Genomic DNA, 56,560 nt, shown 5'->3' with positions numbered 1-56,560 from the left:
TGCCGCCCCCGCCGCCGCCTGGAGACGCCACCCCTGTGGGGCCCTGAGAGCGAGAGACTAGGGCGATCAAGCCCCTTTCGCGGCTGCGTTTTGTTTGCACGCGCGGCTTGATAGACTAGACCCTTATGTTGCTCATCAGCCCCGGAAAATGCGAAGAGGGGTGAGCATCCTTCATCTTGATGGCCATGTCGGCCTGATGGCAATTTGGGCCGAATGGCCTACTGGGCGGCTTGGAGCCTGCAGACATGTCCACCGTGACCCTTCCAGATCCCGACCGTGCCGTCATGGCGCGCCGGAACGAAGTGGTGAAGCAGATCAAGAAGCTGGCGCCCCAAGCGGTGGTCATTGCCGATCTCGAGGGCCGCCGGACGTTCGAATCCGATGCGCTCGCTGCCTACCGGCGCTTGCCGCTGGCGGTGGTGCTTCCGGCGAACACGGACGAAGTCTCGGCGATCCTGCGCTTCTGCTACGAGAACCACGTCAAGGTCGTGCCGCGCGGCGCAGGCACCTCGCTCTGCGGGGGCGCGACGCCGCTCGAGGATTCCATCGTCCTATGCCTGTCGCGGATGAATCAGGTTCTGGAGATCGATGCCGCCAACCGCGTCGCGCGGGTCGAGGCCGGCATCACCAATATCGCGATTACCCAGGCCGCTGCGGCCAAAGGCTTCTTCTATGCCCCCGACCCGTCGAGCCAGGTGGCCTGCACCGTCGGCGGCAACATCGCCACCAACTCGGGTGGCGCCCATTGCCTGAAATACGGCGTGACCGTCAACAACCTCCTGGGCGTGCGCATGGTCATGGTCGATGGCGAGATCGTCGATTTCGGCGGCACCTATCTCGATGCGCCCAATTACGATTTCCTGCCGCTGATAACCGGGTCCGAAGGCCAGCTCGGCGTCGTGACGGAAGCGACTGTCCGGCTGATTGCCGCCCCCGAGGGCGCGCGGCCCGTCCTGATCGGCTTCGATTCCGCGAATGCGGCGGCGTCCTGCGTGGCCGCGATCATCGCGTCCGGCATCGTCCCGGTCGCGATCGAGTTTATGGACCGCCCGGCGATCCACGTGTGCGAGCACTTCGTGCCCGCCGGTTATCCGCTCGATGCCGAAGCGGCGCTGATCGTCGAGGTTGAAGGCTCGGAGGACGAGATCGAATATCTCCTCGAGAAGATCGAGGACATCGCGCAGGACTACAATCCGATCAGTATGCGGCGAAGCCAGAGCGATGAAGAAAGCGCGCTGATCTGGAAGGGCCGCAAGGCGGCGTTCGGCGCGATCGGTCAGATCTCAGATTATATGTGCATGGACGGCGTCATTCCGTTGTCGGCCTTACCCGAGGCGTTGACCGGCGTGAGCCTTATTTGCCGCAAATACCGTTTCGACGTGGCCAACATCTTCCACGCCGGCGACGGTAATCTGCATCCCTTGATTCTCTACGATGCAAACGATCCAGGGCAGTTGGAGCGCGTGGAGCTTTGCGGCGCCGAGATCCTGAAGCTATGCGTCGAACTCGGTGGATGCCTTACCGGCGAGCACGGTGTGGGCATTGAGAAGCGCGAGTTGATGTACGAGCAGTTCACGGACGAGGACATCGATCAGCAGGTCCGGATCAAGGAAGAGTTGGACCCCGCGTGGCTTCTGAACCCAGGCAAAGTGTTTCCGATTCTCGGCCGCGGTGCTCTGAAGCAGAGCATGGACCTAACCCGTCTCGATGCCGCTCCGGATGGTCTGCCGCCTGAGGACACCCTCGTGGACGAGGTCGAGTTCGACGTCGAATACATTGAAGGCGAGGAACGGCTGTGACGGCTCACATGCGCCTTGGCTTCCACGCGCCGCAGACGGAAGAGGAACTGTCGCAGATCGTCCTCGAGGCTGCCGAGTCCCGCACGCCCCTGGAGATCATGGGCAAGGGCACCAAGCGCGAGTTGGGCCATGCGGTCCGCGCGGGCGCGGTCGTCAGCACCGAGAACATGAAGGGCATCACCCTTTATGAGCCCACCGAACTCGTGATGGTGGCCAAGTGCGGGACGCCATTGACGGAGATCGAGGCGGCTCTTGCCGAAAACGATCAGGAACTCGCCTGCGAGCCCGTCGACATCGCGCCGGTTCTCGGTTACGGCCCGGGCGAGGGCACCGTCGGCGGTCTCGTCGCGACGAACATTTCCGGCAGCCGCCGCATTCTCAAAGGGGCGGTGCGCGATCACGTGCTCGGCGTCACGGCTGTGAACGGGCGCGGCGAGATCATCAAGTCGGGCGGCCGCGTGATGAAGAACGTGACCGGCTACGATATTGCCCGGACGCTGGTTGGCTCATGGGGCACGCTTGCCGTGATGTGCGAGGTTGCCCTCAAAGTTCTCCCCGTACAGCGCGAAACCCGGACGCTGGTGTTTTTCGGGCTCACGGACTTCGCCGCCGTCGAAGCCCTGTGTCTCGCCATGGGTACGCCCTATGAGGTGTCCGGCACGGTTCATCTTCACGGACCCATCGCGGCCCGGCTGTCGGACGCCGATCTCGCCGGAACCGGCAAGGCCGTGACGGCGATCCGTGTGGAGAGCTTCCCCGCCTCGGCCCGGTATCGCACCAGCCGTCTGCGCGAGGCACTGCTCGCCTACGGGCCCGAACTCGAACTCGACACCGATCGCAGTCAGACTTTCTGGAAGGATGTGCGCGCGCTGAAGATGTTCCAGGGCACGAAACATCCGCTCTGGCGCGTCTCCACGGTTCCGAGCAAGGCGGCGACACTCGTCGGCAATCTCGCGCGCAAGGTCGACGTGAACGTGGCTTACGACTGGTCCGGCGGTCTTCTTTGGATCGAGACGCCGTCCTTGACCGACGCGGCTGCGGTCGATATTCGCCGTCAGCTTGCGGAGTTCGGCGGCCATGCAACTCTCATTCGCGCGGATGTGGCCATCCGCAACGAGACGGATGTGTTTCAGCCTCTGGAGTCGCCGCACGACGTCCTGGCGGCGAAGCTGAAGCATGCGTTCGATCCGCTCGGGCTGTTCAATCCAGGCCGGCTGTACAGGGGCCAGTAGCGCGCGATGGAAACCAATTTCAACTCCATGCAGCTTGGAGACCCGTCGATCGCGCGGGCGGACGAGATCCTGCGCCGCTGCGTCCATTGCGGTCTGTGCACGGCGACGTGTCCGACCTATGTGCTGACGGGGGACGAACGGGACAGTCCGCGCGGTCGCATCTATCTGATGAAGCAGATGTTCGAAACGCGCGACGTGCCGGCGTCGACGGTTCACCACATCGACCGCTGTCTTTCGTGCCTCGGCTGCATGACCGCGTGCCCCAGCGGCGTCGACTACATGCATTTGGTGGATCTCGCGCGTACGCGTATCGAGCAGCGCGGTCACCGCAGCCCGAACAAGAACACCATGCGCATGTTCCTGAGCCGGGTGCTGCCCTATCCGAGCCGCTTCAAGGCCATGCTGATCCTCGGCTGGTTCGCCCGGCCCTTCCGCGACGTGATCGGCAAGCTCGGGATGAAGCGCATCGCGGCGGCGCTGGATCTCGTGCCGAAGGACGCGCTGAAGCTCAAGATCCTGCGTCCGCGCTCCGCCTACAATCCGAAGAGGCCGCAGCCGAAGCGCGTGGCCATCATGCTGGGCTGCGTTCAGGAAGTGCTGGCGCCGCAGATCAACAGGGCGGCCATCCGCCTCCTGCGCCGCCACGGCGTGGACGTGATGGTCGTGAAGGATGAAGGCTGCTGCGGCGCGCTCTCCCATCATCTGGGGCGCGACGAGGAAGCACGCGCCCATGCGCGCCGGAACATCGATGCGCTGACGGCCGTCATGCGCGAGCGTCTGCTGGACGCCATCATCCCGACCGCCAGCGGCTGCGGCACCATGCTCAAGGACTACGGCAGCCTCCTGGAGCGCGACCATGGCTACGCCGAGCGGGCGGAATATGTGGGCGGCCTGGCGCGTGATGCGACCGAGTTCCTCAACGAGATTTCGCTCAACCCGCCGGTGATGTGGACGGGGCTCAAGGTCGCCTATCACTCGGCCTGCTCCTTAGGGCATGGGCAGAAGCTCGAGGAATTGCCCCGGCAGTTGCTGGAACAGGCGGGCTACACCCTGACCGAGATCCCGGAGGGGCATCTGTGCTGCGGGTCCGCCGGCACCTACAACATCGTCGAGCCGGAACTGTCCGCCGAACTCCGGGACCGCAAGGTCAAGAACATCGAATCGATAGCGCCTGACGTGATTGTCACGGGCAATATCGGCTGTATGACCCAGATAAAGGCCGGAACGGACATCCCGATCGTCCACACGGTGGAGCTGCTCGACTGGGCCACCGGCGGCCCGTGCCCGCCGGCCCTGTCCAAGATGCGCAACCGCGCCCATCCCATCGAGGCGCTGGTCGAGATGGCCAAGGCCTCGGCCAAGGAAAAGGCCCTCGCCGACTAGTCTCCGGCCAATTTGTCCCGGGGCGATCAAGGCCGGTTGCTTGCTGGCAGGGGAGCGATGGGCTAGAACGCGGCGGCAAAAGACAATTGAAATCTGCCGCATCCCACATGAGCAAGAACAACGATAAGCCCGGGCAGGGTTCAGAGAACACTCGCCCCGACGCGCGCCTACCCAAGGGCCTGCAAGACGCTTCGGCGCAGGAGATTCGCGCGACCGAGGCGATGCTGGCCACGATCAAGCAGGTGTTCGAGCTCTACGGGTTCGAGCCGCTGGCGACGCCCGCCATCGAGTACACCGACGCGCTCGGCAAGTTCCTGCCCGACGAGGACCGGCCCAACGCGGGCGTGTTCTCCTTCCAGGACGACGACGAGCAATGGCTCTCGCTGCGCTACGACCTGACGGCGCCGCTCGCCCGCTACGTGGCCGAGAACTATCAGACCCTGCCCAAGCCCTTCCGCCGCTATCAGACGGGCCCCGTCTGGCGCAACGAGAAGCCGGGCCCCGGCCGTTTCCGTCAGTTCATGCAGTTCGACGCGGACACGGTGGGTGCGCCGTCCGTCGCGGCCGACGCGGAACTCTGCATGCTCGCCGCCGACACCATGGAGGCGCTCGGCATCCCGCGCGGCGACTATGTGGTGAAGGTCAACAGCCGCAAGATTCTCGATGGCGTTCTCGATTCTATTGGCGTCGAGGAGACCCGGCGGCTGACAGTCTTGAGAGCAATCGACAAATTCGACCGGCTCGGTGAGGAGGGTGTGCGCCTGCTTCTCGGCGAGGGCCGGAAAGACGAGAGCGGTGACTTCACGAAGGGTGCGGGCCTGGACGCCGGTGACATCGACAAGGTGATCGCGTCGACGTCTCCGTTGTCTGGCGGCAACGAGGCCGTTTTGAAACAGCTTGCGCAGCTCTCGAATACGGAGGCTGGCGCCGAGGGCGTGGAAGAACTCAAGACAATCGCATCGCTCATCGCGGCAGGCGGCTATGCGGATCGCGTCATCATCGACCCCTCCATCGTCCGTGGCCTTGAGTATTACACCGGCCCTGTCTTTGAGACGGAGCTGACGTCCACGATCACGGACAGCCGTGGTCAGACCATCCGGCTCGGCTCTGTGATGAGCGGCGGTCGCTATGACGGGCTGGTCGCACGCTTCACCGGCGAACGCGTACCAGCGACGGGCATCTCCGTCGGTGTGTCGCGGCTCCTGTTCGGGCTGCAGCTCCTGGGCAAGTACAAGGGCGACGACGTGCAAGGCCCGGTCGTCGTGCTCGTGTTCGACAAGGACCGCCTCGGCGACTACCAGAAAATGGTCAAGACCTTGCGCGACGCAGGGCTTCGCGCAGAGCTCTATCTCGGCTCGTCCGGCATGAAGGCGCAGATGAAATACGCGGACAAGCGCGGCAGCCCTTGCGTCATCATCCAAGGCGGCGACGAGAAAGAGCGCGGTGAAGTTCAGATCAAGGATCTCGTGCTCGGCGCAGGCCTCACCAAGATCGAGGACCGCGAAGAGTATTTGAAGAAACAGGCCGAGGCGCAATTCGCCGTGCCGGAGGCCGAACTCGTCGCCGGCGTGCGCAAGGTCCTCGACCGGTACAAGGCGTAACCCCATGACCGCCGAATCCGCCAAAGCGTTCGAAGCCCTCGAAGGCCAGGCCCGCGATCTGGTCGCGTTGTTCGGAGAAGCGGGCTACGAATTCGTCGCGCCTGCGATCATCCAGCCCGCGGGCGTCTTTCTCGATCAAATCGGCGAACAGGTCCGCGCGCGCTCCTATGTCTTCACCGATCTCGCGGGCGAGGAGCTGTGTCTGCGCCCCGATCTCACCGTGCCCGTTTCCAGGCTCTATCTGGAGCGTCATCCGAAAGCCGAGACGGAAGCCCGCTATTGCTACAACGGCCCCGCCTTCCGGTTTCAGCCGCTGGGCCCGAGCGTCATGCACCCGCGTGAATTCCGCCAAGCGGGCGTGGAATGTTTCGGCGCGCCCGACAAAGCCGCCGCCGACGTGGAGGTGCTGCTGCTCGCCGTGCAGGCGGTGCGAAGCGCCGGGCTATCGGACTTTCGCATCAGCTTCGGGGATATCGCGCTGTTCTACGCGCTGATCGATGCCCTTGATCTGCCGGAGCGTTGGCGGCTCAAGCTGCGCCACTATTTCTGGCGCCCGCCGAGCTTCCACGCGCTTGTGGATCAACTCGCAAAAGGCACGCGCATCGAGCCCGACCGTATTTTGATGGCGCTTGGCGAGAAAATCGCAGGTAAGAGCCAGGAAGAGGCGGAGGACATCGTGTCCGGCTACCTCGAGGCAGAGGGTATTCCGCTCGCGGGCAATCGCACCTTGCGGGAGATCGCCACGCGCCTGCTCGATCAGGCGGCGGATCTTTACGCGGACACGCTGCCCAGAGAGGTGGCCACGGTCATCGAGTATTATCTTGGGGTCTCCGCACCGCCGCGCGAGGCTGTCGACAAGGTCGCCATGATCGCGCACGGCGCGGGGCTCGATATCGACGCCGCGCTCACCAGGGTCGCGGCCCGCTTCGATCTGCTGGAGCAGCAAGGCGTCGATCTGACGGGCGCCACCTTCGCGACGGAGTTCGGCCGCAAGCTGGAATATTATTCGGGCCTCGTGTTCCAGATCGGCGCGCCGGGCATGGACGAGACCGAGCCCGTTGCCGGCGGGGCCGCTACGACAATCTGCTGACCGCACTCGGCGCGCCGAGCCCCGTGCCGGCCGTGGGCACCGCCATCCACACCGAGCGCCTGCTCGCCGCCGTGTGGAGGACATCGTCATGACCGCGCCCTCTCTCGTCATCGCCGTCCCATCCAAAGGCCGCCTGAAGGAGCAGGCCGCGAGCCTGTTCGAAGCCGCTGGCTACACGCTGCGGGTCAAAGGCCATGAGCGCGGCTATCGCGGTCAGCTCGACGGCCTGCCCGACGTCGCCGTGGAGTACACCTCCGCGGCCGAGATCGTGCACCAGCTGCGCAGCGGTCGCGTGCACCTCGGCATTACCGGCGAAGATCTCGTGCGCGAAACCGTGCATGACGTCGACAGCCGTATCGAGTTCCTGGCGCCGCTGGGCTTCGGCCACGCGGATGTGGTCGTGGCCGTGCCCGAGTGCTGGCTCGACGTGTCGCGTATGGCGGACCTGGAAGACGTGGCCGAGCAATTCGCCCGCAGCCATGGCCGGGGCCTGCGTGTCGCCACCAAATACATGAACCTGACGCGGCGCTTCTTCTCGCAGAAGGGCGTCACCGGGTACCGTATTGTCGAAAGCGTGGGCGCCACGGAGGCGACGCCGGCCACGGGCACGTCCGAGCTCATTGTGGACATCACGAGTACCGGCACGACGCTGCAGGCGAACCACCTGAAGGTGCTCGAAGACGGTCTCATTCTGAAGTCGCAGGCCCACCTCCTCGCGGCGAAGCGCGCCAGCTGGGGCGAGCGGGCCAACGAGCTCAAGGCGGTCGTCTTGGGCGCACTCTCCGGCTGAGCGAGTTCTCCGGCTGACCGCTCACGGACGATCACGTTTTCGTTGAGGTCCCTGGCGATGACCGGCCCCCGTGGCTAGGCTCGGCCCCGTTTTGGAAATGCAATCCGAAGGGGCCGCCCATGCGCCGCTCTACACTCGCGCTCGTCCTATCGCTCGCCGTGCCGGCCGCCGTCTTGTCGGTCGCCGCCTTCCCGAGCGTTACCTTGGCCGCGCCGGCCCGCATCGTGATCCTGACCAGCGCCGAAGCGGCGGATGCCTGGCAACTCTGCGAGATCGGGAGCCAGCGTGCGCAAGGCCTGCACTACAACTATCTCGGCGACAAGGCCGCAAAATCCCTCTTTAGCGAGGGTACGGCGCCCGCGTTCTTCTTCGCCATCACGCCCCATACGGTCGCGACCGTGACGCCCGCCTCGTCGAGCTGGCGCAAGCCCGTGATCCACTATTCGGTGCTACCGCAGGACGACCCGAAGAAGCTGGAGCAGGCATTGCACGCTCGCACGCGCGAGGCCGCTGGCAACGTGCTCAACAATCCGGCGCTCAAGGGCAAGACGATCGTCATGGTCTGGGACCGACGGCACATCGCCGACCCCGAATACGACAAGAAATACGAGCGTGAGGCCGCCGTCACGCTGCGGCAGCTCTTCCACCTCGACATTCTGCCGGGCGTGCCGCGCGAATGGCCGGCCCAGAACCACGACTATTTCTGGGTCGTGGATTTTCCGGATAGCTCGAACGTGCCGCTCAAGTTCGAGATGGTGAAGCAGGAGTTCGGCAAGTCTTTCCCCAACGTGCCCGCCAACGATTGGGGCGAGCCGGCCGGGCTCGACGCGGCGAGCGGCTGCCTCGTGGACTAGATCGCTCGGAGCCGAATTGCTCTAGCCGGCGTTCTGACGTTCGCTCGCGCTCTTCTCGCCGTAATAGAAGCCCGTCACGGCCCCGACGAGGCCGACAAGCGGTGCCAGCAAGACTTCGCCGATCGAACGGATCCCGGTGAGCCGCAGCGCGTCGGTCGTGCATTCCGAATTGCTGCTCAGACAGCCGATGGTGGAATAGCTTGCGATCCCGATCATCGTGCTGATCACGACGACCAGAGTCAGGAGCAGCAGCATGGCGATCCAACCGCGCATCGTCTCGCGCTTCCGCTCACGATCATAGGGCGTCTCAGTGAAGCCGCCATTGCCGTCGACACCCGGCGCGGCCGCGCCGATCGGGCGGATTGTCGTGAGGTCCACCGTCAGCTTTCCTGAATCTGGAGCTTGGTTCATGACACGTACCCTCCATGCCTACTCGGCCACTCTTTTTCGAGTCACCTGGGCCAGTGTGTTGTTCGGCTTCTCGATAAGGAGCTTGGAACCAGCGGCTTCGTTCTGAGCGATGAAGCTCTCCGTATTGATGGCTTGAGAAAGGACCGTGTTGGCCGATACGCCGCGCTGCTCCGCCAGGTTTTTCAAAGTTTGCAGGAGCGTTTCGGGTATCTCGGCGGTGATCTTCACCTTCGGCGTTTCCGATGACATGGTGCCTCCAGTCTCTTGCGGCGGGCGCGTGGTCGGGTAACACGTATAGGTAGAATATATGGCCTATCCACAATATTGGCTAGCAAAGAAAAAGGGCCGCCCCGAAGGACGGCCCTTGTCGTTTCTAGCCTTGGAGGCGTGGACTACATCATGCCCATGCCGTCCATGCCGCCCGGAGGCATCGGCATGGGATCGTCCTTCTTCGGCAGCTCGGCGACACCGGCTTCGGTGGTGACCAGAAGGCCGGCCACGGAGGCGGCATCCTGCAGCGCCGTGCGGACTACCTTGGCGGGGTCGATGATGCCCTTGTCGATCAGATCGACATAGGTGTCGTTCTGGGCATCGTAACCGAAAGTCGGCGACTTCTGATCCATGACCTTGCCGACCACGATGGAGCCTTCAACGCCGGCATTCTCGGCGATCTGGCGGATCGGAGCCTGGAGCGCGCGGCGTACGATGTTGATGCCGGCCTCCTGATCGTCGTTGTCGCCCTTGGCCTTCAGACCCTTCGAGGCATGAAGCAGCGCAACGCCGCCGCCCGGCACGATGCCTTCCTCGACGGCCGCACGGGTCGCGTTCAGCGCATCGTCGACGCGGTCCTTCTTCTCCTTCACTTCGATCTCGGTGGCGCCGCCGACCTTGATCACCGCAACGCCGCCGGCGAGCTTCGCCAGACGCTCCTGCAGCTTCTCACGGTCGTAGTCGGAGCTCGTGTCCTCGATCTGCTGACGGATCTGAGACACGCGCGCCTCGATCTCGTCCTTCTTACCGCCGCCGCGAACGATCGTGGTGTCGTCCTTGGTGATGCTGACGCGCTTGGCCTTGCCCAGCATCTGCACCGTGACGTTCTCGAGCTTGATTCCGAGATCCTCGGAGACCATCTCGCCGCCCGTTAGGATCGCGATGTCCTGCAGCATGGCCTTGCGGCGATCGCCGAAGCCCGGCGCCTTGACGGCCGCGACCTTCAGGCCGCCGCGCAGCTTGTTGACCACGAGCGTGGCAAGTGCCTCGCCCTCGACGTCCTCGGCGATGATGAGCAGCGGACGGCCCGACTGCACGACCGACTCGAGCAGCGGCAGCATGGCCTGCAGGCCCGACAGCTTCTTTTCGTAGATCAGGATGTAGGGGTTCTCGAGTTCCGTCGTCATCTTGTCGGCATTGGTGACGAAGTACGGTGAGATATAGCCGCGGTCGAACTGCATGCCCTCGACGACTTCGAGCTCGGAATCGAGGCTCTTGGCTTCCTCGACGGTGATCACGCCCTCATTGCCGACCTTCTTCATGGCCTGAGCGATCATGTCGCCGATGGACTTCTCGCCATTGGCCGAGATGGTGCCGACCTGAGCGATTTCGGCGGAGCCCGAAACTTCCTTCGACTGCTTCTGGATGGTGCCGATGACTTCGGCGACGGCCTTGTCGATACCGCGCTTCAGGTCCATCGGGTTCATGCCGGCGGCCACGGCCTTCAGGCCTTCGCGCACGATCGCCTGTGCCAGGACGGTCGCCGTCGTGGTGCCGTCGCCCGCGGTCTCGTTGGTCTTGGACGCGACCTCTTTGAGCATCTGCGCGCCCATGTTCTCGAACTTGTCCTCAAGCTCGATCTCCTTGGCCACGGTGACGCCGTCCTTCGTGGTGCGCGGGGCACCGAACGACTTGTCGATGATGACGTTGCGGCCCTTCGGACCGAGCGTCACCTTCACGGCGTTGGCAAGCACGTCGACGCCCTTGAGCATGCGCTCACGGGCTTCGGCGGCAAATACAACGTCTTTTGCTGCCATTGAACTAATCTCCGTTGTGGATCGACGCTCCACGGCGCCCGCTGTTCACGCGCGGCGCAGGGCGGAATCGGTTTCGATAAGTGTGGGGCGTGCCTAGCCGAGGACGCCCATGATGTCGGACTCCTTCATGATGAGGAGTTCGTCGCCATCGATCTTGACTTCGGTGCCGGACCATTTGCCGAACAGGACCTTGTCGCCGGCCTTCACGCCGAGCGGATGAACCTTGCCATCCTCGCCGAGGACGCCGGGGCCCACGGAAACGACCTTGCCAGTCTGCGGCTTCTCGGCCGCGGTGTCCGGAATGATGATCCCGCCTTTGGTCTTCTGCTCTTCCTCGAGCCGCTTGACCACGACACGGTCATGCAGGGGACGGAATTTCATGGATATACGCTCCTATTTGCTGGAACTCCGATGCTTGGCACTCAGGCCTCCCGAGTGCCAATAACCCGCTTGTACGCAGGCCTCCCCTAGGCGTCAAGGCGGGGTGTCGTCACAAACACGGCGCGTAGCGTCTCCAGTGAGCGATGGATGTCAGGGCGCGACCCGGCGCGTGAAGGACACGACATAGGCCGGAGAGCGGATCGCGAAGATCGGATCGTCGGTCGGCCCCGCCACCCCGTCGGCGACGTTTGCGGGCAGAAACGAGAACGCGTCGCAGGTGCCGTCCGGTTCGATGGCGTCGATCGTCAGTCGCCCCAGCGCGACCTTGTCCCGGTGCTCTTCGTCCCAGAACGCGGTGGCATCGTCGGTCACGTCGCCATCCTGGCCGACAATGGCCACGAGCGCGAACTCGGCCGGGCCTTTTCGAGGCGTGCCTTGAACTCGCCCGCCAGGAAGTCCGGTCCTTTGGCTTCTGCTTGCTCGTCGGTGAGGCCGTCCTCGCCGGCCAGCGGCAGGAGTTTGAACTTGGCAAGCGTCTCTTTGCCGTCGGCGTTGGTCAGGGTGAAGGCATGGACGCCCCAATAGTTGACGCCGGCATAGCTTGCCGGGACGAGCCGTTCCTTGAGCCAGGTGCCCTGGTTCTTCGATTCCGGGTGCGCGGCGAAATACGCCTTCACCTTGTCCGCATCGCCACTCGCTTTCGCGGTCAGGAGGTCGAAGAAGGACTGTGGCGTGTTGGCGACGAACACCGGGGCCGAAATCATCACCAGGTCCGTGTTGGCGCCGTCGCCGAGGTCGAAGCGCAACGCGAGGCCCTTGGGATTGCCCTTGTCGTTGTCGGGGGCCTCCGGGTTGCCACCTGCGAGCGAGAACCGGCCGATCACCGGGACGGTTTTCGCAAATTGCGGCGCCTTGGTGAGCTCGGGGGCATTCTCTGTCGGCTTGAAGTCGCCCGAGACGCAAAGGCCCTTGGGGTGAGCCGCCCGCTTATGCGGGTACTTGCCAAAAGCCTTGTTCAACGCGTCGACGAGATCGGCGGGGCCGGGCTCGGCCGAAGCATCCGATATGAAGTTGCTCGTTGAGGACAGTAGTGCAAGTGCGACCGTGGCGGCGGCGATGCGAGAAGCACAAGACATGGCGGGTTCCTGGGCGAAATGGACAGATGCCGGCAATCTAATCGCGCACGGCGGCGGCGCATCACACGTTGCAACACACTTTATTGATGGACGAGTGACGCACCGTCGCATTGATCGATGCGGCGCGCGCTTGGGCGTGCACCTTGGCCTTGCGCCGTAAGATTGCTATCACGGGACGTGCACAGCCAATTTGATGTTGCTTTGCAATAGGCTGTCGCCCATGATTTCGAAAGCGAGGGGCGGCGCGACAAGCCAGGACCATTTGGAACGGCGAGGCCATGAATTCATGGGAACGCCGTCCATTGGAGCAGGTCTTGACGGTACCACGTGCCGCTTCAGGAGGGCTCGCGATGCTTGACGTGATTGTGCTCGTGGCCATGGCCATCACGGCGGCCGCATTCGGCGCCGGTTTGACCATGCAGGCGGGACTGCCGCTGCTACCCGTTCTCATCGGGGCCATCGCGCTGTTCCTGGTGATGGCGACGACGTTCCTCCGGGTTGGACGCGGCGGCGGCGGCGGCGGTGGCGACCGCCTCGACGATCTCGAGCAAGCGCTCGAAGTAATCGACATCGATCTGCAGCGGCTTGACCGCGTCGAAGACGGTATGAACCGCCTTCATGCCTTGCATGACAAAGTTGAACGTCTCGATCAGCACGTGGCGAGCGGCGCGGTCGGCGCTGCCGGGTCCGAAGGGCTGTCGGTGGATCTTCAGCACGTCTACGATCGGATCGAGGCGGTCCGCGCCGAGGTCACGAACGAAAGCCGCGCCCAACGCCAGAAGATTGCCAACGATCTCGGAGCTCTGGAAACGCTGATCGCGCAGCTGGTGGGCCGCGCGTCCGCGGCGGCGCCTGCGAGTAGCCCTGCGCCGGCCAGCCCTGCGCCAGCCATGGCGGCGCTCGCTGCAGCCGACGCGGACGCCGAAGCGGAGATTGAACGAGAGTCAGCCGCTGTGTTCGAGCCGGAACCCGTCGAAGAACCCGAACCCGTGATCGAACCCGAGCCGGAATTCTTCGAAGAGTCCGAGCCGGAACTGATCGAGGAACTCGAACCCGAGTTCGAAGAGATTGACGAAGAGGAAATTGACCTCGTTTTCGAGCCCGAGCCGCAGGAGGATCTCCAGCCCGAATCGGAGGACAGCACCGGCACGGAGCCCGCTCCAGAGGCTGTCGAGGGCGACGAGAGCGGCGGCGGGGAACGGGAGGTTGGCCGGGAAGAGGCCATTCTCGCCGCGGCGCTGGCTGCGGCGCAGCCCGAACCCGTAATCGAGCCAGAGCCAGAGCCCGAACCCGAAGAGTCGTTCGAGGAGTTGGCCGACGATTTGGCCTATGACTTCGATGACGATGACGACGACGCGATGCTCGAAATCATTCGCGAGGGTATCGAGCAGGGGCGGGTGGATCTGTACCTCCAGCCCACCGTCACCCTGCCGGGGCGCAAGGTGCGCTATTTCGAAGGGCTGACCCGCATTCGCAAGAGCGACGGCGAGATCGTGATGCCGCGCGACTACATGCCTGTGGCCAAGCGGTCTGCGTTGATGCCGCTGATCGACAACGTGCTCGTCGTCCGCGCGGTCCAGGTGTTGCGTCGCCTTGGCCCCAATGCGCCGATCGAAGGCGTGTTCGCCAACATCTCCATGCACTCCCTGCTCGATCCCGATTACTTCCCGGAACTCATCGAGTTCATGGAGGAGAATGCCGGCCTCAGCGACAGTTTGATCTTGGAGATCAGCAGTGCCGAGATGCAGGGTCTGAACGACAGCGAGCTCGGCTGCCTCGATACGCTAAGTGCGTTGGGTTTCGGCTTCTGCCTCGACAACGTGGCCGATATCGAGACCGGCTTCGATGGGCTCGGCGACCGCAATTTCCGCTTCGCCAAGGTCAGCGCGGCGCAGTTCCTAGGTGGGCCGGGACGCAATGCGGCAGACCTCAAGCGGCGGCTGGATGCGGCCGGCATCACGCTGATCATCGAGAAGGTCGAGAAAGAGGGCGACGTGGCGCGCCTCCTCGACCATGGCATCGAGCTGGCGCAGGGCCATCTCTTCGCCGAGGCCGAGCCGATGAACGCGGCGCTCTCGCGCGAATTGTCGGGCGTAGGCGCCGGCTAAGCCGGTCTCATACATCCGACCGCCGGCAACGCGCGCCCGACCGAGTACGGCCGGCCTAGTCGCCCGTCTCGAGGTCCCGCTGTAGCTCTTCGTCTTCCACATTGCCGCCGCTGCTCTTGGTTTCCGCACGGTCCGGCGGGGGCATCATCTCGCCGCCGGATTTCGTCGTGGGGACCTCGTCGGGCTCCAGGTCCCGTTCGACCTCCATGTCTTCCTCGTCCTGGACCGGCAGGACCAAGGACGGGGCGTTGAGATCGTGGGTGGGCAGGGCCAAGGCCGGTCCACCGGCGACGGCGAGAGCAGCAAGCCCAATCCAAGCCAGTCCGTTCAATCGCGACATCGTCTCCTCCTAGCGATCTTCACCTGAAGAATTCTGGTCGTATCGTCGCCACGATCCTATCACCGCCAGCGCGCCGGACGTAGCGCTTCGACAGGCCGCATCCACTGTCCTTGACCGGCGGCGCGCGAGCCTCTAACCGAGCGCCATGGAAGCTTCCTTGAAAATTCCCGTCATCGAGTCCATCCGCGAGATTGGCGGCAGCCGCCGGGTTTGGTTCGTCGATATCTGGGGCGTCATGCACAACGGGCGCGATGCCTTTCCCGAGGCCTCGGCCGCAACGCGCGCCTTTCGCGAGCAGGGCGGCGTCGTCATTCTGCTGTCCAACTCGCCGCGTCCGAGCCCCGACCTCCAGGCTCAGCTCCGGCTCATCGGCGTGCCGGACGACGCTTACGACGCCACTGTTTCGTCGGGCGACCTCACGCGCCACGAACTGGCAAAACACAAGGGCGCCCGCGTGTTCCATCTCGGCCCGGAGCGCGATCTGCCGATCTTCCATGAAGCAGATGTCACGCTGACAGGCCCGGAGGACGCGGAGCTGGTCGTGTGCTCAGGCTTGTTCGACGATCAGGTCGAAACGCCCGAAGATTATGTGGATCTGCTGACGAGCCTTGCGGCCCGCGATGTGCTGATGATCTGTGCCAACCCCGACCACAAGGTCGAGAGCGGCAACCGGCTCATCTACTGTGCCGGTGCGCTGGCCGCAGCTTACGAAAGCCTCGGCGGCAATGTCGTCTATGCCGGGAAGCCGCACCAGCCGGTCTACGATCTCGCTTTCGAGACCGCCTCGAAGATTGCGGGCGCGCGCGGTGTAACGATCTCGAAGTCGGATGTCCTTGCGATCGGCGACGGCGCCAAGACCGACATCATCGGCGCGGGGGCGTTCGGTGTGCCGTCCGTTTTCGTCGCGAGCAAGCTTCACGCGCCGGACGAGAGTGTCGGATTGCTGGATGCCGCGCACCTTGAAGGGCTGTTCGCGGAGGAGCCGAGCCCGCCGATCGCCGCCACGCACGGTCTGCGCTGGTAGGCGCGTGTTCCGGCAGGCTTGGTTGTCAGGCGTGGAACGCGGACTCGATCTTCGACCTGAGCGTCACGGCATTGAACGGCTTCAGCATATAGTCGCTGACGCCGGCCTGTTTGGCCTGCGCCTCATGTTCGCGCGAACCGTCCGCGGTGACCATGATGAACGGCGTGCGGGAGAGGCCCCCGTCCGCGCGCACCTCGCGTAGGAGCTCGTAGCCCGTCATCGGGGCCATATTCCAGTCCGAGATGACGAGCCCGTAGTGCTTCTCGTGCATCATCTGCAGTGCCGCGCTGCCGTCACCGGCGCCGTCAACATCTGCAAAACCGAGTTGTCCGAGGAAGTTACGGATGATCCGGAGCATTGTGCTGTAGTCGTCGACGACGAGCACCGGCATTTTGAAATCGAGTGGCATGGCCATCCTCCGTCTGCCTCGATCGAGGCTATGGAAACATGGTTAACAAAACATTAATCCATTGTTCTGCATGATGTTTTCTGGAAGAGAAGCGGCCGGGCGAGACTTGTTGCGGCGCCGCAAGGGCTTCGCTATTTTGCGCCCCTCTTAAGAACACCAAAACCGCAGGGAGTACACGCATGAGCCTCGACCACGGCTACTATCTGGAAGATCTGTCGCCCGGCATGGAGGCCAGCGTCTCCAAGACCGTGACGAACGAGGACATCACGGCGTTTGCGGAACTCTCCGGCGACATCAATCCCGTCCACCTGAACGAGGAGTTCGCGGCCGGGACCGTGTTCAAGAAGCGCATCGCGCACGGCTTTCTGACCGGTTCGCTATTCTCCACGGTGCTGGGCACCAAACTGCCGGGGCCTGGCTGCATCTACATGTCCCAGACCATGAAATTCAAAGGCCCCGTCTTCATCGGCGATGAACTCATCGCCACATGTAAGGTGACCGCCGTCGACATGGAGAAGGGTCGCGTCTCCTTCGATTGTGTCTGCGAGGCCAACGGCCGGCCTGTTCTCACCGGAGAGGCGCTGCTGATGGTCTCCCGCCGCCCCACGGACGACTAGTTCGGTTCGAACCGGAAGGATTTCCGATGGACATCGTCCGCTCCTGGCGGGAAGCACCGCCGGACCAGAAAGGCGCGGTCCTGGCCATCGGAAATTTCGATGGTGTCCATCGCGGACACCAGGCAGTTCTCGGTGTGGCCAAGGCGATAGCGGCGGCCGAGGGCAGAAAGACCGGGGCGGTGATCTTCGAACCGCACCCGCGCGAGTTCTTCGCGCCAAACAGGCCGTTCTTCCGGCTGACACCCTTGCCCGTGAAGCTGGAACTGCTCGAGGCACTGGGCCTCGATGTCGTTTTCGTCCTGCCCTTCGACCGGCCGCTGGCCGATTTGTCGGCAGATGCGTTCGCCACCGATGTCCTCGGTGAGGCGTTCGGCGCCCGTCACGTCGTGGTGGGCTACGATTTTGTCTACGGCAACGGCCGAACGGGTACGGTTACGCAACTTGCGGCCTCGGGCGAAGCCGCTGGCTATGGCGTCGACGTGGTGGAGCCGGTGCAGCTTGAGGAAAAGACGGTCTTTGCCTCCAGCGCGATCCGGGAGCATTTGTCTGAGGGGCGGATACGGGAAGCCGCCGAACAACTCGGCTATTGGTGGCGGGCTCGGGGCTCGGTTGCCCATGGCGCCGGGCGCGGGCAGGGGCTCGGCTTCCCGACGGTGAATTTCAAGCTGTTGCCCGGCCAGGACGTTTGCCACGGCATCTACGCCATGCGCGTACACCATGCGGGCGGCCGGCACGACGCGGCGGGCTATGTGGGGCCGCGTCCCACGTTCGGGGCAGGCGAGCCCGCGCTTGAGGCCTTCCTATTCGACTTCACCGGCGACCTCTACGATCAGACCATCGAGGTGGAATTCATCGACTTCATTCGCCCCGACCAGGCCTTCCCCGACGGCGAGGCGCTGGCGGCGCAGATGGACAAGGACTGCGAGGCCGTGCGGGCCGTGCTGGCGAATGTCGACGCCAGCGATCCGATGCGGCGATTCCCGCTCGGGGCCGCTCTCGCCACGCGGACACTGGATTGTAGCTAGCCCGGTTGCTAGAACGCCTCGCAACTCGAATCGCGCCTTCCGCGATCCAACACGGGCGGAAATAGAAATCATGGTCACCAAGTCGAAGAGCGGCAAGGGCGCTCCCAAACGTAAGAGCGCCGCCAGCCCCGCACGCAAGAAGAAGACCAAGACGGCGGGCAGGACAATCAGCACGGCGAAGAAGCCGACAGCCAAGAAGGCGCCTGCAAAGAAGGCTGCGCCGAAGAAAGCGGTGAAGAAGACCGCTAAAACGACCGTGGCCAAGAAGAGCGTGGCGAAGAAGACCGTTACCAAGAAGCGCACCACGAAAAAAGCCGCGCCGAAGAAGGTTGTGGCCAAGAAGGTCTCCGCGAAGAAGACGACTAAGAAGACCGTGAGGAAGGCGGCGCCGAAAAAGACCGTTGCAAAAAAGACGGCACGGAAGACGAGCGCCAAGAAAGTCGGCGCGAAAAAGACGGTCGCCAAGAAGGTGTCGGCGAAGAAAGCACCAGCGAAGAAGACTGCTGCCAAAAAGTCGGCCACGAAGAGGCCTGTCGCCAAGAAGACCACGGTTACGAAGTCGACGGCCAAGAAAGCCGCGCCGAAAAAAGCGGTGAAGAAGACCGCGAAGAAGCGCGTGACCAAGGCCCGCGTGGCCACGAAGGCCGCGGCGCCCAAGAAGGCGGTCGCGCCGAAGAAGGAGGCCCCGGCGAGAAAGACAACGACCAAGACAACAACGGCGTCCCACAAAGCCGCCAAGCCAAAGACGATCGCGAAAAAGACTGAGATGACGGACACCACAACGCCCCCCGCACCTGAAGCGGCACCGAAACCGGTGCAGCCGCAAACGGAGCGGGACTGGAGCGAGACGCTATTCCTGCCCAAGACCGAGTTTCCGATGAAGGCGGGCCTGCCGAAGCGCGAGCCGGAGCTGCTGCAGCGCTGGGCCGAAATGGGCCTTTACGGGCGGCTGCGCGAGAAGGGCCAGACCCAAGAAAAATTCGTGCTGCATGACGGCCCGCCCTATGCGAACGGCCATCTTCATATCGGGCACGCGCTCAACAAGATCCTGAAGGACGTGATCTGCCGCTCCCAGTCCATGATGGGCAAGGACGCCAACTATGTACCGGGCTGGGACTGCCACGGCCTTCCCATCGAATGGAAGGTCGAGGAGGAGAAGTATCGGTCCAAGGGCAAGGCCAAGCCGGACTTCGCCGACTCCGAGGCTATCGTCGCCTTTCGCCGCGAATGCCGCGCCTATGCGGAGCATTGGCTGGACGTGCAGCGCGACGAGTTCAAGCGCCTCGGTATCGAGGGTGACTGGGACGATCCGTACACGACGATGAACTACAAGGCCGAGTCCACCATCGCGCGCGAACTGATGAAGTTCGCGATGAATGGACTCCTGTATCGCGGCTCCAAGCCCGTGATGTGGTCCGTGGTGGAGCGCACGGCGCTCGCGGAAGCCGAAGTCGAGTATCAGGAGATCGAGAGCCCAGCGATCTACGTGAAGTTCCCGGTCATGTTCGCGACGGACGACAATCCCGATCCCGGCTTCCTGCAGCATGCTTCGGTGGTGATCTGGACGACGACGCCGTGGACGATTCCCGGCAACCGGGCGGTCTCCTATTCGCCGGCCATTTCGTACGGCCTCTACGAGATCACCCAGGCGCCGGAAGACAATTGGGCCAAGGTCGGCGAGCGGCTGATCCTGGCGGATGCGCTGGCCGAGACCGTCAAGACTGCGGCCCGTATCGAGGGCTGGCATCGCGCCGGCGACGTGACTTCCGCGATGCTCAGTCAGGTCATGTGCGCGCATCCCTTGCGCGACGAGGGCGCTTACCGGTTCAAGGTGCCTCTGCTCGCGGGCGATCACGTCACCGAGGATGCGGGTACCGGCTTCGTGCACACCGCGCCCGGTCATGGCGCGGACGACTACAACATATGGGTCGAAAGCGAGCGGCTCCTGCGAGACCGGGGCATCGACAAGACCATCCCCTTCACGGTCGACGAGGCCGGCTTCTTCACCAAGGATGCGCCGCGCTTCGAGGGCAAGCGCGTGGTCGACGACAAGGGCAAGTTCGGCGACGCCAACGAAACCGTTATCCGTGCGCTCATGGACGCGAAGGCGCTGCTGGCCCGCGCGCGTTACAAGCACGACTATCCGCATTCCTGGCGGTCCAAGAAGCCCATTATCTTCCGGGCGACGCCCCAATGGTTCATCGCCATGGACAAGGACTTCGAGGCCGGCGACAGCCTGCGCGCCCGCGCCATGGACGCGATCGAGGCGACTCGCTTCGTGCCGCCCCAAGGGGAGAAGCGCATCAAGGGCATGGTCGAGACCCGGCCTGACTGGGTCGTCTCGCGCCAGCGGGCCTGGGGCGTGCCCATCACCGTATTCGTGCATAAGGAGACCGGCGACGTCATTCCGCGCGGGGACTTCAATGCGTCCGGCGAACTGATCGACCGCATCGCCGCCGCGTTCGAGGCCGAGGGCGCGGACGCGTGGTTCGTCGACGGCGCGAAAGAGCGCTTTCTGGACGGTCTCGTGGACGATCCGGACGCCTGGGAGAAGGTCGGTGACATTCTCGACGTCTGGTTCGACTCCGGGTCCACCCATGCCTTCGTGCTGGAGCAGCGCCCGGATCTGAAATGGCCGGCCTCGCTCTATCTCGAAGGCTCGGACCAGCACCGCGGCTGGTTCCAGTCCTCGCTTCTGGAGGGCTGCGGTACGCGCGGCCGCGCGCCGTTCGACGAAGTGCTCACCCATGGCTTCGTCAACGACGAGGATGGGCGCAAAATGTCGAAGTCGCTCGGCAACGTGGTCTCGCCGCAAAAAGTCATCGAACAATCGGGTGCGGAGATCCTGCGGCTGTGGGCCATGAGCTCCGATTATGCGGATGACTTGCGCATCGGGCCGGACATCCTCAAGGCGAACGTGGATTCGTATCGCCGCCTAAGGAACACGCTGCGCTTCCTGCTCGGCAATCTCGCGCACTATCACGACGACCTCACCGTCGCCTATGACGAGATGCCCGAACTCGAGCGCTACATGCTTGCCCGTATCGCCGAGCTCGATGCGTCGGTGCGCGAAGGCTACATCGTCTACGACTTCAAACGCGTCTTCCACGCGCTGCTGAATTTCTGCGTCAACGATCTGTCGGCGTTCTATTTGGACATCCGCAAGGACGCGCTTTATTGCGATCCGCACGACAGCCGCACCCGGCGCGCGGCGCTTACGGTCATGGATCGGCTTTTCGCCGCGCTCACGGCCTGGCTTGCGCCCATGCTGTGCTTCACCATGGAGGAGGCCTGGCTGACGCGCTTCCCGAACGACAAGGGCTCGGTTCATTTGCGTGACTTCCCCGATGTGCCGGACGAGTGGGATGACGCAGGGCTCCGCGAGAAGTGGCGGAAGGTGCGGCAGATCCGCCGTACCGTGACGGGCGCGCTCGAGATCGAACGGCGCGAACGGCGCATCGGCTCGAGCCTCGAAGCCGCACCGGTCGTCTATGTCGCCGACGAGGATTTGCGCGGCGCGCTCGAGGGGCTCGACCTGGCCGAAATCGCGATCACCAGTGGGGCGCGCCTCGTTCCCGGCGAGGGGCCGGCGGACGCCTTCCGGCTCGAGGATGTACCTGCCGTGGCGGTGGTCTTCGCACGCGCCGAAGGCAACAAATGTGCGCGGTCGTGGAAGGTCCTTCCCGAAGTCGGGGCCGATCCCGAGTTTCCGACCTTGTCGCCCCGCGATGCCGAAGCCGTTCGCCAGTTCGACCGGCGCGCCGGGCAGGCGGGGTAGCGGCATGCTTCGTCACTGGTTCTGGGGACCCTATTCGCCGCTCGGGCTTCTCGTGGCCTTGGCGACGCTGGTGGCGGACCAGGGGAACAAGCTGTGGATGCTCTATGTCTACGACATCGGCACCAAGCAGCCCGTCGAGGTCACGCCGTTCTTCGACCTGATCCTCGTATGGAACAAGGGCATCAGCTATGGGCTGCTCCAGCAGGATGAGCTGCTCGGGCGTCTGGCGCTCGTCGCGTTTGCTATTGTCGTGAGCTTGGCCTTGATCGCCTGGCTCGCCCGGATATCGACGGGCCTGACGGCCGTTGCCATCGGTCTCATCGTCGGCGGCGCGGCCGGGAATGCCATCGACCGGGCCGTGCACGGCGCCGTGGCGGACTTCTACTCGCTCCACGCCTTCGGCTTTCAGTGGTACATCTTTAATATCGCCGATGTAGCCATCGTTGCCGGGGTGGTCGGACTCCTGTATGACTCGCTTTTCGGGGGTCACAAAAAGGCCGGAAACCCCTCTAAAATGTAAACAAATCCAGATTTTTGGGGATTTGAGGGGACTCTTGGGGCACGTCACAGCCATAAATGCCGGACGCCGGCTTGGAACGATCGCGGCAATGCTTGCCTGCGCGGCGCTCCTTGGCGGCTGCGGCGGCGTCGAGCTCGAAGGCAAAGTCTTCGACTACGCCGGCCTATCCGGCAAGGTCGGCGGTCCGAAGGTCGACCCCACGATGAGCGCGCGGGCCCCTCTCATGGTGCCGCCGAACACCCGAAGTCTTCCCGCCCCGACCGAGAACCGCTCTATCGCCGCGGCTCGCCAGGATTGGCCGGACGATCCGGAAAAGGTCCGGGTGCGCGAGGTCGAGCAGCAGAAGGCCGTGGTAGCCGAGGCGGAGGCTGCCGCCGAGCCGCTGAACGCCTACGCGGGCAAAGAGACCCTTATCGACAAGCTCTTCCAGGGCGGCAAGAAGAAGAGGATCGAGGAACCGGTTCCCGACGTGCCGGAGCCGGACGCATCGGATGCCATCCCGGGATCGAGGTCGACCGTCGCTACGAGCAGTCAGCCGATCACGCCGCACCGGGCGGAGGCGCCGCTCCCCGACCAGAACAGACAGGCCTTCGAGCCGAAGACGCCGAACAGCTACAAGAGCGGTTCAGGCACCCAAAGGGGCCTGTACTAGGCTAGCGCCGCCCCGCGGCGCGGCTTGCGGATGGGTTAACCCACCGCGCAATCACCCGGAAACCTTGCGAATCTGTAAGTTTGGCCGCCGCACGGCGACGGCTAAACTTGTTTGAATCGACGGATCGGGCGTCCCACATGTTAGGGTAGCGTCCAGAAGGCGTTGCGAGCGCCGTGGCGTTCGTTCGGCGTCACTTCCTCTAGCCTTCCGCTAAAGGTGCTGATGAATGTTCAAACACTGGATCGCCGCGTCCCTCTTCCGGACCGGTTTGGTCATAACCCTGGTGAGCCTATCCATGCCAGTTGCTACCCTTACCGCTGAGGCCGAGAAGGCGCCCGCGCCATCCGCCGCGCCGCAAAAGGCTTCGAAGAAGGCCTTCGAATTCAAGTTGGAGAACGGGCTCGACGTGGTCGTCATCCCGGATCACCGTGCCCCGGTCGTCACCCAGATGATCTGGTACAAAGTCGGTGCTGCGGACGAACCCTACGGCGTATCCGGCATCGCTCATTTCCTCGAGCATCTGATGTTCAAGGGCACCGAGACCATCCCGGCAGGCCAGTTCTCGAAGATCATTGCCCGCAAGGGTGGGGACGACAATGCCTTCACCAGTCAGGACGTAACGGCCTATTTTCAGCGCGTCGCCAAGGATCGACTTGCCTCCGTGATGGAGATGGAGGCCGACCGCATGAAGAACCTGCGTCTAACCGAGAACGATGTGAACACCGAGCGCAACGTGATCCTCGAGGAGCGGCGCTCCCGGGTCGACAACGATCCGAGCAGCCTCCTGCAAGAGCAGATGATGGCCGCCCTTTACCGCAATCACCCCTACGGCATTCCGGTCATCGGCTGGGAGCACGAGATCGCGAAGCTCAACCGGGAAGATGCGTTCGCGTTCTACGACCGGTTCTATGCGCCCGACAATGCAGTCTTGGTCGTCGCCGGCGACGTGGAGCCCGACGAAGTGCGGGCCCTCGCCGAAGAGACCTTCGGCAAGGTTCCGGCGCATGGTGAGTTGATCAAGCGCGAGCGTCCCGCCGAGCCGAAGCATGATGCCTCGGTCACCGTCACGCTCGAGGACCCCCGTGCCGGCCGAACGACCGTCCAGCGTCTCTACATCGCGCCGAGTTACACCACCGGGAAGCCCGGCGAGGCTGAAGCGCTCGAGCTTCTTGCCCGGATCATGGCGCATGGCAGCACGGGCCGCATCTACAAGAGCCTGGTCGTCGACAAGGAGGCAGCGGCCTCGGCGGGTGGCTGGTACTCGGAATCGGGGCTCGACTCCGGCCGTATCGGCTTCTACGCGATCGCCGGCGACAATGACACGCCCGAGGAGATGGAAGCCGCGATCGACGCGGTCATCGAAGACGTTCGCGTCAACGGCGTGACCCAGCAAGAGCTCGATCGGGCGCGCGCCGCGCTCCTGGCCGAGTACGTCTACAACTCGGACTCCATCTCGCGCATGGCCCGGCAGTATGGCTGGCGTCTGGCGGTGGGGCTCGATGTCGAGGACGTCGAGGATTGGCCGAACCGGATCAAGGCGGTCACGACCGACGACGTCCGCAAGGTGGCGGTGGATCATCTCTTGGACGAGAATTCGGTGACGGGCATCCTCAAGCCCGCGCCGGAGCACACGAGCAAGGTACAGGAAAAGCCGGTACCTGCGGCTACCAAGGACAAGTCATAAGATGCCGGTTACGGTCCGCACCTCGCTGGCGGTGTTTGGCCTGTGTCTCGCCGTCGCGGCACAGATGTTTCTTACTCCCTCCGCGATGGCCCAGAAGGCGCTGCCCGACTCCGCGGCGCCGTTGGCCAAAGAGACCGCTCAAGGAAATACGATGAGTATCCAAGAAGTCACGAGCCCGGGCGGTATCAAGGCCTGGCTTGTAGAGAGCCACGTCAATCCGCTGATCTCGATCCGCTTCGCCTTTTTCGGCGGTGCGGCCCAGGATGCGCCCGGGAAAGAGGGGCAGGCTTATTTCGTGACCTCGATGATGGACGAGGGCGCGGGCGACCTCGACGCGACCGCGTTCCAGGAGCGTTCGGAATCCTTGGCGATGCAGTTGGATTTCGATGCCAGCCGCGACGTCATGCTGGGCTCGCTGCAAACCCTGACCGAAAACAAGGACGAAGTGTTTGAGCTGGCCCGTCTCGCCATGACGGAGCCGCGCTTCGACGAAAGCGCGACGGCACGTGTTAAGGCGCAGATCCTGGCCGGGCTCAAATACGACGAGAACGACCCTGCCACGGTCGCCTCCATTGCCTGGGATCGCCTGGCTTTCCGCGACCATCCCTATGGCCGTCCCGTCAAGGGTTCGCCTGAATCGATCAGCGCGATCACGGACGACGACCTCCACGACTATGTCCATCGCGTCTTCGCGCGGGACAAGCTCGTCGTTTCCGCCGTCGGCGACATCACGCCCGAGGAACTCGGAAAGGCCCTGGACACCCTGTTCGGTGGCCTCCCCGAGAAGGCCGACCTGCGTGACGTGGAGGACGCCGAGCCGCCGCTCGGCCCCGCGCGCGAAGTCATCAAGATGAATGTTCCGCAGTCCTTCGCGCAGTTCGGTTTCCGTGGCATCGCGCGGCACGACGACGACTTCATCCCGGCTTACATCCTGAACTACATCATCGGCGGCGGCGGTTTTTCATCGCGGCTGATGGAGGAGGTTCGCGAGAAGCGCGGGCTCGCCTACTCGGTGACGTCCAACCTCTTCCCTTATCAGCATGGGTCGGTCTTTGTCGGCAATGTCGCGACGAAGAACGAGGCCGTCGGTCAATCCCTGAAAGTGATTCAGGACGAGTTGGAGGATGTGGCGGAGAACGGTCTGACCGAGGACCAGCTCGATGCGGCGAAGTCCTATCTCACGGGCGCCTACGCCTTGCGGTTCGAGTCCTCGTCGAGCATCGCCAATCAGCTCCTGTGGATTCAGATCGAGGATCTCGGCATCGACTATGTCACCAAGCGCAACGCGCTGATCGAGGCGGTGACGCTTGACGATATCAAGCGCGTCGCAGCCCGCTTGCTCGCCGCGGATCAACTCATCACCACGATCGTGGGCCAGCCCGTCGAGGAACCCGTCACCGAAGGCGCGCCGGGCTAGGCTGCTGCCGGGCTGGGCGGTCGGCCTGCCGGGCTTTCTCGGCTACAGAATCGGGTATGGTGAGACCCGCCCGGCACGGATGCGCAGCGCGTCAGGCCGGGGCAATCGGCTCAGGGCACGAGAGACAAGGCATGGCCATTCGTCAGCTGCCGCCGAATCTCATCAATCGCATTGCCGCGGGTGAGGTGGTCGAGCGGCCCGCAAGCGTCGTCAAGGAATTGGTGGAAAACGCGATCGACGCGGGAGCGTCGCGCATCGACGTGACCGTGAGCGGGGGCGGGCTTCAGCTCATCCGGGTGGCCGATGACGGCGCGGGCATGAGCGCGGGCGATCTGGATCTCGCCATCGAGCGCCATGCCACGTCCAAGCTCAAGGGCGAGGATCTCTCCCACATCCTGACGCTGGGCTTCCGCGGCGAAGCGCTGCCGTCCATCGGCGCCGTTGCCAGGCTCCGCATCACCAGCCGGGCCCGGGACTCAGGTGAGGCATTCAGCATCGAGGTCGACGGCGGCCGCAAGGCGCAGCTGAAGCCCGCAGCGCGTTCCGCCGGCACCGACGTCGAGGTACGCGATCTTTTCTATGCCACCCCCGCCCGCCTCAAATTCATGAAGACCGAGCGGGCCGAAACCACCGCTATCACCGATGCCGTGAAGCGCCTGGCGATGGCCCATCCGGAGGTGGCGTTTTCACTCTCCAACGGCGAGCGCACCACGCTGCGGCTGGACGCTAGTCCGCCCGGCCTTCTCGACCACGGCTTGGCCCGTCTCGGGCGCATAATGGGTGCCGAGTTCGTGGACGACGCTCTCCCGGTCTCCGCGACCCGCGGCACGGTCAGGGTCGAGGGATATGCGGGCCTGCCCACACTCCACCGTCCGAACGGGCTCAGCATCTATCTCGTGGTCAACGGGCGCCCGGTGCGCGACCGCCTGATCGCCGGCACGGTCCGGGCGGCCTACGGGGACCTCGTACCGCGCGGCCGCTATCCCATGGTGGCGCTGTTCGTGGATATGCCGCCCGAGGAGGTCGATGTGAACGTGCACCCGGCCAAGACGGAGCTGCGGTTTCGCGACGCCAACGGCATGCGGTCGCTGCTGATCGGCGCCGTGCGGGAGGCACTCGGTGAGGCCGGTCACCGTGCGACCGGCAGTCTGGCCCACGAGGCCTTGCAGCGCATGCGCCCGGTCGAATACGTCTCGCCCACGGAGGACACCGGACCGCGCGTCTATCAGAGCGGGCCGCAGGCCTATGCCGGGGCGCAAAGAGCCTGCTACCCGGCGCCCGGCCGGGCGGGCTTCAATGACCAGGCTCAGGCGCCGCTCGGAGGCGTCGCGGCGCCCTCGGCGGACATGCGCGGGCGACGGCGCTCGAGGGACCCACGGACGCATATCCGCTCGGCGCCGCGCGCGCCCAGATCCAGGACACCTTCATCATCGCGCAAACCGGCGATGCGCTCGTTATTGTCGATCAACACGCCGCCCATGAGCGGCTGGTCTATGAGCGCCTGAAAGCGGCGCTCGATAATGGCGGCGTGGCGCGGCAGATGCTGCTGATCCCCGACATTGTGGAACTGGCGCCCGAGGCCGTCGACAGTCTGCTCGGGGCCGCGGACGAATTGGAGCGGTTCGGTCTCGTCATCGAAAGCTTCGGCCCGCAAGCCCTTGCTGTCCGGGAAGTGCCGGCGCTGCTCGGCGCCTGCGATACGCGGACGCTCCTCACCGATCTCGCAGGTCTTCTCATGGAAGCCGAAGACGGGAGCGGCGCACAGGTCTTGCGCGACCGGCTCGATCACGTCCTCGCCACCATGGCCTGCCATGGCAGCGTGCGTGCGGGACGGCGCCTATCGCCCGAGGAGATGAACGCGCTGCTGCGGGACATGGAGAAGACGCCGTTCTCCGGCCAGTGCAATCACGGGCGCCCCACCTATGTGGAGCTGAAGCTCACCGACATCGAAAAGCTGTTCCAACGCCGCTAGGCGTCTCTCACAGCTCGACGCGATCCTTGCCGCGATGGCTCTCGACGCAGGACTTCAGGGCCTCCAGAGCTTCGCCCGTCTTTGGGCGCTGAAGCACAAACTCCTTCTCCGGGAGATTGACGCGGAACTCCTTGCCCTCGCTGATGGCGCGGGCCAGCGGGCTCCCGCTCTCGATTGGAATGAGGATGCCGTTGTCCGCCACGACGTCGGCCATCGCCGCGACCGAGTCGATCCCTTCCACGTGGACCAGCGTGGGTTTCTGCTCGCCCGGTTTCAGCTTGAGAGCCGGGTCGGCGACGATCATCCCGAGATCGTTGCTGAGGGTCATGACGAAGCCGACCGTCGTGTGCTCGGGATCGGGCATGAGAATTGTGCAATCGGTGAAGACGCCTTCGCCATTGAAATTGGCGCGTCCCTGCCAATCGCCGGTCTGGAACGTGTCCCCGCTCGGCGAGGCGGCGGCGAGAACCAACCCGAGACAGGTGAATGCCAATAGTCGCATCGTCTTCTCCTTCAACGCTCGTATCGAGCGATCGCGATCTCGGTGTCGCCGTAGCGGCGGCGGTCGATCTCAACCAGACTTTCCGGCCAGTTCGGCGGCTCTCCCGCCCGTTCTTCCAGCACGACCACGGCATTGGGCGCAAGCCAACCGCCCTCCAGGGCGCTCTGCAGCGAGGTTGGCCCCAATCCTTTGCCATAGGGCGGGTCGCAAAACACCAAGTCAAACGGGCTCATCGTGCCCACGGGGCCGAGCCGGGTGGCATCGCGCCGCCAGATCTTGCTCACGCCGGTGAGCCCGAGCGCTTCCACATTGCGGCGGATCGTACCGCGCGCGCCGGCGTCTTCCTCGATGAAGAGGCAGTAGCGGGCGCCGCGAGAGACCGCCTCCAGACCCAACGCGCCGGAGCCCGAGAATAGGTCGAGGACGCGCGTGCGCTCGAACGCGATCTCCGGCGCGCCATGGGTGAGGACGTTGAACAGCGCCTCGCGGACCCGGTCCGACGTTGGGCGCGTGTTCAGGCCTTTGGGCGCATCGAGCGACTTGCCCTTGAAGCGTCCGGCGACGATGCGCATCAGCTCTTCACACCGAGTTCTCGGGCGAGTGTGGGGCCGAGTTGGTCGGCGATCACCTTGCGTTTGACCTCGTCCACCGTCCCGGTCGGCAGATCGCCCAAGGAGAAGGGGCCGAAGGAGGTGCGGATCAGCCGGGTCACGGTGAGGCCCAGATGCGCGGCGATGCGCTTCACTTCGCGGTTCTTGCCTTCGCGCAGCCCGATGAGCAGCCAGACATTGCTGCCTTGGGTCCGTTCGATCTTGGCCTCGATGGGCCCGTAACGGATGCCGTCGATGGTGACGCCGCCCTTGAGGGCATCGAGCGCGCCCTGGCTGACCTGGCCGTGCGCTCGCACGCGATAACGCCGGACCCAGCCCGTGCTCGGAAGCTCTAAGTGGCGCGCCAAGGCGCCGTCAGTCGTCAGCAGCAGCAGGCCCTCGGTGTTGATGTCGAGGCGTCCGATGGAGACCACGCGCGGCAGCGTGTCGGGCAGGTTGGCGAAAACAGTGGGCCGGCCCTCCGGATCCTTGTGGCTTGTCACGAGGCCCTTCGGCTTGTTGTAGCGCCACAGACGGGGCGCGTGCAGGGAGGGGAGGGGCTCCCCGTCCACCAGGATCGTGTCCTCCGCGCTCACCACATGAGCGGGGGTCGTCAGGACCGTGCCGTTGACGCTGACGCGGCCGGCCTCGATCCATTTCTCCGCGTCGCGGCGGGAGCACAGCCCGGCATGGGCGATCGCCTTGGCGATGCGCATCGGCTCCAACTCGCGCTTGGGCGGCGCGGGGCGCGTGCGGCTGCGTTTCCGCGGCGCTTGACCGCCGGTCGCCCGTTCGTTCACCTTTGCTTTCATGACGGCGAAGCTTGCAGAAGATGGCGCTTCCGGCAAGCGCTCCAAATCGACCCCGATGGATCTCGCGCTGGACGAAGCGCGCGCGGCAGCAGGCCGTGGCGAGGTGCCGGTCGGCGCGGTCGTTGTCGATGGGAACGGGTCGGTGCTGGCGAAGGCCGGCAATCGCACGCTGGAGCTGCGCGATCCCACGGCTCATGCCGAAATTTTGGCGCTGCGGGCTGCAGCCGCGGCGCTTGGCAGCGAGCGGCTGATCGACTGCGATCTCTACGTGACGCTCGAGCCCTGCGCCATGTGCGCGGGCGCGATTTCGTTCGCCCGCATCCGGCGTCTTTATTTCGGGGCAAGCGATCCCAAGGGCGGCGCCGTGGAGCACGGCCCACGCTTCTTCAGCCAGTCCACCTGCCATCATGCCCCCGAAATCTATGGGGGCATCGGCGAGACGGCGTCGTCGTCGTTGCTACGGGATTTCTTCGCCGCGCGGCGCTGAGCGTTCCGGAACGAACGCGTAAGACACGAGTGACGATGGGGGGGGGCGGCGAGCGCTAACGGCTAGCGATAGGGACGCGGGAGCGGGGCGTTCTGATTATGCGGCCAATAACGCATGGGATACTGGTTCCGCTGGATCGCCTCGTTCTCGACATTGCCCCAGCTATAGGGCACGAAGCCGATATAGGACGACCAGCCCTTACGGCCCGGACCCTGGGCGTAATACGGGTAGACGGGCGTGCGGTCGCGTTTGAAGATTCTCTTGACCTGATGAACGTCGACGCCGGGTGCTTCGGGCCCTGTGATCACGCCGCCCATCGCATTGGCGGGGGCGGACCACGTCAGCAGCCAGAGATAGAAAAGGATCGCAACGACGCCCACAACGCCGGAAACGGTCTTCTTGGAAATGGGCATATCGAATGTCATCGCGCGATTCTCAGATGCTGGCTGTGCGTTAGCTTGTCTTGGAGATAGTGACGCCATCGTGAAAACACAACATTTTCCGGTGACAAAAACGGGGCGAAACGGTGCCCGACGGTTTTCCTATGGCGTTAGGGTGAATTTCTCCCTAATGCGCCGCCGACGGACGAAGTCTCAGACGCCGCGCTTCAGAGCCCGCCAGCCGATATCGCGACGGCAGAAGCCGCCGGGCCAGTCGATCGCATCCACCGCCTTATAGGCGCGGGTCTGCGCCTGGGCGATGTCCTCCCCGAGCGCCGTCACGCCGAGCACGCGGCCGCCGCTGGCGAGAAGCCGGGGCCCGTCGCGCGTCGTGCCTGCGTGAAAGATTGCGGTGCGCGGATCGGCGCCGGCCCGCTCGAGCCCCTTGATCTCGGTGCCTTTGTCGTATGCGCCCGGATAGCCCTTCGCCGCCATCACCACGCAGAGCGCCGCGTCGGCCTCCCAGTCCAGGGTCACACCTGCGAGCTTTCCTTGCGCCGTCGCCAGCAGCACGGGCAGGAGGTCCGACTTCAGCCGCATCATCAGCGGCTGTGCCTCCGGGTCGCCGAAGCGCACATTGTATTCGATGAGTTTCGGCGCCCCGTCCTCGATCATCAGCCCCGCATAGAGCACGCCCTTGAACGGCGTCCCGCGCGCCTTCATGGCCGCGACCGTTGGCAGGATGATTTCGTCCATGGTCCGGGCGCATAGCGCCTCGGTCATGATGGGGGCGGGGGAGTAGGCGCCCATGCCGCCCGTGTTGGGACCCTGGTCGCCGTCGTGGACGCGCTTGTGATCCTGGGCCGTTGCCAGCGGCAGGGCAGTCTCGCCATCGACGAGCGCGAAGAAGCTCGCCTCTTCGCCGCCCAGAAACTCTTCGACGACGACTTCCGCGCCGGCCGCGCCGAAAGCCCCCTCGAAACAGGCGTCGATGGCGGCATCGGCCTCGTCCCGGCTTTCGGCGATAACGACGCCTTTGCCGGCGGCAAGACCATCGGCCTTGATCACGATCGGCAGTTTCTGCTCAGCCAGATAGGTCTTGGCGGCGGCGGCGTCCGTGAAGCGTCCGTAGGCGGCGGTGGGGATGCCGAACTCGGTGCAGAGGTCCTTGGTGAAACCTTTCGAGCCCTCCAAAGCCGATGCCGCCTTGGACGGGCCGAATACGGGGATGCCTTGCGCCTCCAGATCGTCCGCGAGGCCAGCAACCAGCGGCGCCTCGGGGCCGATGACCACGAGCCCGATCTGCTTCTCCGCGCAGAATTTGGCGACCGCGCCATGATCGCCCACATCGAGCTCGACCAGTTCGGCGGTCTCGGCGATGCCTGCATTTCCGGGCGCGCAGTAGAGCGTGTCGAGGAGAGGGCTCTGCGCCAGTTTCCAGGCCAGCGCATGCTCGCGCCCGCCGCCGCCGATGAGAAGTACGTTCACGACTGTCGTTGCCCCGCTTGTTCCGCCAACCCTGCGCCTGTATGCCCTAATGGTAAGGTCATGCCGCTTGAAGGAAGTCGCGCTCTTAGCACGACAACGGCAGTTTAGAAGAAGAGACGCCCTGAATGGCACCCCGCAATCCACAGCCTGAGTCGACCAACGTCACCGAATACTCGGTGTCGGAGCTGGCTTTTGCGCTGAAGCGCACCGTCGAGGACGCCTACGGCCTCGTGCGCCTGCGCGGCGAGGTCTCGGGCTATCGCGGGCCGCATGCCTCCGGCCATTGCTATTTCCGGCTGAAGGACGAGAACGCGGCCATCGAGGCGGTGGTCTGGCGCGGCACATTCTCGCGGCTGAAATTCAAACCTGAGGAAGGTCTGGAGATCGTCGCCAAGGGCAAGATCACCACCTATCCCGGCGGGTCGAAATATCAGATCGTGATCGAGGACCTGGAGCCGGCGGGCGCCGGCGCGCTCATGGCGCTGCTGGAGCAGCGCAAGAAGCAGCTTGCCGCCGAGGGCCTGTTCGACGAGGAACGCAAACAGGAGCTGCCCTTTCTGCCGGACGTCATCGGCGTGGTGACCTCGCCTACGGGCGCCGTCATCCGCGACATTCTTCATCGCCTCGGCGACCGCTTCCCGTCCCATGTCATCGTGTGGCCCGTGCGGGTGCAAGGCGACACGTGCGCGGCGGATGTCGCCGCGGCCATCGCCGGCTTCAACGCAGGCGCCGCCACGGAAGGTATTGTCCCGGACCTCATCATCGTGGCGCGGGGCGGCGGCAGCCTGGAAGATCTTTGGGGCTTCAACGAGGAGATCGTCGTGCGGGCCGCGGCCGCGAGCGCCATTCCGCTGATCTCCGCCGTCGGCCACGAGACGGACTGGACCTTGATCGACCTCGTGGCCGACTACCGGGCGCCGACTCCAACCGCGGCGGCCGAGCGCGCCGTCCCGGTTCGCTCCGAACTTCTGAGCGCCGTGCAGACCTACGGCGTGCGCATGGCCGGCACGATGCGCCGGGCGGTGGAGCATTGGCGCAGCCGTGTCACGGCCTCAGCCCGAGGCCTGCCCGCAGGGAAGCCATTCTGGGCCTGCCGCGCCAGCGGCTCGATACGGCGAGTGGTCGGCTTCTCCAGTCCTTGCGGGCGAACACCCAGAGCCATCGGGCCGTTCTGGCGCGTACGGCGGCTGCTTTGCGGCCGGGCTAGTAGCCCGCCGCGCCGCCACGGCACGCGACTTGCTCAAGCGCCTCGATCGGGACCGTGCCCGGGCCATCACCGCTCGTGTCGAGAAGGCGCGCCAGCGGCTCGATGCGCAGGCGAAGCTCTTGGGTACGCTCGGCTATCACAACGTCCTTGCGCGCGGATTTGCGCTCATCCGAGACGCGGAGGGCGCGATGGTGCGCAGCGCCGGCGCCGTCCATGCGGGCGAGGCGCTCGACATTCAGTTCTCGGATGGCCATATCGGTGCCCAGGTGTTGGGCGACACACCAGCCGAGCCTGCGGCGCCGAAACCGAAGCCAGCTGGGACGGCGAGGAAAAAAGCCAAATCGAACCCTGACGGTTCTCAGGGAAGCCTGCTCTAGCGCTGGCACGTGCCCCGCGCTGACGCTAAGGTGCCCGAAACGAGGAAGACCACGACCGTGATGAATCGCTTCGAACGCAATTTCGGCTTCAAGGGTGAGGCCAAGCTCCGCTATCTCGATGGAGAGGTGCAGGTGGTCACGCCGGGCGAGTTTGTCCGCTGCGCCGTGACAGGCACGACCATTCCGCTCGACGAGCTGCGCTATTGGAGCGTCGCGTTGCAGGAGCCGTATGTGGATGCCGCCGCCTCGCTCAAGCGGGTCCGCGAGACATCTGAGAAATCCTAGCTGCTACTTTTTTGAAGACGCCTTCTCGAGCGTCTCTTCGAGCAACGCCTTCACGGCATCCTCGTCGTCGAAGTTGACGATGATCGGAAACGGCCGCGAGCGCTTTTTGAGCTCGGCGACAGCGCTCTCTTCCTCATCGTCGTCGTCCTCGGTGAGGCGCGCCCAGTCCTTCTCGGTCGTCACCAGCATCGCCTTCTTGGCTTCCGCCTCGTTCAACAAGCGCCGGGCTTCCTTCTCGGTGAAGCGGTGATGATCGCCGAAGCCGTAACTTGCAACGAGGCGCGCCCCGTTCGACTTCAGCGTTGCGAAGAATTTCGACGGCCGCGCGATGCCGGCGAAGCCGACCGCAGGCAGCACCGTGAGCCAGCGCGGGTCGCAATTGGGTGTGATCTTCGCCCGCAAGGCAGGCTTGCCGGCCGCCTCGAACCGCTTGATGAGCGCATCGCCTTTCTTGCCCTCGCCGATGACAAGCAGCGCATCGGCACGCGGCATCTGGGCGGCCAACGGTGCCCGCAACGGGCCGGACGGAATGACCTTGCCGTTGCCGAGCCCCGAGACTGCATCGACCACGATCAGCGACAAATCCTTCGCGAGCCCAGGATTTTGAAACCCGTCATCCATGACGATGACGTCGGCGCCCGTTTGTTCGATGGCCTTCGCGCCGGCCGCCCGGTCCGCGGAAACGAACGTGGGCGCGGTCTCCGCCAGCAGCAGGGCTTCGTCACCGACCTCGCTCGCATCGTGTCCGGCGACCTGGACCACATCCTTGGCGCTGCCGCCATAGCCACGCGTTAGAAAGGCGGGCGTCTTGCCCATGGATTTGAGGAGCCCCGCCAGAGCAATGGCCGTCGGGGTCTTGCCGCCGCCGCCGGACGTGAAGTTCCCAATGCAGATTACGGGGAGCCGAGACCGGTATTCCGGGTCCTGCGCCAGGCGCGAGGCCGTGCCGCGGCCGTAGAGTGCGGCGACGGGCGAGAGCAGGGCGGGCATGACTTTGGCGAGCGCGACTTTCGCGAAGCTCGCGCGCTTGCCATACCACCAGGACGGTGTCTCAAGAGGCATGTTGCAGCGGCACCTTCTCCGGGAAGTAGGCCTCGATCGCTTCCAGCGTCTTCGGCATCGCGCCCGTCATCGCGGCGACGCAGGCCTCGGCCTTGGCGTGGACTTCCTTGCGGGCCACCTCGTTCTGAAGCAGGTCGAGCACCGCATCGGCGAGGCTGCCGGCATCCTCGACCTCCCGCGCGCCGCCTGCCTTCAGGAGGTCAGCATACATTTCGCGGAAATTATGTACGTGCGGGCCGGCCAGGACGGCGGCGCCGAGCTTGATCGCCTCCACCGGGTTCTGGCCCCCGTGCTTAACCAGGGAACCACCGATAAACGCGACCGGCGTGAGCGCGTAGAACAGGCCGAGCTCGCCGATCGTGTCCGCCACATAGACGTCCGTGTTGGCGTCGATGCCGCCGCCTTGAGACCGCATCGAGACCTTCAGGCCGCGGGCACGCAGCGTCTCCGCGATTGCCGTACCGCGCTCGGGATGGCGCGGGACGATGACGGTGGCGATATCCGGCAACACCTCTTTGATCTTGGCGTGGGCCGCCCCGACGATCTCGTCCTCGCCGGGATGGGTGCTGGCCGCCAGCCAGACCGGCCGTCCCCAGAATGCGGCCGACAGGTCCGCTTTCGCGGCAGGATCGACGGGCGGCGGGGGCGCATCCGCCTTCAGATTGCCGGCAGCATAGGATTTGGGCGCGCCGAGTTGCGCGATCTGTTCGGCGAGCCGCTCGTTCTGCGCCAGGACAAGGTCGAAGGCGGAGAAGATCGGTCGGCTCATGCCTGGGCGACGTCGCCACCTCTTGTAGGAGGGGCCGGACATGCGGGCGTTGATCAGCAGCAGTGGCACGCCCGTCGCCTTCGTTTCCAGCACGAGGTTCGGCCACACCTCCGATTCCACCAGAACGGCGAGATCGGGACGCCAGTGGTCCAGAAAGCGCTTGAGGTAGCTGGTTCGGTCCAGCGGAACGTATTGATGGATCGCGCCTTCGGGCAGGCGCGTGCGGGCGTGACGTGCCGACGTTACCGTGGCCGTCGTCAGCAGGATGCGGATGTCCGGCCGGGCCTTCGCGATGTGCTCGATGAGTGGAAGCGCGGCGTTGGTTTCGCCCACCGACGCGGCATGAAACCAAACGAGGAAGCCCGAGGGCCGGGGGAGGGTCGCGATCCCGTAGCGTTCGGGACGCCGGTCGCGCTCTTCCTTGCCTTTACGCGTCCGCCACGCCAGCAGCAACGGGGCGACAGGCGCCGCAAGCTGGGTCGCTAGCCGGTAGGTCTTGAGGGCGGCGCCCGGTTTCAAGGCTTCTTCCTTGCTCAGAGGATCAGTCGCACCCACCAAGGCGTAGGCGCGCGCCATCGTCTCGGCGAGTGCGCTCTCGATCGCTTTCCGTCCTGCCTCGATCACTTCCGGATCCTCGGTGTCGGGGATACGAACGGGCTCGCCGACCACATAGGCCATTTTGGAAAAAGGCAGGTTGATCGTGAAGGCGCTCCAGGTGGAGAGCTTTATGGAGCGGCTTGTGGCAATGGCGTGCGGCACGACGGGGCGTCCCGACTTCGCGGCGATCGTGGCAATGCCGACCCCCGCGCGCCGTGCGGGACCCGGTGGCACGTCCGCCGTCATGCAGACGGATGCGCCCGATTCGAGCGACCTCAGCGTTTCCCGCATGGCCGAGGCGCCGCCGCGATTGCGCTTTCGTTTTCCGGCGCCCGCGCCGCGGATAAGCTCCATGCCGAAGCGGCGCAGCACATCGCCGATCAGCTCGGCGTCGCCATGGCGCGACACCATGGCCTTCACCTCCGCCTCGCGCTCCGGTTTCATGATCGGCAGCATCATGAACTGGCCGTGCCAGATCGAGAGGATTTGCGGGTGTTGGGCAAACAGCTTGGCGTCGGTGTCTTCCGGTTCGCGCACCAGGGTGCTGGTGGCGTAGACAAAGCGGATGTAGCTGGAGGCAAGCTTGCTCAGGAAGGCCGTGCCTTGCTCCGATGCGAGGAAACGCTTCACCATCCCGCTGCGCCGCTATTCGCCTGGAACGGCGACGGCGGGCTCGTCGCCGGCGGAGGCCTGCTCCAAAGCGCCGGCAATGCCGAACTGCGTACGGTGCAGCCGCGTATAAAGCCCTCCGCGCGAGACGAGTTCGTCATGGCGCCCGGTCTCGACGATACGGCCCTTGTCGAGCACGCAGATGAGATCGGCTTTTTTCACCGTGGACAGGCGATGGGCGATCATCAGCACGGAGCGTCCCTGCATGAGTTTCTCGAGCGCCGCTTGAACCTTGGCTTCGGACTCGGAGTCGAGCGAGCTTGTCGGCTCGTCCAGCATGAGGATCGGCGCGTCCTTATAGATGGCGCGGGCGATGGCGATACGTTGCCGTTCGCCGCCGGACAGAAGTGTGCCTGCCTCGCCGACGCGGGTGTCGTAGCCGCGCGGCAAGCCCACGATGAAGTCGTGTGCCGCGGCCGCCTTGGCCGCCGCGATGACTTCCTCTTCGACCAGGGGCTTGGCGCCATAGGCAATGTTGGCGCGGATCGTGTCGTCGAACAGAACCGGGTCTTGGGTGACGAGGCCAATGGCATCGCGCAGCGACGAGACCGTGACGTCCTTGATGTCCTGGCCGTCGATGAGGACCGCGCCTTCCTGCGGATCGAAGAAGCGCAGCGACAGATTGACGAGCGTGCTCTTGCCTGAGCCCGAGGGACCAACCAGCGCGACGGTCTTGCCCGGCGGGACGGTCAGCGTCACGCCCTCCAGCACGACGTTTTCCGGATCGTAGTAGAATCCGACATCGCGGAATGCGACTTCGCCGGCGGTCAGATCGAGCGGCTTGGCGTTCTCCGCCTCGACGAGCTTGCTCTCGCGGTCGACGATACCGAACACGCGGCTCGCCGCGGCGACGCCTTCCTGCAACTGCGTTTGCAGGGTCGCCAGGCTCTTGAGCGGCCCGTAGATCAGCAGAGCCGCCGTGGTGAAGCCCATGAAGTAGCCGAGGGTCGCCTCGCCGCGTATGCCGTGAATGCCGGCGACATAGACGGCGGCGGCAAAGCCGAGCCCGACGATAAGCTCCATAGCGGGGCTCGACAGAGCCCGCGCGCGCATGCCGCGCATGGTGAACTCCAACGCCCGGTTGATGGCGGCCGAGGCCCGTGCCTCTTCCTGGGCTTCCTGCTTGTAGGCGCGCACGACACGCATGCCCTGGAGCGTCTGGGTCACCAATGCGGACAGATCGCCGGTTTCCTGGAGCGACTTGGTGGTCGACTTGCGCATCTTTCGCCGCTGCCGCGACAGCATGAACCAAGCGAAGGGCATGAAGATCATCACCAGCATCGACAGGCGCGGGGCCATGTAGAACATCGATCCGATCAGGATCACGACCTTGAAGGCGTTCTCGAACAGCGTGACGATCGTGCGGCTGGCCGTGGCGCGGATGAGCGTCGCGTCGTTGAGGAAGCCGGAGAGAATGCGGCCCGAATGGACCGTCTGGATCCAGCCGAGGTCGGCCTCGGCCAGCTTGTTGAACATCTGCAGGCGCAGGTCCGCGATGAAGCGATGGCCCAGATAGCCGACGGTCACGTTGGCCACATATTCCGAGATGGCCTTGACCACGGTGATGACGACGATGGCGATGGTGATGTAGATCACCACGTCGGCGTTCTTGTTGACGAAGATGTCGTCGGCCGTACGCTGGATCACGAACGGGATGGCGCCGGTCGTCGCCGCGGTCAGCAGCATCGCGATGGCGCCGCAGGCGAGCAGCGCCTTGTGGGGCCGGAGATGCTCCCGCCAGATGCGTTTGACGATCTGGCCCGTTGTGTAGCGCTCGCCCGTGAGTTCGTCGCCACCGCGAGCAGCCACGCGGGCATCTATGAAGACGTTGTCTTTCAAGGGTTATCCCGGTTCCTGTGAGGCACGGCGGGTACGCACCGCCTCCTGGTTCCCCTGTCTAGCACGAGAGCCGTCGGGAGAGCCATGGGCCCTTTACGGCGAAAAGCCCTTCGACACCAGCGCTCAAAGTACGCGGAGGCGGGGAGGGCGTGCCGCTTGCAGGCTAGGCCGTCTCCGGATCAAGCAGCCGGTGAAGATGAACGATAAAGTAGCGCATATGGGCGTCGTCCACGGACCGTTGCGCGGCGTCCTTCCAAGCATCGTAGGCGCTGGCATAGTTGGGATAGATGCCGACGATATCCAGCTTGCTCAGGTCGTCGAATTTGACCTTGTCCAGCTCGGTCAGCGTCCCGCCGAAGACGAGATGCAGCAACTGCTTGCCGTTCTCCGCCGTTTCCGATGCGCCCTTGTCTGCAGCCATGCGAAATCCCCCTAGCTCGGTTGTTCGCCGGGCAATGTGCCGAATTGTGATCTAAAGGTCTACGCGGCTTGTGCGTTCGATCAGCGCAGGGTGGAGGGCAAGGCCGCTGGCGACGAGGCTGGGAAATTTGGGAATCTCGCTGTTGTAGGCATGTGGCGCGCCCCGATGATCGGTAATCACGCCCCCGGCCTCATCCACGATCACGGCCGCCGCCGCCAAGTCCCATTCGGCCTTGGGCGTGAGGGAGATCGTGGCATCGCCGCGCCCGCAGGCAACCAGCGCCAGACGGTAGGCGACGGAATTGACCCATTGAGCCGTCACGTTGGGCCAGGGATCTTCCCAGATCTTCTTCTTGAAGAGACCCCCGCTCGCGATCATCCGGGCCCCTTCCAGGGTGGCCTGGTCGGTCGTGTGGATCGGTTCGCCGTTCAGGAACGCGCCCGCGCCGCGAATGGCGTGGAAGAACTCGTCCTTCTCGGGATTGTAAACGACGCCAATCACCGGAACCCCGTCCTCGACCAGGGCCGCCGAGACGGTCCATTCGGGAATCTCGCGCAAGAAGGCGCCGGTTCCGTCGATGGGATCGATCATCCAGACCCGCGAGTACTTGAGGCGCGAGCGGTCGTCGGGGCTCTCCTCGGAAAGCCAGCCGTAATCCTTGCGGCGTGTGGTGAGGTCGAGCTTCAGCGCGGCGTCGACGGCGAGGTCGGCCTCGCTCACCTGAGAGCCGTCCGCCTTGGTGAAGGCCTTGGGCGACTCCTTGAAGTAGCTCGACGCCAGGGCCCCGGCTTCCCGCACGGCGCGACCGAGGATATCGAAATCCTGCTCGCGGCTAGGCGACGATCCGTGCGCCTTTTCGTGGGTCTTGTTGTGCGTAATCGCGGTCATCGGGGGATAGAAACACTCTCTCAACCATGCTCGAAGCTACCGGTCGTTAATGACGTCCATTAAGCGTCCGGGAAGTCTTCCGTGGCACCATCTACGCAATCAAGGCTACCTCAAGGCAGCCAATAAGGAAGCTAACAGCAAGGCGTCACACGGGCCTCGGATGCGATACGCACCGGGGCCCGCTTGCGTTGCGGGAACTTTATGTGAGTCGCCCGTGCATTTCCCGGGCCATTCGTCCATTCCCGTCACATCGTCCCTCTAGAGGGAAGATGCAACCGTCATATCGGCCAGAATTGCGAAAAAAACAATCAAACCAAAGTCTCGGTTGGACTTGAAACGGGCAAGGCAGTTGTCGGCGTCGTCGATGTCGAGAGTCGCGACCTGCCACAAGAGTTGCCCGCATGCGAAAGCTAGTCCGGTGTAGAACAGCGGGCCGCCGCCGGCCAGCCATCCCGCGAGCCCCATCGCCGCGATCGTCACCGCGTAGAACCCGCTCAGCCAATATCTGGTGTCGGCGCCGAACCGGAGCGCGGTGGATTTCATGCCGATCAGCGCGTCGTCCTCACGGTCCTGATGCGCATAGATGGTGTCGTAGCCGACGGTCCAGGCGACCGCTCCCACGTAAAGCACCACCGGCGCCCAATCGAGACGCCCCGTGACCGCGGCCCAGCCCATCAGGGCGCCCCAGTTGAACGCGAGCCCGAGCACGGCCTGGGGCCAATGGCTGATCCGCTTCATGAACGGGTAGAGCGCCACGATGGGGATCACGGCGAAGCCCAGCCAGACCGAGAAGCTATTCAGGCTGAGAAGCACGCCGAGGCCCACGAGGCACTGGGCCAGCATGAAAGCGACAGCGCTTCTGAGCGAGACCTGTCCGCTCGGCAGGGGCCGCGACCGGGTGCGGGCGACCTTTGCGTCGATGTCGCGGTCGACAATGTCATTATACGTACAGCCTGCGCCACGCATCACGATGGCGCCTACGGCGAACAGCAAGAGCAGGACAGGATCGGGGTAGGCCGCGCCCGTGTGGATGCCGGCCAGGCCCACCGACCAGAAGCAGGGCAGCGCCAACAGATAAAAGCCGATCGGACGGTCCGCCCGGGCTAGCCGCAGATACGGCAACGCCCAGGGCGGGGCATAGCGGTCCGCCCAGTTCTTGGCTCGGGCGTCGGCCACGGGTGCGTCGGCCGCGGGGGCATCGGTCACGGGTGCTTGGGCCGGAGCGCCGGCTTTGCCTTCATTCTCCGGACGTGTCATGTGTCCTGCCGTTTCGCTTCTGCTGCCGCGGGTTGTCCATGCCCTCTAAACTGCCACGGCTGTTCGTCAAGTCTCCGCTTCAAGCGAGCGCCGAAATAACGCTGGATCGGGACCAGACGCATTACTTAGCGCATGTGCTCCGGATTAAGCCGGACTCCTACGTCCTCGTGTTCAATGGAACGGACGGCGAGTGGTGCGCCCGTGCCGGCGCTGCCGGCAAGAAGTCGATGACACTTGTCGCCGAGCACCAATCGCGGCCTCAGGAAGAGGGTCCCGATCTCCACTATCTCTTCGCGCCCATCAAGCGTGCCCGCGTCGACTACATGGCGCAGAAGGCGACCGAGATGGGCGCCAGCGTTTTGCGGCCGGTCATCACGCGGCGCACGATCGCCGAGCGGGTCAAGGTCGAACGGCTCGAGGCCAATGCGGTAGAGGCGGCGGAGCAATGTGGCATCCTGCGCGTGCCTGAAGTGCACGCACCGCAGAAGCTCGAAGAAATTCTGAAAGCCTGGGACCCGGAGCGGCGCCTCGTCTTCGCCGACGAGACGGCGGCCATCGCGTCGCCGCTCGAGGCGCTGGCATCGGATGCATCTCGTCCGCACGCGGTCTTGATCGGGCCCGAGGGCGGATTCGATCCTGAGGAACGCGATCTCCTCCTCAAGAAAGACTTCGTGCTGCCGATCTCGCTGGGCCCGCGAGTCATGCGCGCGGACACGGCTGCGGTCGCCTGTCTGACGCTCGTCAACGCCGTCTGCGGCGATTGGCGCTAGGCTGTTTGCAATTCGATAAAACTCTGTGACTCGATTGTCACAGGTTGTGCACCAAGCGTGGTCTATCCTCGCAATAGTGGCCGCAAGTCATTACGATCTTGCGCAGCCTTGCCGTATCGCCTGAGAATCGAAGCAGCGAAGGAATGATCGTCAGACACGCACGCTCACTTCGATGGACCACCCGTGCAACGGCCGCGATCGCCATCGTGGGGCTGACGGTGCTGTGCGCGGGCTGCGGTGTGGCCGACGGGCCGACGCTCGACCCCAAAGGGCCCATCGCGCTGACCGAGCGCGGTCTCCTTTTCAAAGCAACCGCCATCATGATGATCGTGATCGTTCCGGTCTTCATCATGGCGGCGTGGTTCACGGTGCGCTATCGCGGAACAAACCGGAAAGCACGGTACACGCCCAACTTCGATTTCTATTGGCCTGCCGAGATCATTGTTTGGAGCATTCCGGCCGCGATCGTCGTCTGGCTGGCCTTCCATCTTTGGGAGTACACGTACAAGCTCGATCCCTACACGGAGATCGATCCGAGCGTGAAGCCGCTTCAGGTGCAGGCCATCGCCCAGGACTGGAAGTGGCTGTTCGTTTATCCCGAGCAGGACATCGCCGTGGTGAACGAGCTGGCCATGCCGGTTGGTACGCCCGTTAGCCTCACGATCACCTCCGACACCGTCATGAACTCGCTCGTGATCCCGAAGCTTGGTGGACAGATCTATGCGATGGCCGGCATGCAGACGCGGCTCAACCTGCTCGCCGACGAGAAGGGCACGTTCTGGGGCCGCAATGTCCAATACAGCGGCACCGGGTTCGCCGATCAGCAGTTCCAGACCCACGCGCAGTCGAAAGAGGATTTCGATGCCTGGGTGGAGAAGGTGAAGCAAGAGGGCAAATCTCTCGACGCGGCCACGTACGATGCGCTGGCGAAGCCCAGCGAGAAGGTGCCGGTGACCTACTATTCGGGCGTGGAGCCGGGACTGTTCGACAAGATCATCGCCAAATGGTCCCATGGCGACATGGACCGCATGCCGCATCACTCGCAAGCCGAAACGACGGAATAGATCAGTGGATATCTTCGGACGACTGACAATCGATTCCCTGCCGTTCTACAGCGCCGTCGCCGCGTCCGGCGCCGCGGTGACCGTACTCGGCGGACTCGCGGTCGCCGGGGCCATTACCTATTTCGGCGCTTGGCGCATGGTGATGACCCAGTGGGTGTCGAGCGTCGATCACAAGAAGATCGGCATCATGTACATCATGCTCGCGCTCGTCATGCTCCTGCGCGGCTTCGTCGACGCGGCGATGATGAGAAGTCAGCAGGCCGTCGCCTACAACAGCGACGGCTATCTGCCGCCGGACCATTTCGATCAGATATTCTCGTCGCACGGCACGATCATGATTTTCTTCATGGCCATGCCGTTCCTGTCGGGGCTGGCCAATCTCATCGTGCCACAGCAGATCGGGTCGCGGGACGTAGCGTTCCCCTTCATGAACTCCGTTAGCCTGTGGCTCACCACGGCCGGCGCGGGCCTCATGCTGATCTCGCTGGTCGTCGGCAAGTTCTCCACCGCGGGTTGGACGGGCTATCCACCGTATTCGGGGGTTGAATACACGCCGGGCGTCGGCGTCGATTACTGGCTTTGGATGGTGTTCGTCGCGGGCTTCGGCACCACGATGACGGGCATCAATTTCTTGGTGACGATCATCAAAAACCGCGCGCCCGGCATGACGATGTTCCGCCTGCCGCTCTTTACGTGGACCATGCTCATCACGTCGGTCCTAATCATCTTTGCGTTCCCCGCGCTCACCGTGGCCTGCGCCATGCTGATTCTCGACCGGAACTTCGGGTTCCACTTCTTCACGAACGCCATGGGCGGGAACATGATGAACTACATCAACCTGTTTTGGTTGTGGGGTCATCCGGAGGTCTACATCCTCATCCTTCCCGCCTTCGGCGTGTTCTCCGAGGTGGTCTCGACCTTCAGCCAGAAGCGCCTGTTCGGCTACATCTCGCTCGTGCTCGCCACCTGCGCCATCGGCCTCCTGTCCTTCACGGTGTGGCTGCATCACTTCTTCACCATGGGATCGAGCGCCAAGGTCAACTCGTTCTTCGGAACGATGACCACGATCATCTCGGTGCCCACGGGCGTGAAGGTGTTCGACTGGCTGCTGACCATGTATCGCGGCCGCATCATCTTCAAACCGCCGATGCTTTTCACCATCGGGTTTCTGGTGACCTTCGTCATCGGCGGCCTGTCGGGCGTGCTGCTGGCGCTGCCGCCGATCGACTACATGATGCACAACACGACGTTCCTGGTCGCGCACTTCCACAACATGATCATTCCGGGCGTGCTGTTCGGCTATCTCGCCGGCTACATGTACTGGTTCCCCAAAGCCTTCGGCTTCAAGCTCAACGAGAAATGGGGCACGCGCGCCTTCTGGTGCTGGATCATCGGCTTCTATGTCGCCTTCATGCCGCTCTACGTGCTCGGCATGCTCGGCATGCCCCGCCGCATGGAGCACTACGACATCGCGGCTTGGCAGCCCCATCTCATCGTGGCTTGGGTCGGCGCCTTCATCATCATGCTCGGTATGATCTGTCTCGGCGTGCAACTCGTCGTCAGCATTCGTGAGCGCAACCAGGCGCTCGATCTCACCGGCGATCCCTGGAACGGCCGTTCCCTCGAATGGGCCACGTCGTCCCCGGCGGCGCCCTACAATTTCGCGGTCGTACCCAAGGTGGAGAGCCGGGACGCCTGGTGGGACATGAAACAGCGCGGCGTCGCCTATGAGCGCCCGGCCGAATACGAAGACATCGTCATGCCGAAGAACACCTATGCCGGCGTCGTGATCGGCGTCGCGGGCGGCGTGTTCGGCTTCGCCGCGATCTGGTGGATGTGGTGGCTGGCGCTTCTGGCGCTCGTCGTGATCGCCGGCACAATCATCTACCGCGCCTCCGACGACGACGATGAGTTCATCATGACGGCCAGCGAGGTGAAGGCTATCGAAGACGAGCGCTTCGCCCAGCTCGCCAAAGCCCCGAAGAACGAAATGGCGGACGAGCCCGGCTTTGCCGGCAACGCCGCGCCGGAGCCCGCCGAATGAGTAGTGTCGCCAGCATGACGATCAGCCCGCGTGACGCGGAGCGCTACGAGGAGAAGGATTTCGGCTTCTGGCTCTATCTGATGAGCGACGCCGTCATCTTCGCCTGCCTCTTTGCCACCTATCTCGTCATGGTCGGCAATGCGGCCGGCGGGCCGACGCCCAAGGACGTATTCGAACTCGATAGAGCCGCGGCCGAGACGGCGCTACTGCTCTTGAGCAGTACGACGTTCGGCGTGGCAGCCGTCGCGCTCTCGGCCGGCGACCGGGGCAAGGTGCTGCTCTGGCTCGCCATCACCTTCCTCTTGGGCGCGGGCTTCATCTTTCTGGAGATCGGCGAGTTCACCGGCATGATCGCGCAAGGGGCGGGACCGGACCGCAGCGGTTTCCTGTCGGCCTTCTTCACGCTCGTCGGCACCCATGGCTTCCACGTCAGTGTGGGCCTCGTGTGGATCGTTGTGATGTTCGCTCAGGTGTTCTTCAAAGGCCTCACGGCGCCGGTCGCCTCGCGCTTCATGCGGCTCGGCCTGTTCTGGCACTTCCTCGACATTATCTGGGTCGTGATCTTCTCCGTCGTCTATTTGCCGGGGGTGCTGTGATGGAGATCAAGTCGGGGCTTCAGATCGAGCGTACCATCAAGCCCTATCTGATCGGGCTCGCGTTGGCCGTGATCCTGACGGTCATAGCCTTCGGTCTTGCGGCGACGGGCGTGCTCCCACGCGAGACCACGCTGATCATCATTGCGGCGCTCGCCGTGGTGCAGATCCTGGTGCATTTGTCATTCTTCCTGCACATCGATTTGAAGACGACCCCGCGCGAGAATCTCGTAGCGCTGGCTTTCGCGCTCGTCCTGATCTTCATCATGGTGGGCGGCAGCCTCTGGATCATGTTCGATCTGTACCATCGCATGATGGTCTGAGCCCGCATTGGGCGGTTTGACCCTCCGGCGCAGCGCCGATCAACGCTTTGTTATGGCATGCAACTGTCTCTTGCCGCGCCGGTCGCTCCGTACGATATACTGGCCCGCAATAGAGTGATTTGTTCGCGCCCCCCGGGGCGCGCCGGTGCGCATCGCCCATCGGCTTTCTTATTCCAAACGACCCAAGCGGAGTTCTCCTCACATGTCGACACGCGTGGACGGGCCCGAGAGCCTCATCATCGAGTCGCGCGATGAACTCGTCGGGTATTTGGAGTCGGGGTGTAAGCCGCAGTCCGAATGGCGCATCGGCACCGAGCACGAGAAGTTCGTCTTCAATGTTACGGACAATTCGCCGGTCCCCTATGAAGGCCCCCGCGGCATCGGCGCGCTCTTGGAAGCCCACCACAACTGTTTCGGCTGGGACGCGGTCCGGGAGAACGGCAAGATCATCGCGCTGTCGTGCTCGGATTGCCCCATCGGCGGATCGATTAGCCTCGAGCCCGGCGGACAGCTGGAACTGTCCGGCGCACCGTTGAAGACGATCCACGATACCGAAGCCGAACTCCGCCAGCATCTGAGCCAAGTCGGTTCCGTCGCGCATCAGCTGGGTATCGGCTTTCTCGGGCTCGGTTTCTCGCCCAAGTGGACGCTGGGCGAGATTCCCGTGATGCCGAAGGACCGTTACCGCATCATGATGCAGTACATGCCCAAGCGCGGGAGCCATGGTCTCGACATGATGTTCCGCACGGCGACCGTGCAGGTGAACATGGACTTCAGCGACGAAGCGGACATGGTGCGCAAGCTGCGGGTCGGCCTTGCCCTCCAGCCCATCGCGACCGCGCTGTTCGCGAGTTCGCCCTTTACGGAAGGGAAGCTGAATGGCTTTCAGTCCTATCGCGCGCAGATGTGGCAAGACACCGATCCCGATAGAACTGGTGGGCTCCCCTTCGCCTTCGACGACGGCATGGGCTTCGAGCGCTACGTGGACTACGCGCTCGATGTACCGATGTATTTCGTCTATCGCGACGGGCGCTATGTCGATGTCGCCGGTGCCTCGTTCCGCGATTTTCTGAGCGGCAAGTTGGAAGCGCTGCCGGGACTGCGTCCCACCATCGACGATTGGGCCGATCACCTCACGACGCTCTTCCCGGAGGTGCGTCTCAAGAAGTTTCTCGAGATGCGCGGTGCCGATGCCGGACCGTTCGGTCTCCTCCTGGGGCTGCCGGCCCTGTGGGCGGGGCTGCTCTACGACACGACCGCGCTGGACGGCGCCGCCTCGCTGATCGCGAGCTGGACGCAGGAGGAGCGCAACGAGATGCGCCTCGCCGTGCCGCGCACAGGATTGGCCACGCCATTCCGGGGCCGCACCTTGCGGGAGCTTGCCCGCGAGGTTCTGGCGCTGGCGGAGGGCGGCCTTCTGCGGCGGGCCCAACGCAACGACAAGGGCCAGGACGAGACGCACATGCTCCGCCCCCTTATGGAGATCGTCGAGACCGGCCGGACGGAGTCGGACCGCCTCATCGCCGCCTATGAAGGGCCTTGGAAGGGCAATATCGACAGGCTGTTCGAGAGCGAGGCGCTCTAGCGCGCGCTGGCACGGCGCGCGGCGGGCTCGGTCTTCAGCCCGGTGAGCTTCACCATGCCGTCTCCCCACGACGTGGGCACAACGACCTTATAGGGCACAAACATCTCCGTTCCCGGGACCGGCACCAGCCAGGCCTCGATGCCCTCGGTTTCCTGCAGGAAGCTCACAGCCGAACTCTCGGGACGGTGGCCGCCGATCGGCTGGTAGCGGACCGCGCACACCGCCGCGGCCGGAATGTCTCCGGCAGCCTTCGGCCCGAGCTGTTCGGTGCGCTTCGGTGTGAGAGCCAGTTCAAAGAGCTGCTTGCCGTCGAACACCCGCAGGGTCTGATTGCAGACCGCGAGGTCCCCGGGAGGCACGCTGGCGTGAACGGATAGGAATGCGGCCGTCAGCGGATCGAGCACGTTGCGAAGCTGCTCGTCCGAAAGAGGCACGGCCTTCTTGTCGCGCCGCTTCTTCGGCGTTCGTGTCACAGCGGGACGAGCTGTTCCATTGAAGTCGATCTGCAGCGCCTGCTTCTTGTTGCTGTCGGCGTAGGAGAAGTCGAACTGTTGCGGCGCGGGCGTCGCATCGAGGAGCTTGCCGTTGCTCTGTGCCTTTCCCTTGGCTCTGTAGAGAAGCCCCGCGAGGATCGAGAACTCGCCTCTTGCCTTGAGGGTGTAATCCTTGCGGCCGACGTTCGCCGTCAGATCGAACGTGCCGAGATCGATCGACGCCACGCCGACCCGGTACGAAGCCTGGATCTCGTTGTCACTGGGTGCGGCCTCCGCGAACGCGGTGCTTGCCCCGGCAAGGCAAAGGAACGCGATGCCGAGCAAGCTCGTCCAGAAGCGCAAAGGTCCAATCCGCATGCCGACCGCTCCAAAACCTTTCCTCAAGGCCGATTCCTTGAGGCCGGTAAGATGCACAGCAGTCTAGCCAAGACCGCGCCGAAATTGTGGGCGCCGGCGGCCCCTCACTCCGCCGGGCCGGGCGCCGCCTCGTCCAGAGCCGGCACCGGGTCGTGGCGGTAGACGATCCAAGTCCATACGAGAATCGCCACGGGGATGCCGACGAAGATCGCAAGCGACAGCGGTGTGAGGCCGAGCCCCGAGAAGCGCATGGCCGCGAGACAAGGAATCAGGACCTGGGGGACGAGGCCGATGATCAGGTAGTTGGCGAGCGGTCCGCCGCGGAGTCTCGCCGGACCCCAGATCAGCTGGGAGCCATAGATGATCTCGATCTCTGCCCGCAGAAGAAAGGCAAAGGCGGCCATGGTCACGTAGCCCGGCCGTGGGTCCTGCAACATTCCGTAGAGAAGAAGGAGCTCGATCAGGCAGGTCGCGAGGGCATTTGTGGCGCATAGCGCCGTAACCCATGGCGCGGGCACGCTCTTTGGGCCGTCCACACGGTCAGCTCGCGCATTGGGATCCGCGGAGGCCCAGACCCGGTAATAAAGGCGCGTGACGAAGTTCGGAGAGTTCTTGTCGATGCGGCGCCCATAGGCGATGCCCGTGAGCCAGTTCAGCGTGAAATCCGTCCCGAGGAACATATAGAGGATGCCAAGCCAGAGGACCCAATCGTACCAAGCCATGGTTCGCCTCACGCCGGTTGCTTGCAGTTTCGCAACTCTAAGGCGTTTTGCTCGCGCTTGCTCGGGAATTGGGGCGACCGGCGCGGTGAGGCAAAGGTGCGCGGGAGAGGCGGGCACAAGTTGGTGCCTGCCTCTCTCCGGCTCGGCATATCGGTCTAGGCGGCTTGCTCGAGCGAGGGATAGTCGGTGTACCCCGCCGCATCGCCGCCATAGAAGGTCTGCGGATCAGGCGCATTGAGGGGCGCGTCGAGGCGCAGGCGCTCGACGAGATCCGGATTGGCGATGAACAAGGAGCCGAAGGCGACGAGATCCGCTGTGCCCGTCTCGACGGCGTCGATCGCCATCTTTCGGTCGTACCCGTTGTTCGCCATATAGGCGCCCGAGAAATTCGCGCGCAGCGTCTCGATGGCGTTCGCGGGAAACTCACGAGGACCGCCCGTTTGGCCTTCTACGAGATGAACGTAGCCGAGCCCGGCATCGTTCGCGCGGGCCATGGCCACGCTGAACGTGGCGACGGGATCGCTATCGGCGATGTCGTTGAACCCGGAGAACGGGCTGAAACGCACCCCGACACGCTTGGACGGAAAGACGCCCGTGACCGCCTCGAAGACTTCGGCCAAGAAGCGCGTGCGGTTATCGGCCGTCCCGCCATAGGCGTCGTCGCGCTTGTTCGTCCCATCGCGCAGGAACTGATCGAGTAGATAGCCATTGGCGGCATGGACCTCGATTCCATCGAAGCCGGCCGCCTTCGCGTTCTCGGCAGCCTTGCGGTAGTCGGCGACCACGCGGGCGATCTCGTCCGTCTCGAGCGCGCGCGGCTCGGAGACATCGGCGAAACCGGAAGCGGTAAACGTCTGGCTGTTGGCCGTGATGGGGGAGGGGGCGACCGGTACTTGACCGTCAGGCAGCAGGCTTACGTGGGAAATGCGTCCCACGTGCCAGAGCTGCGCGAATATCCGCCCGCCGGCCGCGTGAACGGCGGCAGTCACCGCCTTCCAGCCGGCGACCTGCGCGTCGCTATAGATTCCGGGCGTCTGGATGTAGCCCTTGCCCTCGGGCGAGATCTGCGTGCCCTCGCTGATGATCAGGCCCGCACCCGCCCGCTGGGCGTAGTAGGTGGCGTTGAGCGCATGCGGCACGTCGCCGTCGGGCAGGGCGCGGTTTCGTGTCAGCGGCGCCATGACGATCCGGTTTGGGAGCGTTAGGTCGCCAAGTTTGAGCGGGCTAAAAAGCTTCGGGTCCATGATTCTGTCAGCCTCCTGATACGCAGCGTGATGTCGGGTCCCGCCAATGCGGAATGCGGGCGGGCAATGCCGCTTGACGTAGGCGTGCAGGTTTCGATAATCAACCAGTATACAAATCGTAACCTAGTGAGCGCTCCCGGAACGAGAGTGCTGATTTGGACTGTGCCCAAGGATTGCCGAGGATCGACCGTGACCGACAGCCGCACCGCGCGCGATGAGCCGCTAGCCAGTTCCCCGGAGCCGAAACAGTGCAACGAGCCCTGTCCGGTCGAGCGCGGCATGCGCATCCTCGGCGGAAAATGGAAGGCCTCGATCCTTTGGCACCTGCAGGCGGGGCCGACGCGCTTCAATGCGTTGTCGCGGGAACTAGGTGGCGCGAGCAAGAAGATGATCACCGAACGTCTCAAGGAAATGGAAGAGACCGGGCTCGTGAGCCGGCAGGTCATTGCCACGAAGCCCGTGGCCGTGACCTATGAACTCACGCCGTTCGGTCATTCGGCGCTCGGCATCTTGGAGTCGTTGCACGATTGGTGCGTCGACCATGACGTTTAGGATGATTGCTGCGCCGTCGGGCGAATGCTGCGCCGCGACTTGAACGGCCGGGTGGGGCAGCCATATACTCTACAAGCCACGCCCCTTTCCGAACCCTGCACGGGATGTGGGCGTTTTCCGTCCCCCAAAGACGGACGAATCGGCGGCGGATATCTCCTTTTCTGCCGCCGATTTTTCTTGGCTATTTGAGCGTCGCGAACGCTTGCGTGAACCCTTCCAAAGAAACCGGAATGCCGATCCCTTCCTCGACGGTCGGAAAGATGATCAGCAACGCGCTCTGGCCCGACTTCAACTTCGTCACGACTTCGTCCTGAAGTTCGAATTCGGCGATGCAGCCCGACGTTTTCCCGCATTTGATGTAGGGTACGTTGCCTACATCCTCGCCGTCGATCTTCACGCCGAGGCCCCGGGGAAGGAAGATCCCGAGCGGCGCGACCACGCGCATCATGTTGGTGTCGTCACCGATCGACTTGAAGAGCTGGACGTTCAGGCCGACATTCGGCCGCTGCTCGTCGGTCACCATCTGTACGATCGCGCATTTCTCTTCCCGGGCTCCGGGAGGCGTGCGGCAATAGAGCTGCCAGGCGCCGAAGGTTCCGCGCAGCACGGCGGCAGGCCCCGCCGGACTCTGCGCCCCGCCGTCATCCTGTGCGCGGGCCGGCGATTCGATCGCGGATAGGACGAAAACCGCAGTGGCGAGAGCTAAGGGCAGCACCCATGACTTTAGGTTTTGCCGGCAAATCCGGCTGCCGGAGGCGGCAAGACGAGGGCAAGCCAAGAGCAATGGCGTAAGCATAGGGCGAACCGGCCTCCTGCAGCTGATCTAGGGTGGCTAAAACCCTTGGGACAAGACTGTGAACCTGCGCCCTGTCGCGGTCAGGTCAACGGAGTAACAAGGCCATTCGCCGGGCAATAGGGCCAAAATTCGACCAGGTCTATCGCCGGCAAGTTTGACGTGGGTCAGCGAATTCACGTCGCGTCTTGGCGGCTTGCTACGGAATCAACCTCCGGGCGAACTTGTTCATCAAAGTCGCCCTTAGAGAAACTGAAAACTGAATCATGACTGTTGCCAATCAATATCCTTTATGATTTTAAAAATACACAATAACTGCTGACACCTGGGCTACGCTCGGTCGGCTCAAGAATGCGTTTTTGCGGGGGCGACGCCAAAAATTTGCGCAAGCTGATAAGCGTCGCCACTGCGACAGTGGGCGCAGGGCCAAAAGGCCCGCGTTCGGCGATAATCGCACTTTGACCCTCCCAACCAGGAGTGGTCGGAGAGCAGGCTTTGGGAGTGATGGGATGGGGATGTTGCATCGTGCATTGATGGTTCTGGCCGCGCTTGCGGGGCTCGGCGCTAGCGGCTCGGCGCTTGCTGAAGAACTTCCGCCGGGGCGCGCGCATCCCTGGCAGCTTGGCTTCCAAGAAGCGATGACGCCCATCATGGCGCAGATCAACGATTTCCATACCTATGTGACGGCCATCATCATCGCCATCACGTTGTTCGTTCTGGCGCTGATGGTCATCGTGATGGTCCGGTTCAACGAGAAGAGCAATCCGGAGCCGTCCCGTACCTCGCACAACACCCTGCTTGAAGTTGCCTGGACGGTCATTCCGATCTTCATTCTGGTGGCGATCGCCATCCCGTCGTTCCGGCTTCTGTTTGCCCAGTACGACTTTCCCAAGGCGGATGTGTCCATCACCGCCACCGGTGCCCAGTGGTACTGGATCTACGAATATCCGGACGAGAACATCAGCTTCAATTCAATCATGGTGCCGGACGCGCAGCTCAAGGAAGGGCAGCCGCGCCTGCTGACGGTCGACAACGAGGTTGTGGTTCCGGTCGGCGCGAACGTCGTCGTGAGCCTCAAGTCGAACGACGTGATCCACGACTGGGCGGTCCCGTCCTTCGGCGTCAAGCTGGACGCTGTGCCGGGCCGGCTGCAGCAGACCTGGTTCCGGGCCGAGAAAGAGGGCTGGTTCTACGGTCAGTGCTCGGAGCTTTGCGGGCGCAATCACGCGTTCATGCCGATCGCCGTGCGCGTCGTCTCGCAGGACGAGTACGATGCCTGGGTCGCAGGCAAAAAGTCGGCCTCGATCGATGCGAAGGGTAAGCTGGCGTCGGCGCGCGACTAGTCGCGCGCCGGCAAATCAACACGTGGCCTGACGGCCGGTTACAAGAACCAAAGGACGACAAGGGAAAACAGTCATGGCGAACAATGCCCAGGCAGAAGCGGCCCACCACGATCACGACGATCACCCGCACGGTTTGCAGCGCTGGCTGTTCTCGACCAACCACAAGGACATCGGCACTCTTTACCTGATCCTGTCGCTCGTCGGCGGCATCGTCGGTGCCCTCTTGTCCATGGGCATGCGCGCCGAGCTCATGGAGCCCGGCATGCAGATCTTCGGCAATCCGGAGATGTTCAACGTTTTCGTCACGGCGCACGGCCTCATCATGGTGTTCTTCGCGGTCATGCCGGCCACGATGGGTGCTTTCGGCAACTGGATGGTGCCGTTGATGATCGGCGCGCCCGACATGGCCTTCCCGCGCATGAACAACATTTCGTTCTGGCTGCTGGCCATGGCGTTTGTCCTCCTCATCTCGTCGCTGTTCATGCCGGGTGCTCCCGGATCGACAGGCGCCGGCGCTGGCTGGACGATCTACGCGCCGCTGTCGACCTACGGCACGCCTGGCGTTTCCGTCGACTTCGCCATTCTGGCCCTTCACCTTGGCGGTGCGTCGTCGATCCTCGGTGCCATCAACTTCATCACCACGATTTTGAACATGCGCGCGCCGGGTATGACCCTGCACAAGATGCCGCTGTTCGTGTGGTCGATTCTGGTTACGGCCTTCCTGCTGCTGCTGTCGCTGCCGGTTCTGGCTGGCGCCATCACCATGCTGCTGACCGACCGTAACTTCGGGACCGCGTTCTTCGACTCGAAGCATGGCGGCGATCCGCTTCTGTGGCAGCACCTGTTCTGGTTCTTCGGCCACCCGGAAGTTTACATCATGATCCTGCCGGGCTTCGGCATCATCAGCCAGATCGTTGCGACGTTCTCGCGTAAGCCCGTGTTCGGCTATCTCGGCATGGCCTACGCCATGGTGGCGATCGGCGTGATCGGCTTCGTGGTCTGGGCGCACCATATGTATGCCGCAGGTCTGGACGTGAACACGCAGGCTTACTTCGTGTTCGCCACGATGGTGATCGCCGTGCCTACGGGCGTGAAGATCTTCTCGTGGATTGCGACCATGTGGGGTGGCTCGATCCAGTTCAAAACGCCGATGGTCTGGGCGCTCGGCTTCATCTTCCTGTTCACCGTCGGCGGTGTGACGGGCGTGATGCTGTCGAACGCGGGCGTCGACCGGTCCTTCCACGACACCTACTACGTGGTGGCGCATTTCCACTACGTGCTGTCGCTCGGGGCCGTCTTCTCGCTCTTTGCGGGCTGGTACTACTGGTCGCCGAAGATGTACGGCTACATGTACTCGGAGTTCTGGGGCAAGCTGCACTTCTGGACCATGTTCATCGGTGCGAACCTGGCCTTCTTCCCGCAGCACTTCCTGGGTCTTGCCGGCATGCCGCGCCGCTATGCCGACTATCCGGATGCCTACGCGGGCTGGAACTTCGTGTCTTCGCTCGGTGCCTATCTCGCATTCCTCGGCTTCATCATCTTCTTTATCGGTGTGATCGTGCAGTTCACCCGCAAGGTGAAGTCGGCCGACAATCCTTGGGGTGCGGGTGCGACGACGCTGGAGTGGACTGTCTCCTCGCCGCCTCCGTTCCACACCTTCGATACGCTCCCGCGGGTCAAATAAGGTCCAGGGGCGCCGAAGTGAGGCGCTGGAGTAAGTAGGCCAATGACAGACACGACTGTCGAAACGACACCAGGCAGGTTGGATGTCGCCCTTGGGAGTAACCTTGGGGGCGACATCTCCGACTATGCGGAGCTGCTCAAGCCGCGGGTCATGTTCCTTGTGGTGTTTACGGCGCTGGTCGGCCTCGTCACCGCGCCCGTGCACATGCATCCCGTCCTCGCGATCGCGGCCCTTCTCTGCATCGCCGTCGGCGCCGGTGCGTCGGGTGCTCTGAACATGTGGTACGACGCGGATATCGATGCCCGCATGGCCCGCACCGCATCGCGGCCGTTGCCGCAAGGTGCGCTGACCCCGAACGAGGCCCTGGCTTTCGGGTCGGTCCTGGGGATCGGCTCTGTTCTCTGCCTTGGGCTCATGGTCAATTGGGTCGCGGCAGGGTTGCTGGCCTTCACCATCGGCTTCTACGTGTTCGTCTATACGATGTGGCTGAAGCGGTTGACGCCCCAGAACATTGTGATCGGCGGCGCGGCGGGCGCCTTGCCGCCGATGATCGGCTGGGCGGCGGCCACGGGGACCGTGAGCCTCGAATCCTTCGTGATGTTCCTCATCATCTTCATGTGGACCCCACCTCATTTCTGGGCGCTGGCGCTGATCCGCAGCTCCGACTACCGGCGCGCCGGCGTGCCCATGCTGCCGGTGACCCATGGCGCGGACGAGACGCGTCGGCAGATCCTGATCTACAGCATCATCTTGGTGCCGCTCGGCATGGTGCCGTCCGTGATAGGCCTCGGCGGTTCGCTCTACACGCTGGTCGCGGCCATCTTCGGCGCGTTCTTCCTGGTGCTTGCCTTCGACTGCTACCGGGAGCGCGAGGGCGCCGCTGGCGAGCGGGCGGCCAAGAACCTCTTCGCTTATTCGATCCTGTATTTGTTTGTGCTGTTCGCGGTGCTCCTCGTCGAGCATGGCTTCGGGTTGGACGGTGGCGTACTGCCACGCATCTGGACGTTGTGATGGAAAATGCCGAAGCCGAACGCAAACGCCGACAACGCAGAAGGTCTCTGGCAATCGCCTGGACCCTCGCGATTCTTGTTATTCTGTTCTTTGTCGTGACC

General features: G+C 64.0%; 53 protein-coding genes and 2 pseudogenes (2 of these 55 only partly in view). 32 read left to right on the top strand and 23 right to left on the bottom strand.

Annotation, left to right across the window (positions count from 1 at the left end; genetic code table 11):
* The 8 genes from DCY11_RS05050 to DCY11_RS05015 form a co-directional block, all read left to right on the top strand.
* Positions 1–47, top strand: partial view of a TRAP transporter substrate-binding protein gene (locus DCY11_RS05050; protein ID WP_108681571.1) — the end only. It extends 1,102 nt beyond the left edge of the window; only the last 47 of its 1,149 coding nucleotides appear in the window; the start codon falls outside the window, past its left edge; it ends in the stop codon at positions 45–47.
* A gap of 198 nt (positions 48–245) precedes the next feature.
* Complete coding sequence (locus tag DCY11_RS05045; protein ID WP_108681569.1) at positions 246–1,799, top strand: FAD-binding oxidoreductase; 1,554 nt, start codon at positions 246–248, stop codon at positions 1,797–1,799.
* A gap of 8 nt (positions 1,800–1,807) precedes the next feature.
* The gene (gene glcE / locus DCY11_RS05040; protein WP_108681567.1) at positions 1,808–3,031 is read left to right on the top strand and encodes a glycolate oxidase subunit GlcE; all 1,224 of its coding nucleotides are present in this window, start codon (positions 1,808–1,810) and stop codon (positions 3,029–3,031) included.
* Between the two features lie 6 nt (positions 3,032–3,037).
* Entirely contained in the window at positions 3,038–4,414 is a 1,377-nt protein-coding gene (gene glcF / locus DCY11_RS05035; protein WP_108681565.1) for a glycolate oxidase subunit GlcF, read from the top strand.
* Between the two features lie 107 nt (positions 4,415–4,521).
* On the top strand, positions 4,522–6,015 hold the full coding sequence (gene hisS, locus DCY11_RS05030; protein ID WP_108681563.1) for a histidine--tRNA ligase: 1,494 nt from the start codon (positions 4,522–4,524) through the stop codon (positions 6,013–6,015).
* A gap of 4 nt (positions 6,016–6,019) precedes the next feature.
* Positions 6,020–7,105, top strand: a complete 1,086-nt coding sequence (locus tag DCY11_RS05025) for an ATP phosphoribosyltransferase regulatory subunit (protein ID WP_108681561.1) — start codon at positions 6,020–6,022, stop codon at positions 7,103–7,105.
* Positions 7,106–7,193: 88 nt separating this feature from the next.
* Entirely contained in the window at positions 7,194–7,895 is a 702-nt protein-coding gene (gene hisG / locus DCY11_RS05020) for an ATP phosphoribosyltransferase (protein WP_108683681.1), read from the top strand.
* Between the two features lie 119 nt (positions 7,896–8,014).
* A complete protein-coding gene (locus DCY11_RS05015) occupies positions 8,015–8,749 on the top strand; it encodes a hypothetical protein (protein ID WP_108681559.1) in 735 nt (244 codons plus the stop codon).
* 21 nt (positions 8,750–8,770) lie between these two features.
* Here the strand turns inward: DCY11_RS05015 and DCY11_RS05010 are convergent, their stop codons facing one another.
* The 6 genes from DCY11_RS05010 to DCY11_RS04990 form a co-directional block, all read right to left on the bottom strand.
* Positions 8,771–9,160: a hypothetical protein gene (locus tag DCY11_RS05010; protein ID WP_159079812.1), complete on the bottom strand. Its 390-nt coding sequence runs from the start codon at positions 9,158–9,160 to the stop codon at positions 8,771–8,773.
* Positions 9,161–9,178: 18 nt separating this feature from the next.
* Positions 9,179–9,409 (bottom strand): hypothetical protein, encoded by a 231-nt coding sequence (locus tag DCY11_RS05005; RefSeq protein ID WP_108681555.1) that lies wholly within the window; start codon positions 9,407–9,409, stop codon positions 9,179–9,181.
* Between the two features lie 143 nt (positions 9,410–9,552).
* Positions 9,553–11,187, bottom strand: coding sequence for a chaperonin GroEL (gene groL, locus DCY11_RS05000; RefSeq protein WP_108681553.1), 1,635 nt, complete (start codon positions 11,185–11,187; stop codon positions 9,553–9,555).
* Positions 11,188–11,280: 93 nt separating this feature from the next.
* Positions 11,281–11,568: a co-chaperone GroES gene (gene groES, locus DCY11_RS04995; RefSeq protein WP_045365058.1), complete on the bottom strand. Its 288-nt coding sequence runs from the start codon at positions 11,566–11,568 to the stop codon at positions 11,281–11,283.
* 150 nt (positions 11,569–11,718) lie between these two features.
* The gene (locus tag DCY11_RS15860) at positions 11,719–11,940 is read right to left on the bottom strand and encodes a hypothetical protein (RefSeq protein WP_245409452.1); all 222 of its coding nucleotides are present in this window, start codon (positions 11,938–11,940) and stop codon (positions 11,719–11,721) included.
* Complete coding sequence (locus tag DCY11_RS04990; protein ID WP_245409451.1) at positions 11,937–12,704, bottom strand: catalase; 768 nt, start codon at positions 12,702–12,704, stop codon at positions 11,937–11,939. The genes DCY11_RS15860 and DCY11_RS04990 overlap by 4 nt, the downstream gene beginning before the upstream one ends.
* Before the next feature lie 350 nt (positions 12,705–13,054).
* Between DCY11_RS04990 and DCY11_RS04985 the strand changes: the two genes are divergently transcribed.
* Entirely contained in the window at positions 13,055–14,812 is a 1,758-nt protein-coding gene (locus DCY11_RS04985) for an EAL domain-containing protein (RefSeq protein WP_159079811.1), read from the top strand.
* Positions 14,813–14,867: 55 nt separating this feature from the next.
* Here the strand turns inward: DCY11_RS04985 and DCY11_RS04980 are convergent, their stop codons facing one another.
* Positions 14,868–15,152, bottom strand: a complete 285-nt coding sequence (locus tag DCY11_RS04980; RefSeq protein WP_159079810.1) for a hypothetical protein — start codon at positions 15,150–15,152, stop codon at positions 14,868–14,870.
* 157 nt (positions 15,153–15,309) lie between these two features.
* Between DCY11_RS04980 and DCY11_RS04975 the strand changes: the two genes are divergently transcribed.
* The gene (locus tag DCY11_RS04975) at positions 15,310–16,176 is read left to right on the top strand and encodes a TIGR01459 family HAD-type hydrolase (protein WP_245409450.1); all 867 of its coding nucleotides are present in this window, start codon (positions 15,310–15,312) and stop codon (positions 16,174–16,176) included.
* 25 nt (positions 16,177–16,201) lie between these two features.
* On the opposite strand, the gene DCY11_RS04970 is transcribed toward DCY11_RS04975, so the two are convergent.
* On the bottom strand, positions 16,202–16,585 hold the full coding sequence (locus DCY11_RS04970; RefSeq protein ID WP_108683680.1) for a response regulator: 384 nt from the start codon (positions 16,583–16,585) through the stop codon (positions 16,202–16,204).
* Positions 16,586–16,764: 179 nt separating this feature from the next.
* On the opposite strand from DCY11_RS04970, the gene DCY11_RS04965 reads away from it, so the two are divergent.
* From DCY11_RS04965 to mutL, 8 genes and pseudogenes are all read left to right on the top strand, one after another.
* Positions 16,765–17,202 (top strand): MaoC family dehydratase, encoded by a 438-nt coding sequence (locus DCY11_RS04965; RefSeq protein ID WP_069444177.1) that lies wholly within the window; start codon positions 16,765–16,767, stop codon positions 17,200–17,202.
* 26 nt (positions 17,203–17,228) lie between these two features.
* Positions 17,229–18,227 carry a bifunctional riboflavin kinase/FAD synthetase gene (locus tag DCY11_RS04960; protein ID WP_108681545.1) on the top strand — a complete coding sequence of 333 codons (999 nt, stop codon included), beginning with the start codon at positions 17,229–17,231 and terminating at the stop codon, positions 18,225–18,227.
* Positions 18,228–18,297: 70 nt separating this feature from the next.
* Complete coding sequence (ileS, locus tag DCY11_RS04955; RefSeq protein WP_159079809.1) at positions 18,298–22,005, top strand: isoleucine--tRNA ligase; 3,708 nt, start codon at positions 18,298–18,300, stop codon at positions 22,003–22,005.
* A gap of 4 nt (positions 22,006–22,009) precedes the next feature.
* Positions 22,010–22,525 carry a signal peptidase II gene (gene lspA, locus DCY11_RS04950; protein WP_069444582.1) on the top strand — a complete coding sequence of 172 codons (516 nt, stop codon included), beginning with the start codon at positions 22,010–22,012 and terminating at the stop codon, positions 22,523–22,525.
* Positions 22,526–22,559: 34 nt separating this feature from the next.
* Entirely contained in the window at positions 22,560–23,177 is a 618-nt protein-coding gene (locus DCY11_RS04945) for a hypothetical protein (protein ID WP_159079808.1), read from the top strand.
* A gap of 295 nt (positions 23,178–23,472) precedes the next feature.
* Positions 23,473–24,861, top strand: a complete 1,389-nt coding sequence (locus DCY11_RS04940) for a pitrilysin family protein (protein ID WP_108683679.1) — start codon at positions 23,473–23,475, stop codon at positions 24,859–24,861.
* Between the two features lies 1 nt (position 24,862).
* Positions 24,863–26,278, top strand: coding sequence for a pitrilysin family protein (locus tag DCY11_RS04935; RefSeq protein WP_108681539.1), 1,416 nt, complete (start codon positions 24,863–24,865; stop codon positions 26,276–26,278).
* 131 nt (positions 26,279–26,409) lie between these two features.
* A pseudogene (gene mutL, locus DCY11_RS04930) lies at positions 26,410–28,250 on the top strand (DNA mismatch repair endonuclease MutL).
* A gap of 7 nt (positions 28,251–28,257) precedes the next feature.
* Here the strand turns inward: mutL and DCY11_RS04925 are convergent.
* The 3 genes from DCY11_RS04925 to DCY11_RS04915 are packed head-to-tail and all read right to left on the bottom strand — an operon-like array spanning position 28,258 to position 30,154.
* Entirely contained in the window at positions 28,258–28,752 is a 495-nt protein-coding gene (locus DCY11_RS04925; RefSeq protein WP_159079807.1) for a hypothetical protein, read from the bottom strand.
* Positions 28,753–28,763: 11 nt separating this feature from the next.
* Entirely contained in the window at positions 28,764–29,324 is a 561-nt protein-coding gene (gene rsmD, locus DCY11_RS04920) for a 16S rRNA (guanine(966)-N(2))-methyltransferase RsmD (RefSeq protein WP_108681535.1), read from the bottom strand.
* Positions 29,324–30,154 (bottom strand): pseudouridine synthase, encoded by an 831-nt coding sequence (locus tag DCY11_RS04915; RefSeq protein WP_108681532.1) that lies wholly within the window; start codon positions 30,152–30,154, stop codon positions 29,324–29,326. The genes rsmD and DCY11_RS04915 overlap by 1 nt, the downstream gene beginning before the upstream one ends.
* Positions 30,155–30,209: 55 nt before the next feature.
* Here DCY11_RS04915 and DCY11_RS04910 point away from each other — a divergent pair, with 55 nt between their 5' ends.
* Positions 30,210–30,641 carry a nucleoside deaminase gene (locus DCY11_RS04910; protein WP_108683678.1) on the top strand — a complete coding sequence of 144 codons (432 nt, stop codon included), beginning with the start codon at positions 30,210–30,212 and terminating at the stop codon, positions 30,639–30,641.
* A gap of 62 nt (positions 30,642–30,703) precedes the next feature.
* On the opposite strand, the gene DCY11_RS04905 is transcribed toward DCY11_RS04910, so the two are convergent.
* Positions 30,704–31,066: a hypothetical protein gene (locus DCY11_RS04905; protein ID WP_108681531.1), complete on the bottom strand. Its 363-nt coding sequence runs from the start codon at positions 31,064–31,066 to the stop codon at positions 30,704–30,706.
* Between the two features lie 168 nt (positions 31,067–31,234).
* Entirely contained in the window at positions 31,235–32,509 is a 1,275-nt protein-coding gene (gene purD, locus DCY11_RS04900; protein WP_108681529.1) for a phosphoribosylamine--glycine ligase, read from the bottom strand.
* Between the two features lie 125 nt (positions 32,510–32,634).
* Here purD and xseA point away from each other — a divergent pair.
* Positions 32,635–34,093: pseudogene (xseA, locus tag DCY11_RS04895) on the top strand (exodeoxyribonuclease VII large subunit).
* A 57-nt stretch (positions 34,094–34,150) separates the two neighbouring features.
* Entirely contained in the window at positions 34,151–34,378 is a 228-nt protein-coding gene (locus tag DCY11_RS04885; RefSeq protein WP_371515033.1) for a DUF2093 domain-containing protein, read from the top strand.
* 3 nt (positions 34,379–34,381) lie between these two features.
* On the opposite strand, the gene lpxK is transcribed toward DCY11_RS04885, so the two are convergent.
* From lpxK to ubiA, 6 genes are all read right to left on the bottom strand, one after another.
* Entirely contained in the window at positions 34,382–35,440 is a 1,059-nt protein-coding gene (gene lpxK, locus DCY11_RS04880; protein ID WP_108681525.1) for a tetraacyldisaccharide 4'-kinase, read from the bottom strand.
* Positions 35,430–37,439 carry a glycosyltransferase N-terminal domain-containing protein gene (locus tag DCY11_RS04875; protein ID WP_108681523.1) on the bottom strand — a complete coding sequence of 670 codons (2,010 nt, stop codon included), beginning with the start codon at positions 37,437–37,439 and terminating at the stop codon, positions 35,430–35,432. The genes lpxK and DCY11_RS04875 overlap by 11 nt, the downstream gene beginning before the upstream one ends.
* A 12-nt stretch (positions 37,440–37,451) precedes the next feature.
* The gene (locus tag DCY11_RS04870) at positions 37,452–39,284 is read right to left on the bottom strand and encodes an ABC transporter ATP-binding protein (protein ID WP_108681521.1); all 1,833 of its coding nucleotides are present in this window, start codon (positions 39,282–39,284) and stop codon (positions 37,452–37,454) included.
* Positions 39,285–39,477: 193 nt separating this feature from the next.
* A complete protein-coding gene (locus DCY11_RS04865) occupies positions 39,478–39,735 on the bottom strand; it encodes a DUF4170 domain-containing protein (RefSeq protein WP_108681519.1) in 258 nt (85 codons plus the stop codon).
* Positions 39,736–39,786: 51 nt separating this feature from the next.
* The gene (locus DCY11_RS04860; RefSeq protein WP_083241355.1) at positions 39,787–40,623 is read right to left on the bottom strand and encodes a 3'(2'),5'-bisphosphate nucleotidase CysQ; all 837 of its coding nucleotides are present in this window, start codon (positions 40,621–40,623) and stop codon (positions 39,787–39,789) included.
* Between the two features lie 258 nt (positions 40,624–40,881).
* On the bottom strand, positions 40,882–41,880 hold the full coding sequence (gene ubiA / locus DCY11_RS04855) for a 4-hydroxybenzoate octaprenyltransferase (protein WP_108681517.1): 999 nt from the start codon (positions 41,878–41,880) through the stop codon (positions 40,882–40,884).
* Between the two features lie 38 nt (positions 41,881–41,918).
* Between ubiA and DCY11_RS04850 the strand changes: the two genes are divergently transcribed.
* From DCY11_RS04850 to DCY11_RS04825, 6 genes are all read left to right on the top strand, one after another.
* Positions 41,919–42,650 (top strand): 16S rRNA (uracil(1498)-N(3))-methyltransferase, encoded by a 732-nt coding sequence (locus DCY11_RS04850; protein WP_108681515.1) that lies wholly within the window; start codon positions 41,919–41,921, stop codon positions 42,648–42,650.
* A 143-nt stretch (positions 42,651–42,793) separates the two neighbouring features.
* Positions 42,794–43,714, top strand: a complete 921-nt coding sequence (gene cyoA / locus DCY11_RS04845) for a ubiquinol oxidase subunit II (RefSeq protein WP_108681513.1) — start codon at positions 42,794–42,796, stop codon at positions 43,712–43,714.
* Positions 43,715–43,724: 10 nt separating this feature from the next.
* Entirely contained in the window at positions 43,725–45,758 is a 2,034-nt protein-coding gene (locus tag DCY11_RS04840; protein ID WP_108683676.1) for a cbb3-type cytochrome c oxidase subunit I, read from the top strand.
* A complete protein-coding gene (gene cyoC, locus DCY11_RS04835; protein WP_108681511.1) occupies positions 45,755–46,354 on the top strand; it encodes a cytochrome o ubiquinol oxidase subunit III in 600 nt (199 codons plus the stop codon). The genes DCY11_RS04840 and cyoC overlap by 4 nt, the downstream gene beginning before the upstream one ends.
* Complete coding sequence (gene cyoD / locus DCY11_RS04830) at positions 46,354–46,674, top strand: cytochrome o ubiquinol oxidase subunit IV (protein ID WP_108681509.1); 321 nt, start codon at positions 46,354–46,356, stop codon at positions 46,672–46,674. The genes cyoC and cyoD overlap by 1 nt, the downstream gene beginning before the upstream one ends.
* Positions 46,675–46,876: 202 nt before the next feature.
* Positions 46,877–48,259, top strand: coding sequence for a glutamate--cysteine ligase (locus DCY11_RS04825; RefSeq protein WP_108681507.1), 1,383 nt, complete (start codon positions 46,877–46,879; stop codon positions 48,257–48,259).
* Here DCY11_RS04825 and DCY11_RS04820 read toward each other — a convergent pair.
* From DCY11_RS04820 to DCY11_RS04810, 3 genes are all read right to left on the bottom strand, one after another.
* Positions 48,256–49,110, bottom strand: a complete 855-nt coding sequence (locus DCY11_RS04820; RefSeq protein ID WP_159079806.1) for a DUF3108 domain-containing protein — start codon at positions 49,108–49,110, stop codon at positions 48,256–48,258. The two genes, DCY11_RS04825 and DCY11_RS04820, sit on opposite strands and share 4 nt — an antisense overlap.
* 104 nt (positions 49,111–49,214) lie before the next feature.
* A complete protein-coding gene (locus DCY11_RS04815) occupies positions 49,215–49,832 on the bottom strand; it encodes a hypothetical protein (protein WP_108681502.1) in 618 nt (205 codons plus the stop codon).
* Positions 49,833–49,987: 155 nt separating this feature from the next.
* Complete coding sequence (locus DCY11_RS04810) at positions 49,988–51,079, bottom strand: alkene reductase (protein WP_245409498.1); 1,092 nt, start codon at positions 51,077–51,079, stop codon at positions 49,988–49,990.
* Positions 51,080–51,265: 186 nt separating this feature from the next.
* On the opposite strand from DCY11_RS04810, the gene DCY11_RS04805 reads away from it, so the two are divergent.
* Positions 51,266–51,628 (top strand): helix-turn-helix domain-containing protein, encoded by a 363-nt coding sequence (locus DCY11_RS04805; RefSeq protein WP_208430509.1) that lies wholly within the window; start codon positions 51,266–51,268, stop codon positions 51,626–51,628.
* 181 nt (positions 51,629–51,809) lie between these two features.
* Here the strand turns inward: DCY11_RS04805 and DCY11_RS04800 are convergent, their stop codons facing one another.
* A complete protein-coding gene (locus DCY11_RS04800) occupies positions 51,810–52,343 on the bottom strand; it encodes an invasion associated locus B family protein (RefSeq protein WP_159079805.1) in 534 nt (177 codons plus the stop codon).
* A 593-nt stretch (positions 52,344–52,936) separates the two neighbouring features.
* On the opposite strand from DCY11_RS04800, the gene coxB reads away from it, so the two are divergent.
* The 4 genes from coxB to DCY11_RS15660 form a co-directional block, all read left to right on the top strand.
* Positions 52,937–53,764 (top strand): cytochrome c oxidase subunit II, encoded by an 828-nt coding sequence (coxB, locus tag DCY11_RS04795; protein ID WP_245409449.1) that lies wholly within the window; start codon positions 52,937–52,939, stop codon positions 53,762–53,764.
* Between the two features lie 73 nt (positions 53,765–53,837).
* Positions 53,838–55,448: a cytochrome c oxidase subunit I gene (gene ctaD, locus DCY11_RS04790; RefSeq protein WP_069444198.1), complete on the top strand. Its 1,611-nt coding sequence runs from the start codon at positions 53,838–53,840 to the stop codon at positions 55,446–55,448.
* 42 nt (positions 55,449–55,490) lie between these two features.
* The gene (gene cyoE / locus DCY11_RS04785; protein ID WP_108681492.1) at positions 55,491–56,459 is read left to right on the top strand and encodes a heme o synthase; all 969 of its coding nucleotides are present in this window, start codon (positions 55,491–55,493) and stop codon (positions 56,457–56,459) included.
* Positions 56,459–56,560: the 5' portion of a hypothetical protein gene (locus DCY11_RS15660; RefSeq protein ID WP_174202133.1), read on the top strand. The gene runs 42 nt beyond the window's last position; 102 of the gene's 144 nt are visible here — the first part of the coding sequence; its start codon is at positions 56,459–56,461; its stop codon lies off the right edge, out of view. The genes cyoE and DCY11_RS15660 overlap by 1 nt, the downstream gene beginning before the upstream one ends.

The sequence above is a fragment of the Methyloceanibacter sp. wino2 genome (assembly GCF_003071365.1).
Taxonomy (GTDB): Bacteria; Pseudomonadota; Alphaproteobacteria; order Rhizobiales; family Methyloligellaceae; genus Methyloceanibacter.
The sequence above is the reverse complement of the archived record's forward strand: the minus strand, read 5'-3'. Positions and strand labels throughout refer to the sequence as shown.

Excerpts from the sequence above, each read along its gene's own strand:
- DCY11_RS04820 (WP_159079806.1), bottom strand. The coding sequence starts at position 49,110 with ATGCGGATTGGACCTTTGCGCTTCTGGACGAGCTTGCTCGGCATCGCG.
- DCY11_RS04965 (WP_069444177.1), top strand. The coding sequence starts at position 16,765 with ATGAGCCTCGACCACGGCTACTATCTGGAAGATCTGTCGCCCGGCATG.
- cyoC (WP_108681511.1), top strand. The coding sequence starts at position 45,755 with ATGAGTAGTGTCGCCAGCATGACGATCAGCCCGCGTGACGCGGAGCGC.
- hisS (WP_108681563.1), top strand. The coding sequence starts at position 4,522 with ATGAGCAAGAACAACGATAAGCCCGGGCAGGGTTCAGAGAACACTCGC.
- DCY11_RS04925 (WP_159079807.1), bottom strand. The coding sequence starts at position 28,752 with ATGCGACTATTGGCATTCACCTGTCTCGGGTTGGTTCTCGCCGCCGCC.
- glcF (WP_108681565.1), top strand. The coding sequence starts at position 3,038 with ATGGAAACCAATTTCAACTCCATGCAGCTTGGAGACCCGTCGATCGCG.
- cyoE (WP_108681492.1), top strand. The coding sequence starts at position 55,491 with ATGACAGACACGACTGTCGAAACGACACCAGGCAGGTTGGATGTCGCC.
- ctaD (WP_069444198.1), top strand. The coding sequence starts at position 53,838 with ATGGCGAACAATGCCCAGGCAGAAGCGGCCCACCACGATCACGACGAT.
- DCY11_RS04815 (WP_108681502.1), bottom strand. The coding sequence starts at position 49,832 with ATGGCTTGGTACGATTGGGTCCTCTGGCTTGGCATCCTCTATATGTTC.
- DCY11_RS04905 (WP_108681531.1), bottom strand. The coding sequence starts at position 31,066 with ATGACATTCGATATGCCCATTTCCAAGAAGACCGTTTCCGGCGTTGTG.
- DCY11_RS04960 (WP_108681545.1), top strand. The coding sequence starts at position 17,229 with ATGGACATCGTCCGCTCCTGGCGGGAAGCACCGCCGGACCAGAAAGGC.
- glcE (WP_108681567.1), top strand. The coding sequence starts at position 1,808 with ATGCGCCTTGGCTTCCACGCGCCGCAGACGGAAGAGGAACTGTCGCAG.
- DCY11_RS04850 (WP_108681515.1), top strand. The coding sequence starts at position 41,919 with ATGCCCTCTAAACTGCCACGGCTGTTCGTCAAGTCTCCGCTTCAAGCG.
- DCY11_RS04865 (WP_108681519.1), bottom strand. The coding sequence starts at position 39,735 with ATGGCTGCAGACAAGGGCGCATCGGAAACGGCGGAGAACGGCAAGCAG.
- DCY11_RS05010 (WP_159079812.1), bottom strand. The coding sequence starts at position 9,160 with ATGAACCAAGCTCCAGATTCAGGAAAGCTGACGGTGGACCTCACGACA.
- DCY11_RS04940 (WP_108683679.1), top strand. The coding sequence starts at position 23,473 with ATGCCAGTTGCTACCCTTACCGCTGAGGCCGAGAAGGCGCCCGCGCCA.
- ileS (WP_159079809.1), top strand. The coding sequence starts at position 18,298 with ATGGTCACCAAGTCGAAGAGCGGCAAGGGCGCTCCCAAACGTAAGAGC.
- groL (WP_108681553.1), bottom strand. The coding sequence starts at position 11,187 with ATGGCAGCAAAAGACGTTGTATTTGCCGCCGAAGCCCGTGAGCGCATG.
- DCY11_RS05045 (WP_108681569.1), top strand. The coding sequence starts at position 246 with ATGTCCACCGTGACCCTTCCAGATCCCGACCGTGCCGTCATGGCGCGC.
- DCY11_RS04970 (WP_108683680.1), bottom strand. The coding sequence starts at position 16,585 with ATGCCACTCGATTTCAAAATGCCGGTGCTCGTCGTCGACGACTACAGC.
- DCY11_RS05015 (WP_108681559.1), top strand. The coding sequence starts at position 8,015 with ATGCGCCGCTCTACACTCGCGCTCGTCCTATCGCTCGCCGTGCCGGCC.
- DCY11_RS04990 (WP_245409451.1), bottom strand. The coding sequence starts at position 12,704 with ATGTCTTGTGCTTCTCGCATCGCCGCCGCCACGGTCGCACTTGCACTA.
- ubiA (WP_108681517.1), bottom strand. The coding sequence starts at position 41,880 with ATGACACGTCCGGAGAATGAAGGCAAAGCCGGCGCTCCGGCCCAAGCA.
- groES (WP_045365058.1), bottom strand. The coding sequence starts at position 11,568 with ATGAAATTCCGTCCCCTGCATGACCGTGTCGTGGTCAAGCGGCTCGAG.
- DCY11_RS04825 (WP_108681507.1), top strand. The coding sequence starts at position 46,877 with ATGTCGACACGCGTGGACGGGCCCGAGAGCCTCATCATCGAGTCGCGC.
- lpxK (WP_108681525.1), bottom strand. The coding sequence starts at position 35,440 with ATGCCTCTTGAGACACCGTCCTGGTGGTATGGCAAGCGCGCGAGCTTC.
- cyoA (WP_108681513.1), top strand. The coding sequence starts at position 42,794 with ATGATCGTCAGACACGCACGCTCACTTCGATGGACCACCCGTGCAACG.
- DCY11_RS04935 (WP_108681539.1), top strand. The coding sequence starts at position 24,863 with ATGCCGGTTACGGTCCGCACCTCGCTGGCGGTGTTTGGCCTGTGTCTC.
- rsmD (WP_108681535.1), bottom strand. The coding sequence starts at position 29,324 with ATGCGCATCGTCGCCGGACGCTTCAAGGGCAAGTCGCTCGATGCGCCC.
- DCY11_RS05005 (WP_108681555.1), bottom strand. The coding sequence starts at position 9,409 with ATGTCATCGGAAACGCCGAAGGTGAAGATCACCGCCGAGATACCCGAA.
- DCY11_RS04860 (WP_083241355.1), bottom strand. The coding sequence starts at position 40,623 with ATGACCGCGATTACGCACAACAAGACCCACGAAAAGGCGCACGGATCG.
- coxB (WP_245409449.1), top strand. The coding sequence starts at position 52,937 with ATGTTGCATCGTGCATTGATGGTTCTGGCCGCGCTTGCGGGGCTCGGC.
- DCY11_RS04985 (WP_159079811.1), top strand. The coding sequence starts at position 13,055 with ATGCTTGACGTGATTGTGCTCGTGGCCATGGCCATCACGGCGGCCGCA.
- DCY11_RS04910 (WP_108683678.1), top strand. The coding sequence starts at position 30,210 with ATGGATCTCGCGCTGGACGAAGCGCGCGCGGCAGCAGGCCGTGGCGAG.
- cyoD (WP_108681509.1), top strand. The coding sequence starts at position 46,354 with ATGGAGATCAAGTCGGGGCTTCAGATCGAGCGTACCATCAAGCCCTAT.
- hisG (WP_108683681.1), top strand. The coding sequence starts at position 7,194 with ATGACCGCGCCCTCTCTCGTCATCGCCGTCCCATCCAAAGGCCGCCTG.
- DCY11_RS04915 (WP_108681532.1), bottom strand. The coding sequence starts at position 30,154 with ATGAAAGCAAAGGTGAACGAACGGGCGACCGGCGGTCAAGCGCCGCGG.
- DCY11_RS05025 (WP_108681561.1), top strand. The coding sequence starts at position 6,020 with ATGACCGCCGAATCCGCCAAAGCGTTCGAAGCCCTCGAAGGCCAGGCC.
- DCY11_RS04980 (WP_159079810.1), bottom strand. The coding sequence starts at position 15,152 with ATGTCGCGATTGAACGGACTGGCTTGGATTGGGCTTGCTGCTCTCGCC.
- DCY11_RS04875 (WP_108681523.1), bottom strand. The coding sequence starts at position 37,439 with ATGGTGAAGCGTTTCCTCGCATCGGAGCAAGGCACGGCCTTCCTGAGC.
- lspA (WP_069444582.1), top strand. The coding sequence starts at position 22,010 with ATGCTTCGTCACTGGTTCTGGGGACCCTATTCGCCGCTCGGGCTTCTC.